Source organism: Marininema halotolerans, from assembly GCF_900116235.1.
Lineage (GTDB): Bacteria > Bacillota > Bacilli > Thermoactinomycetales > DSM-45169 > Marininema > Marininema halotolerans.
Window position 1 is genome coordinate 57,672 of the sequence record NZ_FPAA01000007.1, and the last position, 57,671, is coordinate 115,342.

Annotated in this window: 48 protein-coding genes and 1 pseudogene (2 of these 49 cut by a window edge); 41 read left to right on the forward strand and 8 right to left on the reverse strand. The window is 43.6% G+C overall.

Annotation, left to right across the window (positions count from 1 at the left end; genetic code table 11):
- The 3 genes from CHX35_RS10235 to CHX35_RS17880 form a co-directional block, all read left to right on the forward strand.
- On the forward strand, positions 1-184 hold the 3' portion of the coding sequence (locus CHX35_RS10235; RefSeq protein ID WP_176392021.1) for a phage tail tube protein. Its footprint begins 245 nt before the window's first position; only the last 184 of its 429 coding nucleotides appear in the window; the start codon falls outside the window, past its left edge; its stop codon occupies positions 182-184.
- 70 nt (positions 185-254) lie between these two features.
- A complete protein-coding gene (locus tag CHX35_RS10240) occupies positions 255-602 on the forward strand; it encodes a hypothetical protein (RefSeq protein ID WP_091837186.1) in 348 nt (115 codons plus the stop codon).
- Positions 603-691: 89 nt separating this feature from the next.
- Complete coding sequence (locus tag CHX35_RS17880; protein WP_140413594.1) at positions 692-856, forward strand: hypothetical protein; 165 nt, start codon at positions 692-694, stop codon at positions 854-856.
- 86 nt (positions 857-942) lie between these two features.
- Here the strand turns inward: CHX35_RS17880 and CHX35_RS10250 are convergent, their stop codons facing one another.
- Positions 943-1,296 (reverse strand): hypothetical protein, encoded by a 354-nt coding sequence (locus tag CHX35_RS10250; protein WP_091837190.1) that lies wholly within the window; start codon positions 1,294-1,296, stop codon positions 943-945.
- A 497-nt stretch (positions 1,297-1,793) separates the two neighbouring features.
- Positions 1,794-2,099, reverse strand: a complete 306-nt coding sequence (locus CHX35_RS10255; protein WP_091837192.1) for a hypothetical protein — start codon at positions 2,097-2,099, stop codon at positions 1,794-1,796.
- 86 nt (positions 2,100-2,185) lie between these two features.
- Between CHX35_RS10255 and CHX35_RS10260 the strand changes: the two genes are divergently transcribed.
- The 9 genes from CHX35_RS10260 to CHX35_RS10300 all read left to right on the forward strand — a co-directional run bounded on the left by CHX35_RS10260 (position 2,186) and on the right by CHX35_RS10300 (position 11,959).
- Positions 2,186-3,799 (forward strand): phage tail protein, encoded by a 1,614-nt coding sequence (locus tag CHX35_RS10260; RefSeq protein WP_091837194.1) that lies wholly within the window; start codon positions 2,186-2,188, stop codon positions 3,797-3,799.
- The gene (locus CHX35_RS10265) at positions 3,799-4,560 is read left to right on the forward strand and encodes a distal tail protein Dit (RefSeq protein ID WP_091837195.1); all 762 of its coding nucleotides are present in this window, start codon (positions 3,799-3,801) and stop codon (positions 4,558-4,560) included. Before CHX35_RS10260 ends, CHX35_RS10265 begins: the two co-directional genes overlap by 1 nt.
- 88 nt (positions 4,561-4,648) lie before the next feature.
- Complete coding sequence (locus CHX35_RS10270) at positions 4,649-5,680, forward strand: hypothetical protein (protein WP_091837197.1); 1,032 nt, start codon at positions 4,649-4,651, stop codon at positions 5,678-5,680.
- A gap of 129 nt (positions 5,681-5,809) precedes the next feature.
- Entirely contained in the window at positions 5,810-7,279 is a 1,470-nt protein-coding gene (locus CHX35_RS10275) for a phage tail spike protein (protein ID WP_091837198.1), read from the forward strand.
- 46 nt (positions 7,280-7,325) lie between these two features.
- Positions 7,326-7,520: a hypothetical protein gene (locus CHX35_RS10280; RefSeq protein WP_091837200.1), complete on the forward strand. Its 195-nt coding sequence runs from the start codon at positions 7,326-7,328 to the stop codon at positions 7,518-7,520.
- Positions 7,521-7,525: 5 nt separating this feature from the next.
- Entirely contained in the window at positions 7,526-8,170 is a 645-nt protein-coding gene (locus tag CHX35_RS10285; protein WP_091837201.1) for a hypothetical protein, read from the forward strand.
- Positions 8,167-10,668 carry a glycosyl hydrolase family 18 protein gene (locus tag CHX35_RS10290; protein WP_217895880.1) on the forward strand — a complete coding sequence of 834 codons (2,502 nt, stop codon included), beginning with the start codon at positions 8,167-8,169 and terminating at the stop codon, positions 10,666-10,668. The genes CHX35_RS10285 and CHX35_RS10290 overlap by 4 nt, the downstream gene beginning before the upstream one ends.
- Before the next feature lie 74 nt (positions 10,669-10,742).
- A complete protein-coding gene (locus CHX35_RS10295; RefSeq protein WP_245838754.1) occupies positions 10,743-11,138 on the forward strand; it encodes a phage holin family protein in 396 nt (131 codons plus the stop codon).
- On the forward strand, positions 11,135-11,959 hold the full coding sequence (locus CHX35_RS10300; protein ID WP_091837205.1) for a peptidoglycan recognition protein family protein: 825 nt from the start codon (positions 11,135-11,137) through the stop codon (positions 11,957-11,959). Before CHX35_RS10295 ends, CHX35_RS10300 begins: the two co-directional genes overlap by 4 nt.
- 184 nt (positions 11,960-12,143) lie before the next feature.
- Here the strand turns inward: CHX35_RS10300 and CHX35_RS10305 are convergent, their stop codons facing one another.
- Positions 12,144-13,526 carry a tetratricopeptide repeat protein gene (locus tag CHX35_RS10305; protein ID WP_281252078.1) on the reverse strand — a complete coding sequence of 461 codons (1,383 nt, stop codon included), beginning with the start codon at positions 13,524-13,526 and terminating at the stop codon, positions 12,144-12,146.
- A 554-nt stretch (positions 13,527-14,080) separates the two neighbouring features.
- Between CHX35_RS10305 and CHX35_RS10310 the strand changes: the two genes are divergently transcribed.
- The 3 genes from CHX35_RS10310 to CHX35_RS10320 all read left to right on the forward strand — a co-directional run bounded on the left by CHX35_RS10310 (position 14,081) and on the right by CHX35_RS10320 (position 17,632).
- Positions 14,081-15,769 (forward strand): transglutaminase domain-containing protein, encoded by a 1,689-nt coding sequence (locus tag CHX35_RS10310; RefSeq protein WP_091837208.1) that lies wholly within the window; start codon positions 14,081-14,083, stop codon positions 15,767-15,769.
- A 104-nt stretch (positions 15,770-15,873) separates the two neighbouring features.
- Positions 15,874-16,791: an RluA family pseudouridine synthase gene (locus CHX35_RS10315; RefSeq protein WP_091837209.1), complete on the forward strand. Its 918-nt coding sequence runs from the start codon at positions 15,874-15,876 to the stop codon at positions 16,789-16,791.
- 70 nt (positions 16,792-16,861) lie between these two features.
- Entirely contained in the window at positions 16,862-17,632 is a 771-nt protein-coding gene (locus CHX35_RS10320; RefSeq protein ID WP_091837211.1) for an SDR family oxidoreductase, read from the forward strand.
- Positions 17,633-17,738: 106 nt separating this feature from the next.
- Here CHX35_RS10320 and CHX35_RS10325 read toward each other — a convergent pair whose 3' ends face one another.
- Entirely contained in the window at positions 17,739-17,921 is a 183-nt protein-coding gene (locus CHX35_RS10325) for a hypothetical protein (protein WP_091837213.1), read from the reverse strand.
- A 237-nt stretch (positions 17,922-18,158) separates the two neighbouring features.
- Here CHX35_RS10325 and CHX35_RS10330 point away from each other — a divergent pair, with 237 nt between their 5' ends.
- The 3 genes from CHX35_RS10330 (at position 18,159) to CHX35_RS10340 (ending at position 24,637) form a co-directional block, all read left to right on the forward strand.
- Entirely contained in the window at positions 18,159-20,819 is a 2,661-nt protein-coding gene (locus tag CHX35_RS10330) for a transglycosylase domain-containing protein (protein WP_091837215.1), read from the forward strand.
- A 189-nt stretch (positions 20,820-21,008) separates the two neighbouring features.
- Positions 21,009-23,534, forward strand: a complete 2,526-nt coding sequence (locus CHX35_RS10335; RefSeq protein WP_091837217.1) for a transglycosylase domain-containing protein — start codon at positions 21,009-21,011, stop codon at positions 23,532-23,534.
- Positions 23,535-23,593: 59 nt separating this feature from the next.
- The gene (locus tag CHX35_RS10340) at positions 23,594-24,637 is read left to right on the forward strand and encodes a YkvI family membrane protein (protein ID WP_091837218.1); all 1,044 of its coding nucleotides are present in this window, start codon (positions 23,594-23,596) and stop codon (positions 24,635-24,637) included.
- A 37-nt stretch (positions 24,638-24,674) separates the two neighbouring features.
- On the opposite strand, the gene CHX35_RS10345 is transcribed toward CHX35_RS10340, so the two are convergent.
- Entirely contained in the window at positions 24,675-24,896 is a 222-nt protein-coding gene (locus CHX35_RS10345) for a hypothetical protein (protein WP_091837220.1), read from the reverse strand.
- A gap of 105 nt (positions 24,897-25,001) precedes the next feature.
- On the opposite strand from CHX35_RS10345, the gene CHX35_RS10350 reads away from it, so the two are divergent.
- From CHX35_RS10350 to CHX35_RS10365, 4 genes are all read left to right on the forward strand, one after another.
- Complete coding sequence (locus tag CHX35_RS10350; RefSeq protein ID WP_091837222.1) at positions 25,002-25,574, forward strand: nitroreductase family protein; 573 nt, start codon at positions 25,002-25,004, stop codon at positions 25,572-25,574.
- Positions 25,575-25,606: 32 nt separating this feature from the next.
- On the forward strand, positions 25,607-26,188 hold the full coding sequence (locus tag CHX35_RS10355; RefSeq protein ID WP_091837224.1) for a glycerol-3-phosphate acyltransferase: 582 nt from the start codon (positions 25,607-25,609) through the stop codon (positions 26,186-26,188).
- Positions 26,189-26,302: 114 nt separating this feature from the next.
- Positions 26,303-27,094: a DUF2797 domain-containing protein gene (locus tag CHX35_RS10360; protein ID WP_245838756.1), complete on the forward strand. Its 792-nt coding sequence runs from the start codon at positions 26,303-26,305 to the stop codon at positions 27,092-27,094.
- Between the two features lie 562 nt (positions 27,095-27,656).
- Positions 27,657-28,256 carry a hypothetical protein gene (locus CHX35_RS10365; RefSeq protein ID WP_091837228.1) on the forward strand — a complete coding sequence of 200 codons (600 nt, stop codon included), beginning with the start codon at positions 27,657-27,659 and terminating at the stop codon, positions 28,254-28,256.
- Between the two features lie 179 nt (positions 28,257-28,435).
- Here the strand turns inward: CHX35_RS10365 and CHX35_RS10370 are convergent, their stop codons facing one another.
- The gene (locus CHX35_RS10370; RefSeq protein WP_091837230.1) at positions 28,436-28,957 is read right to left on the reverse strand and encodes a hypothetical protein; all 522 of its coding nucleotides are present in this window, start codon (positions 28,955-28,957) and stop codon (positions 28,436-28,438) included.
- Positions 28,958-29,166: 209 nt separating this feature from the next.
- On the opposite strand from CHX35_RS10370, the gene CHX35_RS10375 reads away from it, so the two are divergent.
- The 5 genes from CHX35_RS10375 (at position 29,167) to CHX35_RS10405 (ending at position 34,419) form a co-directional block, all read left to right on the forward strand.
- On the forward strand, positions 29,167-29,844 hold the full coding sequence (locus tag CHX35_RS10375) for a response regulator transcription factor (RefSeq protein WP_091837232.1): 678 nt from the start codon (positions 29,167-29,169) through the stop codon (positions 29,842-29,844).
- Positions 29,841-31,229 (forward strand): sensor histidine kinase, encoded by a 1,389-nt coding sequence (locus CHX35_RS10380; RefSeq protein ID WP_091837234.1) that lies wholly within the window; start codon positions 29,841-29,843, stop codon positions 31,227-31,229. The genes CHX35_RS10375 and CHX35_RS10380 overlap by 4 nt, the downstream gene beginning before the upstream one ends.
- A gap of 241 nt (positions 31,230-31,470) precedes the next feature.
- A complete protein-coding gene (locus CHX35_RS10385; RefSeq protein WP_091837236.1) occupies positions 31,471-31,854 on the forward strand; it encodes a hypothetical protein in 384 nt (127 codons plus the stop codon).
- A 939-nt stretch (positions 31,855-32,793) separates the two neighbouring features.
- Positions 32,794-33,111 (forward strand): hypothetical protein, encoded by a 318-nt coding sequence (locus CHX35_RS10400; protein ID WP_091837241.1) that lies wholly within the window; start codon positions 32,794-32,796, stop codon positions 33,109-33,111.
- A 342-nt stretch (positions 33,112-33,453) separates the two neighbouring features.
- Positions 33,454-34,419, forward strand: coding sequence for an endonuclease/exonuclease/phosphatase family protein (locus tag CHX35_RS10405; protein WP_091837243.1), 966 nt, complete (start codon positions 33,454-33,456; stop codon positions 34,417-34,419).
- Positions 34,420-34,571: 152 nt separating this feature from the next.
- Here the strand turns inward: CHX35_RS10405 and CHX35_RS10410 are convergent, their stop codons facing one another.
- Complete coding sequence (locus CHX35_RS10410; protein WP_091837244.1) at positions 34,572-36,677, reverse strand: golvesin C-terminal-like domain-containing protein; 2,106 nt, start codon at positions 36,675-36,677, stop codon at positions 34,572-34,574.
- A gap of 568 nt (positions 36,678-37,245) precedes the next feature.
- Here CHX35_RS10410 and CHX35_RS10415 point away from each other — a divergent pair.
- The 11 genes and pseudogenes from CHX35_RS10415 (at position 37,246) to CHX35_RS10475 (ending at position 50,272) form a co-directional block, all read left to right on the forward strand.
- Entirely contained in the window at positions 37,246-42,780 is a 5,535-nt protein-coding gene (locus CHX35_RS10415; RefSeq protein ID WP_091837246.1) for a DNRLRE domain-containing protein, read from the forward strand.
- 73 nt (positions 42,781-42,853) lie between these two features.
- A complete protein-coding gene (locus CHX35_RS10420) occupies positions 42,854-43,981 on the forward strand; it encodes a HEAT repeat domain-containing protein (RefSeq protein WP_091837248.1) in 1,128 nt (375 codons plus the stop codon).
- 146 nt (positions 43,982-44,127) lie between these two features.
- Positions 44,128-44,460 (forward strand): annotated as a pseudogene (locus tag CHX35_RS10425) (hypothetical protein); the annotation flags it as partial.
- On the forward strand, positions 44,394-45,167 hold the full coding sequence (locus CHX35_RS10430) for an RHS repeat-associated core domain-containing protein (RefSeq protein WP_483869404.1): 774 nt from the start codon (positions 44,394-44,396) through the stop codon (positions 45,165-45,167). The pseudogene CHX35_RS10425 and the gene CHX35_RS10430, both read left to right, overlap by 67 nt.
- Positions 45,168-45,469: 302 nt before the next feature.
- Entirely contained in the window at positions 45,470-45,739 is a 270-nt protein-coding gene (locus CHX35_RS10440; RefSeq protein WP_091837255.1) for a hypothetical protein, read from the forward strand.
- Complete coding sequence (locus CHX35_RS10445; protein ID WP_091837256.1) at positions 45,739-45,951, forward strand: hypothetical protein; 213 nt, start codon at positions 45,739-45,741, stop codon at positions 45,949-45,951. The genes CHX35_RS10440 and CHX35_RS10445 overlap by 1 nt, the downstream gene beginning before the upstream one ends.
- A 412-nt stretch (positions 45,952-46,363) precedes the next feature.
- Positions 46,364-46,540 (forward strand): hypothetical protein, encoded by a 177-nt coding sequence (locus tag CHX35_RS17565; RefSeq protein WP_176392022.1) that lies wholly within the window; start codon positions 46,364-46,366, stop codon positions 46,538-46,540.
- Complete coding sequence (locus CHX35_RS17570) at positions 46,521-46,697, forward strand: hypothetical protein (RefSeq protein ID WP_176392023.1); 177 nt, start codon at positions 46,521-46,523, stop codon at positions 46,695-46,697. The genes CHX35_RS17565 and CHX35_RS17570 overlap by 20 nt, the downstream gene beginning before the upstream one ends.
- A 131-nt stretch (positions 46,698-46,828) precedes the next feature.
- A complete protein-coding gene (locus CHX35_RS10455; protein WP_091837259.1) occupies positions 46,829-47,230 on the forward strand; it encodes a hypothetical protein in 402 nt (133 codons plus the stop codon).
- A 253-nt stretch (positions 47,231-47,483) separates the two neighbouring features.
- Positions 47,484-47,954 (forward strand): RHS repeat-associated core domain-containing protein, encoded by a 471-nt coding sequence (locus CHX35_RS10460; protein ID WP_091837261.1) that lies wholly within the window; start codon positions 47,484-47,486, stop codon positions 47,952-47,954.
- Between the two features lie 2,099 nt (positions 47,955-50,053).
- The gene (locus CHX35_RS10475) at positions 50,054-50,272 is read left to right on the forward strand and encodes a hypothetical protein (protein ID WP_091837266.1); all 219 of its coding nucleotides are present in this window, start codon (positions 50,054-50,056) and stop codon (positions 50,270-50,272) included.
- A 691-nt stretch (positions 50,273-50,963) separates the two neighbouring features.
- Here CHX35_RS10475 and CHX35_RS10480 read toward each other — a convergent pair.
- Positions 50,964-52,502, reverse strand: coding sequence for a flotillin lipid rafts scaffold protein FloT (locus CHX35_RS10480; protein WP_091837267.1), 1,539 nt, complete (start codon positions 52,500-52,502; stop codon positions 50,964-50,966).
- Positions 52,503-54,178: 1,676 nt separating this feature from the next.
- On the opposite strand from CHX35_RS10480, the gene CHX35_RS10500 reads away from it, so the two are divergent.
- From CHX35_RS10500 to CHX35_RS10510, 3 genes are all read left to right on the forward strand, one after another.
- Positions 54,179-54,673, forward strand: a complete 495-nt coding sequence (locus CHX35_RS10500) for a hypothetical protein (protein ID WP_091837275.1) — start codon at positions 54,179-54,181, stop codon at positions 54,671-54,673.
- 294 nt (positions 54,674-54,967) lie between these two features.
- The gene (locus tag CHX35_RS10505) at positions 54,968-57,007 is read left to right on the forward strand and encodes a glycosyltransferase family 39 protein (RefSeq protein WP_176392024.1); all 2,040 of its coding nucleotides are present in this window, start codon (positions 54,968-54,970) and stop codon (positions 57,005-57,007) included.
- A gap of 1 nt (position 57,008) precedes the next feature.
- Positions 57,009-57,671, forward strand: the 5' portion of a protein-coding gene (locus CHX35_RS10510) for a glycosyltransferase family 2 protein (protein WP_091837277.1). The gene runs 312 nt beyond the window's last position; 663 of the gene's 975 nt are visible here — the first part of the coding sequence; its start codon is at positions 57,009-57,011; its stop codon lies beyond the right edge, outside the window.

Below are 57,671 nucleotides of genomic sequence, written 5' to 3' on the forward strand. Positions count from 1 at the left end.
CCTCGTAGGGGGCTCTACGGTTAAAGTTCGTTTATTTCCCAAAAACGGAGTCGGGAACAAAGGTTATGAAGGAGAAGCCTTCATCACTTCCTGGGAGGTAGAAAATGCGGTGGACGATCTAGTAACCGTCTCTGCTACTTTCCGTGGCTCAGGGGAAATCATGAGTGTAACCGCTTCTGCGTAATCAATGCGATAAAAAAACTTAAAAGCCCTTTAAAAAAGGGCTTTTCTTTATATACAAGGAGGAATTACGCATGGCAAACAAACAACGAGGAATCGTCGATATTCAATTGGATAAGAAACGCCGTTTGAAATTTAATATGAATGCATTGACGGAGTTAGAAGATGCGCTGGGGATGCCGATCACGGGCTTAAGTAGTCAAAAAGTCGGGATGAAGGAATTGCGGGCGATGCTATGGGCGGGACTTTTGCATGAAGATGCTGACCTTACTTTAAAAGAAGCGGGGGACCTCATGGAGATGGAGAAGCTCCATGAAATTAGTGAGAAGGTGACGGAAGCGATGACCATTGCCTTTCCCCAACAAGGGAAAAAAAAGAAGGTGAGCGGTCCGAATGGAGTTGGTCCGAAGCCAAACGCCTAGCCTTCGGTCCGCTAAACCTTGGGGTCGAGGAATTCTGGTCCATCACCCCGACCGAACTAAATGACTTAGCATTGGGTTACCATGATCGCATGGATCAAGAGATGCAACGCCTAGCCTGGCACGCAGCAAATCTTATGAATGTTCATCTTAAGAAAAAGGTAACCGTGAAAAAGCTACTAGGGAAAGAAAAAGATGTGACTAAAGCGGAAAAAGAGAAGAAATTTGCCGAGCTGACGCAAAAGCTCAGCAAGTGAGTGGAAAGTCCTCAAAGCGCTATTCTTTGTAAGAAGTGATGGTCTTTTTTAGTTATGTGACAGGGTTGTGAGAGGTGGAAGGGCTTCTAATTCCATATCTCAATGGGCTGTTTTTCGGGATCTGTGGGATGTAGTATCCAGTGATCCTCTTCTTTTACAATACGTTTATAGCAACGAAGACAGGAGAATTCAGTAACTTGGATCTCAACTTTTGCTTTGAGTTTACAAACCGGACAAGGCACCTTGATAATCGGATAGCGTTTGCGGCGCATCCAAAGAACGATGAGTAGCGGGATATAGAAGATGGGGATAAGGACGACACCGACAAGAGTGAAAAAAAGAAGGACAATAATAGTGTAAAGGGTAACAACGGCATAATTCCATTTTGGATGCCGGTTAGGTTGTTGCTCTTTCAAAATCATTAAATTTAGTGCCTTCATGAATTATGTCTCCCTCTATTTACATTGTTGAAAAAAGCGACACTGCTATAGATAATTTTTTTGATCATTGCTAGCAATCTACTGAATTCAATAACACCCAAGAATCTCCTTCTTTAGTGAGTCGTTCAAAACATTTGGGACATGTAATTTCGGACACTTGTAATTCTACCTTTGTTTTAGATCCGCACTCCGGGCATTTGGCCTTGGTGACAGGATACCGGGAATGGCGAATCCAACCGATGATACCGAGTGGGATTAAGAAAATGGGTGCAAAGATAAAACCGATAACGGATGCGAAACTAACAATAATAAGTGCGATAAAGGTATTATAAGCTTTGTTCCATTTTGGATATCGATTCGGCTGATGCTCTTTCGCATCTTATTGTACATTTCAATGTGCTCCTTTGAAGATAAAAGTGATTTGGGAAAGCCATTTAGGAAAGAAAGATAAACTAGAAAAAGAAGAGGTTGGATAGGGTCAAAATAAGCGATAGAGGTTAGAAGTCAGGGGATTCGATATAATTGGATCCATCTTTTTCAAGAAGGTGGAGACAGACGCAATGAAATTTCTGCACATCAGGCTCTACCTTTAGCGTTGTTTTGCATCTAGGGCAAGTAACCTTGATTACCGGATAACGTAGTTGCATTGCTATTGTAAATAGGGAAGTGAATGAAAGTAACAATCCAATAGGGATCCCAACAATGCTTATCATACAGATGATACAAGCAGCAGTTTGAAAATAGGCAGCTTTAAACCATTTGTGTCGTCGGGGTAGACGTTCGGACATATAATAGTCATTCATGATGGATACACTCCTTTTTTAAAAATAGGGATAGATAAATTGGTTAAATTTTCATTCATGTTTATTATACAGAAAGAGGTGAAGATATGGCAGAGCAAATTCCCCAAATCGATTTAAAACCCATTGAGAAGTCGTTAAATGATTTGGATAAAAAATTATTAGAAATAAACAATATTAGTAAAAAATTCGAAAACAATTTAATAACTCAAAAAAACAGAGAAGAAGGAGCGAAGGAAATTGGCACCGTGAGCTTAATGATTTATGGGGCGGTTGTATTAGGTTTATGGACCTTAGTCCAAGATGATGCGGCGGTAAAAGCATCTCTAGAGGGATTAAGTGATGCATTATCCAGCCTGGGGAGCTCTGTGGCACCGGTTTTTGCTACCTTGATTGATATCCTCACCAGTGTAGTGAACGCCTTTAATTCCCTTCCCGAACCGGCAAAACAATTTATATTGGTTGGATTTTTAATCATGGGTGTCCTATTTGGTATCTTAGGAGCTATAATTCCGGTAATCGCATCAATAGCGGCAATGTCGGCTGCGACGGGAACTTTTGCCGCTGCTGCTCTACCGGTTGTAGCGACCATTGCGCTGATTGTACTCGCTCTTGCCGGCCTGATCGCAGGGTTGATCTACGCCTACAACCACTTTGAAGGGTTTCGAAATTTAGTGAATGCCGTCTGGACATCGATTCAGGAGGGGTTAGCAGCGGTTTGGGCGGTGATTCAACCGGCTTTGATTGCGATTGCTGATTTCTTTATCGCCCAGTGGCAGAAGGTAGTGGATTGGTGGAATACGATGCTGCCTACATTTATGGCGGTGTGGAATGCGATCTGGACCTTTATCCAACCGATTGTTGCGGCGATTGTCAGTTATATTCAGATGGGCTTTCAGACGTTGCTCGTGATTCTTACAGGAATTTGGGAAGTGATTCAAGCGGTGCTTGTGGCGGCATGGGAAGTGATCAAAGCCGTGATTAGTGCCGCGATTAATATCATTCTTTCAATTATTAGTTTCTTTGTCTATCTGTTTACCGGTCAGTGGGGAAAGATGTGGGAATCCGCATTAAATATCCTCAAAAGTATTGGGGGGATGCTGACGTCGATTGTGGGGGCGATTGTGAATATGATCGTCAAAATTATCGGCAGTTTGATCGTGATGGTTGCCAACATCTTTAAAAACATTTGGCAGGGAGCTTTAAACATTACGAGTGATCTTCTCGGGGGGATTAGTAGTAAAATTTCTTCCTTTTGTAAGGGGGCAAGGGATTGGGGCGTCAATATGATCGAACAGTTTGTGGCAGGGATTCGATCCGGAATTACCTGGGTAACCGATGCGGTCAATGACGTTGTCAATTCGGTGAAGGATTTCCTAGGGTTCTCCTCCCCAACGAAAAAAGGGCCGGGAAGTCAGTCGAATAAATGGGCACCTAACTTTATGGAGATGTTTACTGCGGGGATCAAGATGGGAATGCCAGCGCTGAAGAGTGTGGCCAGTCAATCCGCCAGTCAGCTTGCCATCTTAGGACAGTCTCAAGGCAGTGGTGGTTTGGCGCTGGCGGGTGGAGGTGCAGCATCTTCCCCAACGATTCAAATCGATCAAATGCATGTCCGCAATGATCAGGATATTCGCTTGATCAGCCAGGAGTTGTGGCGACTCCATCAACGGCAGGCAAGATCCTTTGGAGGTCGAGCATAATGGGATTTACATTCGCAGGGATCCATAGCAAGCAACTTGGACTAAAAGTGATGAATATTACACGCTCGATTGCTCCAGGAATTCGTGCAAAGACCGTGAAGGTTCCGGGGAAAGCAGGGGTGTATGATATGGGAATTGAAGTGGACGAGCTTCAAATTCCCATTGAGGTGTTACTGATGGGAAAAAATGCGCTGGACATCAGAGAACAAGTGCGGAATCTAGCGGCATGGCTACGTCAGCAGCAGCACCTTGAAGAGCTAATCTTTGATGATGAGCCGGATAAATTGTATTGGGCACGGTTGGTGGATGAGACAGAACTGGATGAGATTGCATTATCGGGGAAGGGGACGATCACTTTTTTGATTCCCGATCCCCTTGCTTATGCCATCGAGGATGATACCTTTACCAGTTCATTGAACACGCTCGTCTTTGAACGAAAAGGCACCGCTCCCTCTCAGCCCATCATTACAATCCAAGGCGTCTCCGATGGAATGGAGAGTGGTTTTGAACTCTCCTTAAACGAGCAGGCGATGAAATATACTGGGATGCTAGGCGAAGGGGAGACACTTGTCATTGATGCTTCATCCAAAACGGCTTATGTAATCAGGGTGGATCAGACCAAGATCAGTGCCTTAAATGGGATCGACCCGCTAACTTTCCCCGTTACCGATCCATTACAGGAGAATTCTTTAACGGTTACACCCTTTGGTGCTGCGACGTTTACCCAGATGAAAATCGAATGCGGTAGTTGTTGGTACTAATCAAGACGAGATCCAGAGAAAGAGGGAAGGGGAGAAGGCTCCCTGGCTCTTTCTTTTTTTCATATTTTGAAGGCAGGAGGAGAATGACGTGGCAAAAACACCCTTTGGCAAATTAGGCAGTGAAGAGATTCTGTCCGTTCATTTAAATGGGATTCAAGCCTCAATCAATCACTTAGAGGATGTTCTTTCGATGCGGACAGCGTCAAAAACCAATCGTCCCCTAACAGCCTATGTCGATATGGCAGAAAAAGCGGCTCGTTATCGGATCTATGAAGGGGCCGAAAGTAATTGGCTCTATACCCCAGAGCCGGTGATCAAACGAAACAGTGTGGTAGTTCCGCCTGCTGAATATAACTTGCAGGCAGAGTATGGTGCGGTCATATTTCATGTGCAACAAAATGAGGCGGATGTGATCACCGCGGATTATACCCACATCACCAATCAATCAGCGACGATGGAGAGTGTGGAAGAAAGAATCAGCGCCCTTGAACAGGGTGGCGGGGGTGGCAATGGCGGGACGGGGGGGTTGTTGGATGATTTAGTGAAGCATTATCCAGGAACGTATCGCTCCCATGGGATTTCGACTCAGAATGCCGCATCCGGAGTTGCTGTCCCTGCTAGCACCATTGATATCTTTCCCTTTAAAGTGTATGAAACGGTGATCTGCGATAAGATGGGGGCCCAAGTTTCAACAGCGGGTGCGGGAGCGTTGAGCACCTTTGCGGTATATCAAGATAAAAATGGCTATCCAGGTACACTGATCGCCCAAACCGGAGCGGTGGATTGTTCCAGCACGGGATGGAAAGAGGCGGCTTTTTCCACAGGGAATCTTACGTTAAATGCAGGGAGTTACTGGATTGGTCGCTTTACCAATAATGGGATTGCCTTTAGTGGACTGGACCCTTCCTGTAACTATCCCGTTCCCTCCGCTCCTCCCTTGGGCTCCAGTACAATCAATAACGCGGTTGGAATCGGAGGGGGTGTGGGGGGCGTTCGCTATGCTACCTCCTTTGGCTCGGGGATTTTTCCAAGTACCTTTCCAGCCGCTGGTACAGGTTCTGCTCCCCAATACTTCGAGCGCAACGCCTATGGTTCTCCGTGGATTCGGCGCAAACCCTAAGGGGGCTATCTGCATTACCTGGGGTACCCCTTCGAAAGATGGGTTTCCATCCACAGGACCATCAAGTAAAACCCAAAATGAAGGGATAAGTAAAGTGTTCGGTCAGTTCAATAAGGTGGTGATGGAGGATTGTTATATAACCGGCTAGGTAGTGCTTATTATAATCGCTCATTCATTTTATATAATCAGTTTGTAATCCCTGAGGAAGCGCCTTATCACAAGCTTTCTGAAGCGCCGATTGTCGTATTAGATCAGGAGCGTCAGCCTGTAGCTGTGCTCGATCATGTGACGGAGCTGGTCATTACAGAAGAGATCAATGGGGAAGAAACGCTCGATCTTACGCTCCCCTTTGATGATCCGAAACGCCTCTTCCTCGAGAATGAAAATATGATTCAACTTAATCATCATCTCTATGTCATTCGTCGAGTGCATCATACACGGAGTAGCGCAGGGGAAAGAGAGACGCAAGTATATGCAGAAGCCCTCTGGTACGACCTCCAGTATACCGACCCCATGCAAAAATCCGAGTGGGCGGATCAAACCCCCTATCAAGTGCTTCAGGATATTTTAGCAGGTACTGATTGGCGTGTAGGGGTTTGTGAAGTGAATGCGTTACGTAGCATGTCCGTGGATGTCGGACTCACCAACCGGTTGACGGCCCTGCGTGAAGTGGCTGATTTATGGGGCGGCTCCATCCGCTTCCATGGCCCCACCTTAACCGTTAATCATGTGAAGGAGGGCGGCTTCCGTGACCCTGGCATCGCCATTATTTATCGGAAGAACATGGATGAGATTGAGGCGGATTATGATACAACCGACTTAGTTACACGATTGTATCCCTATGGGAAAGGCAATGTCACGATTAAGGATGCCAATAATGGTAAGGAGTACCTGGATAACTTCCAATATACCCACCAGGTTCGAACGCGTTCCTTTAAGGACGAGCGATTTACCAATCCCTATCATTTGCTCGAGAAGACGGAGGCGATTTTAGAGAAGTTAAGTGTTCCGAGGCTCTCTTACCGTGTGCGTGCTGCAGATTTATCCATGCTCGCGGGGATGGAGCATGAGTCTTTTCGCATTGGGGATATGATTCGCATCTATGATGAAGAGTTAGGCATTGATGCGAAAACCCATATTGCACGTTGGCAGTACAATGTGCTTGAGCCTTGGAATACGGAGTTGGAGTTAGAATCGAAGGCCCCTACCTTAAGTGACTTATTACAAGGGGGTTCCTCCGCTGGCTTCCTGCAATCGGAGGACTCAGTAGAACGAACCGAGATGTTGGAGTTAATGGTATTTAATTATCTATTAAACTCCCGGGCAGATGATGGATTTGCCTATTGGGTGAATAATGGGTGGGAGATTGATTCCACTCAGGGTTATTCAGGAAAGGCTTCCTTCCGATGTGAGGGTCAACTGGGTGTAGAGAAGACGTTAACTCAAACCATCGAGCCCTCGCATCGTGATCACTATACTGTGAGTATGCAAATTGCGACGGATGATTTTAAAAAGGGTCCTTCCGGGAAATTAGGGATCGAAGTGGTGATCCATTACGATGAGGGCGATCCAGAGACGCAATTTTTACCTTTAGCCTAGTTGTGCAGATTCGTATTAACAAAACCAATCTTGAGGTGATTTTAGCGTGACTTTCTTTCAAACCGTACAAAAGTCCGTTGCTCCAGATCGCAGTCGTGATGTGCAGAAAATTGTACTGAAGGTCATTGCCTCGGACGTCATCGGAAGCGTTCATATGACCGATCTCATGTTTCAAGGGGGTTCGATTGCGACGGTATGGACAGGACATGCTTCCGAAATTCAATGGTCCTTTGATGGGTGATCCATATGGATAAAAAAGATCGTTGGACACGATATTTTATTACTTTTTCCGTGGATGCCAAACGGAAGGTACAGGCAATGGATTATCGTTATCTGGTAAGTGATTGTGAAGGCAGCGTGCACGTGACCGATTTAATGTTGCAGATCGGTGGAGCGCCTGCGGGGTATATCCCTGCGAACCAAGAGCTACTTAAACGAGATCGAGACCAAGAAGACCATCCGATCACACGCAGGCATTTCAATGGGGTGATTCGAGGGGAAAAGACCATCGCGGTGCCGAACCGTGAAAAAGTGGACCAAGAGAAGGATTTGTCAAAGCGGGTGACGGGTGGCATCGATTTTTATTTGACTCCCACCCAAGCGACTTCCAGCGATGGCGTCCACTTTGCTCATCAATATGGACAGCGGGTGATGGCGATTCATCCTGCACTGGTAGCCAACAGCGAACTCGAATGTAGTGCAAGCAAGCGTCAGGTAACCATTGATGGCGCTTTTACATCGCAATATTCGGGGAAATTTCATACGTGTCCGGCTGGATTTGGCATCTACCATCTTACCTTACTTAACAATCAGGGAAAGCAGCATGGATCAGGGAAGCTTCGGTGTGAAGTGGATATGTGGCTAAAGGGGATGGGTGGTGAACGCATGTGAGTGCATTAGAAACACAGCATCGTGAGTTTTTGTCATGGATTCAAACCGTGGATCATTTGGGAACCGTGGAACGCTATGGAAATAAGTTTACAGGGGTGTGTTTGTTTTGGTTGAATATCCAAGCCGATGGATCGTTAACAGAGGCGATTAATGATTGGGATGCAGCCATGGAAAAAGCCCGACAAGTCCGTGAGAAATGGCCGCATATTCGGTGGTTGTTGACGATAAAAAACGATGGACTTCCCTCCCGCATTACCCCCATTGTAAAAAACGAACAAGGGGAGCAAGATCGGCTGATGCAAGCCATTCACCGCGTCCTGGATCAGCATCCCTGGATTGATGGTATCGATGCGGATCTGGAACGACTCCCCAATGATCAGGTTTCTGGAATTTATCAACTGTATGAACGGTTGTATCAGGAAGTAAAGGGTCGTTCTTCGGGTCATTTCGTACATGTTGATTTGCCTCCGATGTACGGTCCCTACGATACGATCGGCCCGGAAAAATGGTGTTCCTATGAGCGACTGAAAGATTTCTGTGATACTGCGCAGATCATGACCTATGGCTTTGCTTGGTCAGGATCGGCACCCGGTTCGACTTCTCCGATTGAATGGCAGAAACGGGTGATGCGATATGCTGTTCAAGCCTTCGCTCCCGAGCAAGTATTGATGGGGATCCCTGCTTATGGGCATCGCTGGGAAATTAGCCGCTACCCAAAGAGTGTCGATAAACTTTATCGCGGATATAGTGGTGGGTTTCCCGATTTTTTACGATGGATGGTAGGGGATCTTTCTCATACGGATGTGTATCGTGGAGGGGCGGAGACCCAAGCCTATATCCCCTTCTTTTCTTTTTATGAGGAAGAGGACGCGGTGCATCGATTATTTTTACATGTATACGACTATGTCGATGCAGGGGATGAGGACGATACGAATTTGCATCGAGATGCCTTTGGTGACAAAGCCTATTTGACAGCATACGGCAAGTCGCAGCAGGTGGAATTTGAACAAACGGTTTCTGAGCAAAAGATCTCGGATGCAGATCTGATCCAAGGGGCGATGGTGAAGGAAAATACCTACATCGCTCCGAGAAAACCAACCACAGGGGAGAAAGAGGGCTATGCCAAATGGACCTTTTCGGTGCCGAAGAAAGGAACCTATGATATCGTTTCCCAGGTGCAATTTCCGTGGTTTGATCAACAGAAACTCACGATTAAAATCGATGGCACTTCTTATACCGTGGGGGATGTGCCTCAGCATTATCCCTACCACCGTTTGATCCATTGGTTTAAACTTGCGAGGCTATCGTTAACCGCAGGCAATCATGTATTGGAAGTATTCGGTTCAGGGAGTCAAGTTGGAACCGTATTTTATGGCTTTCGTGTCTGTGCACGCTTTCAAGAGGCTCATGAAGCGGGGGATGCAACCTTTACGCTCCGACCTAGAAAATTTGTGGATCGGGATCAAAAAGAGGCCTGGCCCTATGAAAATCAATTGAAAGCGACCGTTGAGGCGATTCGGCGCCCGCCGGATGCTGCCATCATCTATTATGATGATTTTCGGGATTGGAAGAACAAACTCCCTGGGGAGAAATATGACATTCAGTCAGGTAGTTGGAAAGTGATGAACGATCAGGGCGATTCTTCCCCGCGTCCGTATTCCTGGGTATCTGGAACAGGAAAGGTGACCCTGTCCTATTCCCAATTCAAAGATGTGATCGCAACCGGCAATATACGGGTGGAAAAGAACGGGAAAGCGGGCCTGATGTTTTCGAATCTCTGGTTTTGCCTCAATATGAATTACGCAGGTGGGCGCTATGAATTGTATCAAGGGAATCAATTACTCGCTTATCAATGGCCCAATGGGTCCCTTGAATTAAATCAATATTATCGGATGGCACTTAAGGTACGAGGAAAAGAGGTGATTGGTTCCCTCAACAATCGAGTGGTGATTCGTCATACACTCAGTTCCGAGGTAGGGAAAGGGGCATGGGGGATTCAAGGGGATGTTCCCATGTCCTGTGATTTGTTGGTGGGAGCCGATGCTTGTTGGTACGCGCCACAAGAAGCGATTGATTTGGTCCTTCCGGATCAATCGGTTCAAACCTTAGGACGCATCCCGCGGAAAGGGGTAACCTGGGATGAGCAGTGGGGTCTCTTTTATCTTGCAAGCGGTGACGAGTATGACACACGCGTGGATCCAGTGGATGGGATGGAGAAGGATATCTCAATGGATTGGGACTATCTCCATAGCACCGCCATTACCCTAACCGAGGGCGATTATCCTGTCACCATTCGTATGAGAGATCAAGGGGTGTCCTTATCTAGTCTATATTTAGGGGATGCGGATGGATTTAGCGTGGCGGTGTTCCCCTTTGCTGAGACACAGTTGAAGCAGGCGGATATAGCCGCTTATGAATGGAAGGTGCGCGGAGTTGGTTTATGGGCGGTGGGTCAAGAGGATCCGCAATTGTGGCAGATGCTGGTCGATCACGTGTGACAGGTCGTAAGGATGAAGCGGGCGGTTATACCGCCTATTTTTTATTGCTTTCTTTTGGGTAAGGGGGGGTGTGGGTGATTCTACAAGGGTTGTTGGCGACAAGTTTGGCACTCGTTACGTCCCTGTTTAATGGTTGGTCAGCAGGGTTACAAACCTTGTTAATCGTCGTGATCATCGATTATGGAACAGGGTTTGTTGCATCCGGGGTAGAGGGGAAACTATCCAGCCGGGTTGGGTGGGTGGGGATTTCGCGTAAGGTGGGGATGTTTGCTGTTGTTTCTGTCTCCCATTTAATGGATCAAATGATGGGGGAGGGCCACCTGTTACGAGATAGCACCATTATTTTTTATATAGCTAATGAAATATTGTCGGTTCTTGAGAATTGCGGGCGATTGGGGATCCCGATCCCGACGCAGATTCGCCAGGCGATTCAGGTATTAAAGGGAAGGGCAGAGGAGGAAAAAAAGTGAGCTGGAAGTATGGGCAATTGATGACCGCTAGTCAGTTTGTGTCCTATGTACGAAAACAGAGTTCGAGTCGGTTGACTTCTACCCATGTACATGGCACATGGGCCCCAAGAAAGTCGGACTTTAATGGAAAGAACCATCGTCGCTTACAAGATGGAATGCGTCGGTACCATATGCATACACGTGGGTGGTCCGATATTGCTCAACACGCAACCATCTTTCCAGATGGGAAGGTGATGACGGGACGCAATATTAATCGAGCTCCTGCCAGTGCCTATCATCATAATGATCTGGATCGCGATGGTGTCCACCCCTTTATGATCGAGATGATCGGAAATTTTGATATCGGTCATGAGCGTCTAGAGGGACCGCAATTGCAAGCCGCCATCGAGCTAGTACAACACATCACCCATGGTCATTTTTATTTTCATAGAGAAATGCAATCAGGTAAGACCTGCCCTGGATCGGGTATTTCCCGAAGCTGGTTTGAATCGAAGGTGAGGGGAGTTAGGAAAAAAGCGTCCTCTCCCTTTGATGATTACCGACCCGATCAACTAAAGGGGGCTCCCAACGGAGCGGAATTTAGTCGGACGTTATCGTATATACACGGAAGACAAATGATCGGTGATGACATCCTCGCTGTACAGAAGCGACTGGGAGTAAAGCCGATAAAGAACCGCATGGGAAAAGAATACGGGATCTATGGACCCATCACAGAAAAGGCTGTGTATGCCTTTCAAAAGAAACAGGGAGCAAAGCACCCCAGTGGGAAAGTTGGGGATTGGACATGGGCAAAATTATTTGGTTTAAACCAAGCACATTAGTTCGTTAAAAAAGCCTGCTACCGGTGAACCAATTTTGGTTCCAGGGGTAGCAGGCTTTTTTTGATCAAGTGCAAAAGGTTTGATTGCCATTTGCACAAGAATCTACATAAAGTGACTCCATTATGAAAAAATGGAAATTGCGCGCCAAGTGAAGCCGATATACGAAGTTACTCAGGGTGAGTGATTATTCGAGGGGGGAGGGTTGATCCCCATTCGCTATGGGCTTAGTCGGTAATTCTACTGGGATGCTAATGGATGGTATGATGGCATAGTAACTTTCAGAGGCTTGATGAAAGTAATGAATCGCTTCATCTTTGTTTCCGTTCTCCAGATAAAAACGACCCAGTGTATGACAAGCGTGAGCCAACTGTTCCGTGGCTTTTACTTGGCGAAAAAGGCAGATCGCTTCTTTATATTGCTGTAAAAACTCGGGGATACGTCCCGTGTGATATTCAATTTGCCCCGAAAAAATCATACATTCGGCGAGGCGTTTTTTGCGTGTTTGCAGATGAAGAATCGCTTGGTCAATATGTTGGCGGGCCAGATCCATCAATCCATTGCTTAGGTATGTTTGGCATAAGGCTTGATGAATGCGGCCAATTTCCCAATCATTTACCTGGTAGGGTTCAATCATTTCTAGTGAACGCGTGAGGTAATAGATTGCTTGATCCGTTTCATCAAGACGCATGTAACAGCAGCCCATCTCATGATACGTATAAGAAAATAAAAGTTGAGACATGGAGAATTGATCGGCTAGGCGTAAAACACGTTCAAAGCAGTTGAGAGCTTGTTTAAAATCTCCACTTCTGCTGTGACATGTGCCCAAAACATTCAGTTGATGACACATCTCCAACCACCGGTCATTTTTCACAAGCAGTTCGATGGATCGTTCTGCATAGAGAATACAAAAAGGATAGTTTGATAAATGGAGATAGACCTTACTCATTTCTCCGTATAAGTACGCTTTGTCGACATCATTTGTGACGTTTTGAATATGCGTCTCTGCCTCTTTATAATGGGCAAGAGCTTCTTGGTAGCGATCCCTAAAAAGGTGGGTATTCCCTTTTAGCCGAATATAACGAACGAGAAGGTTAGGGTCAATCTCAGACAATTCCCAGCGATCTTCAAAATCGTCCATTTTCTTGTTAAATAGTGAATCGTTCATTTGATGGATGTAACAATTGATCTCAAGGAGATCGATTTGAATCAATAGATTTGAATCATTGACCTGCTGTGCAAGGTTTTTTAAACCATCCAGTTCTTTCAAGGCATGTTCCGCGCCTTGGGACAACAACGAGCGATGAATCCGGTTAAGTAAATACTCTGCTTCACGGAGAGTTTCCCTATCAGTGACCCCCATTAAATGTTGGACAGTCGATTGGAGTCGTTTTGCCAGGGGCTGAATGATGTCCGGGCGGGGATGGGCCTTTTCATTTTCGATCAGGCTAAGGTAGGGAACAGAGATGATCCCTTCTGCCAGCTCTGCTTGTGTCATACCAAGCCCCTTGCGCTGACGCCTTATATTAGCTCCTAAACCGATAAGAATCCCCCCAGTTCGATCTATCACGAGCAAGAAGAGGTGATAGAACTAAATTTTCGAATGAATTAACTAACAATTATGACAAAAGTACTATCCCTTTTTGCTAAAGATGTACCACTCATTATGTTACCGGTTGCAAACAGTCTGTCAATAAGGGAATCGAAAGAGATTTTAAAACTTTTGTTTTGCCTAGGGTGAAAAGGGCTTGAAATAGGGGTTTAACTTGTCGAATGCTGTCGAATTTTTAAAAACACGAAAGAGCTTTTCTGTTGTATTATTAAGCTGTACCTAAGAACTACTCTCCTGGGGAAAGGGCGTCACAAGAGGTTTATTCCTCCGAATCTTTCTTCAGGATCAGGGTTTGTGTGTCTGACAAGTGGAATCTCCTCTTGTAACTTTTAACGGTCTTGGTCTTTCTATGATAGAGGGTATCCTTTCTCGATGCGTTCGAGAAACGGTACCCTTCTTTTTTTTGTTGTGAGGAATATTATGCTTGATAGAGGGGTCTTCTATGGAAGGGGCTGTGTTTTCACACAAGCATTTTATATAATGAGAATAATCATGTTGAATCGGAGGCGAATATGAACATACGAACCGGTCGTTGGAGTGTCTTGCTCATGACTCTCCTGCTGGTCTTTAGCTCAGGGTGTAACATAACTACCGCATTGGATACGGATACCAAGCAGCATCTTAGTAAATATGATGCACTTGCTCAAAAGAAGAATGACCAATTGGATTTAGAACCTCTAAAATTAGAGCCCTATGCACGGGAAGTTGGCGGAAAAATCAGTGCTCCACAATATCGAAAATTTGCAGCGAACTCAAGCGTGTTAGTAAAAGGATCTGCAACGAAACACGCAGACTTCCGATCCAATGTCGCATGGATCGAGGTAGAGAAAGTAGGGGCAGATGGCAATAGAGACGAACGAAAATTTTCCTATTATGCGCGATTAAAGAAGGGCCATTTCTCCCAACAGGTACAATTGTTTGCAGGTACAGGAAGTTATCAGGTAACCGTTCGTTTGCCTGGGAAGGAACGAGAGGATCGCTTTTACGATCTGGCTCAGTTTGAAGTCATCAATGTGAACCCATTGAAAAAAAGGGACCTCGCCTATACACGGATCGGAACCAAGATTGGACTTACGGTGGAGGAGCCTCGTTCTGGCTTGGTAAAAAAGAAGAAACGATTTGAATTAAAGGGAAAAATCCGTCAGCCAAGTGGCAATCGTGTGATGATTCGCTTGGAGAAAGATGGACAACGTTGGCAACACTTGATTCCTGTAAAGGATGGAACGTTTACCAGTGAAGTTCCGCTGTTTTATGGAAGAGGCATTCATAAGATCACGGTGCTCTCCCAAGATAAGGATCGGTCAGAGTATTACAATGAAGCGGTTTCCATGTGGGTGGATAACCAACTGGATGTCAAACAAGAACCGATTCAATACTTTAAACATTACGACGAACGGGGTGTCAAGTTAGAAGCCCCCTTGGTAAGTGGTGGATCGGGCAAGATGAAATATCAGATTAAAGGACATATTGATCCAGAAGCCCCCTTTGCAAAAGAAACCAAGCACCTCATTGTACAAACAAAGAAAGGGGATCAAGAAGCGACGTATTTTATTCCGGTAAAGGACGGACGCTTTAACGATACCTTTTGGCTACGATTTGGTAAAGGGGATTATGAAGTCACGGTGAATGTTCCTGAAATCACCAACGTTCAGCGGGATTACTTTCGATTCTTTGGGGTTGCTCGTTTTCATGTAACGAATACAGAAGATCAAGATCTACGAAATTTGTTACCCTCGCGGGGAATTCAATCCGATAATGGAACGATCCGTTCCCTGGCGGAGGAACTTACTCGAAATAAACAAGGGGATCGAGCAAAGGTGTTTGCGATCTACCAATATGTTTCGAAAAATATTCGCTATGATGTTGCAAAATTTAAGCATGATGCTTTTGAATATGACGATAGTGCGCTAAAGACCCTGCATGAAAAGGATGGGGTGTGTCAGGATTACTCCTTTTTAGCGATTGCGCTTCTTCGCTCGATCGATATTGAGTCCCGTTTTATCGAGGGGATGGCTGAGGGAAACCGACATGCATGGGTGGAAGTAAAAGTGAAGGGAAGTTGGATTACGATGGACCCTACATGGGGAGCAGGTTATATCAATGGATCGGATCAGTTTGTTCAACGGTATACTACAAAATACTTTGATCCGAGTCCAAGGGAATTTGCTCGGACGCATTCTCGAACCGGTGTGATGTATTAAGGAAACCTCGATTGATCCCGCATTCCATGCGGGATTTTTTGTGTGAAGGGAGGTCGTGATATACTGTTGCGGATGAAGGGGTAAGGAATGAGGAGGCACGCTGGATGGTTGGTCAGGAGAGAGTAGAGTTTTATCATCATGTCGACGAAGAGGAAGCAGGGAAAATGGTACGTCAAGTATTGAGTAATCGGTTTCGATTTTCCCGGCGGATGTTTCGACGATTGCGAAATCATCAAGGTGTGACGGTCAATGGGGAGCGGGTGTATTTAACCTCACGCATCGCTGCAGGGGATGTAATCGAAGTGGTCTTGCCGATGGATGAAGGGGAGGGGATCGCGCCGGAACCGATTCCATTGGTGGTGAAGCATGAAGATCAGGATGTGATTATCCTTGATAAACCCGCAGGAATCGTCGTTCACCCAACGAAGGGCCATCCAGAAGGGACATTGGCAAATGGCTTGGCCCACTACTGGTTAGAGAAAGAAGAATTTCACCTGATACGTCCCGTCACGCGGTTAGATAAAGACACTTCAGGGCTGATTCTGTTTGCCAAACACGCCCATGCTCACGCTTATCTTTCTAAGCAAATGGCACGACGTCGATATCAACGGGAGTATTTTGCATTCGTTCATGGCAAAGTAGCGGAAGAGGAAGGTGTGATCGATGCGCCAATCCGTCGCCAATCCGATATCTCCATTATTCGGGAGGTTGCTGTGGACGGGGCGCATGCGGTGACCCACTTTCGCCGATTGCGTCAATGGAACAATGCAACCCTGTTGCACCTCTCCCTGGAAACGGGACGGACTCATCAAATACGGGTTCATCTTGAACACATGGGCTATCCGATAATCGGGGATGAAATGTATGGGGGAAGAAGGGGGGAGATGGGGATGAGTCGTCAAGCGCTCCATGCCGGTTTTCTATCCCTCATCCACCCGCGTAGTGAAGAGAGGCTCACGGTGGATGCCCCATTACCAGAGGATATGGCTACATTGCTTGTGGAGTTGGATCGATGGGAGTAGGTTCGGTGAAAGGTCATCGTTTGTACCTAATCAGAATGTTGTCGTATGTTCCATGGATTGGAGGGAGAGCATGTCTGAAAAAGTTGCATGGATAACAGGCGGCGCCACCGGCTTAGGAGTACAAGTTGCAAAGGAACTAGCCGCAGCAGGATACCATGTTCTCGTCAATTATCGCCGGAGTCAAAAACAAGCGGAAGCCTTGGTAGAGACGATCCGCAATATGGGTCGTGAAGCAGTCGCGATCCAAGGAGATGTATCGGATCCTCTCGCTGTCAAAGCGATGGTGAAGGAAGCGCATCAGCGCTGGGGTCGTTTGGATGTATTGATATGTACGGCAGGACCCTTCCTTTTTCGACACATTTCTACCGTTGATCTTACCGATGAGGAGTGGCGGGAGATGATAGACGGGAATCTCTCCAGTGTATTTTATAGCTGTCGAGGGGTGATTCCCAGGATGAGGGAGCAGGGGTGGGGGCGGATTATCACCTTTGGTTTTCCAGAAGTTGAGACGGCACCCGCATGGCCAGGCTTTTCTGCCTATGGCGCGGCAAAGGTAGGGGTGACTTCATTGACGCGTAGCTTGGCACAGGAAGAGGCACCCTATGGCATTACGGTAAATATGGTGTGTCCAGGGGATATTCGTCATCCCTTCAAAGAAGCGAAGATCAAGGACGCGCGAGGGAAGCTGGATGCAAAGAATCCAGTTGGCCGACCAGGTACGGGAGAGGATCTTGCCCGCGTGATTCGTTTTCTTATCCATAAGGATTCCGATTTTATCACGGGGGCGGTTATCCCTGTGACAGGTGGGTTCGATAATCGTGGTTTTCAAATCGATAAATAAGCATGGCTTTATAAGAAAAACGCCGTCATTCATCTATGACGGCGTTTTTCTTATAAAAACAAAGGCAACAAAAAATGTCGAATTACGTTATAATGTAGGGTGAGGTTTAATTTGCTTGCGGATCCCCACCCTGGCGACGAATCCATGCGCCTAAGATGAACCATAAGGATGAGAGAACCAGTCCCAGGAGAAAACCGGCGGGACCGTATATTTTCCACATGAAAAAGGATGCGAGAACTCCAAGTATTCCAGTGAAACGGCAGGCAAACACAGCCGCTTTTACGTTCATGACAATCACCTCGCTCCCACTATACCATATCTAGAAGTGAAGGAGATGGGATGAAGGTCAATCGCCATTTTAGCTATGATTTCCAATTTTTGATATAGAGAGAATGCTTTTATTATGCTATATTGCCTGAAAGAGTTGTGAGTGAAGTTGATTCACTGGGATGGTCGATGATTTTTGGATACGGTACAGCGTGTTTTTTTGCACGGATGATCAAAGGAATTCCAGGGGGTTTTTATAATGGAGAGTAACCGGATGGAACGCGGATCGCTTCCCTCTCGTTCTCGTGGGAATGGGCGTTCTACCACTCAATCACTCGGATCGCGTAGTAGCCGAGGAGATTTTGGTGGTGGAAGGTCTGGCCGTCGTGTTGGAAATGGAAGTGGTGGCGGCGGTGGTAATAAAAAACGATTCCGTTTTTTCAATAAAAAGTGGATTCTCTTAGTGCTATTAACCAGTGTCCTGCTTGTTATTGGCGGATGCTCGGCGGTATTTTTTACAGCAAAGTCCTATTCCATTGATGACGCGGCTAAAGCGATGGCAACGTCTTCTTATATCTATGATAAGGATAACAAACCGGTCATTCAATTGGGCGGTTCTAATCGAGAGTATGTGGAGCTAAAGGATATTAAGTCGCCAGAATTGGCAAAAACCTTTGTGGCGGTTGAGGATGAACGATTCTATCAACACAATGGGGTCGATTTTCGTGGTTTAGGAAGGGCAGTCGTGCGAAACATTATGTCCTTCGGAAAAGCCGAAGGGGCAAGTACGATTACGATGCAGGTGGCCCGGAATATCGTACTGAAAGATTCCGAGAAAACCTATTCCCGGAAATTAAGTGAGATGGCTGTGGCCATGGACTTGGAGCGTAGATCCTCCAAGGAAGAGATTCTAGAAAAATACCTGAACTATATTGAATTGGGGAACAATGTCCGCGGGATCAAAATGGCGGCAAAGATTTACTTTGATAAGGATATCACAAAGGAAAAATTGGAGCCCCAGGAGATCGCCATGCTGGCCGGACTGCCAAAGGCGCCCTATGGCTATAATCCCTATTCCAATCCGAAAGAAGCAACGATGCGGCGAAATACCGTCTTAAACAAGATGGCAGAACATACCCCTGGCGGGCAAATCATCACCCAGGAAGAAGCGGACAAAGCAAAGAAAACCGGTCTTGGCGTCGATAAAGAATACCTGGCGAAACACCTTAAACGCGGGAAATACGCGGCTTATCGCGATTATGTGCTGAGTGAACTGAAGGAACGTTACGGGAACAAATCCACTGAAGAATTGGTGAATGGTGGGTATAAAATTAAAACCGCCCTCAATCCCAAAGCACAGTTGGCCGCAGAACAAGCGTTAAAGGATGAAAACCATTTTAAGACCCGGGCGGGTGCTGTGGATAAAAACCTCGACTCGGGTATGACCCTCATGGATCGGAAAAATGGTGAAGTGGTGGCCATTGGCGGAGGACGAAACTATATCACCGGCAACTTAAACCGGGCGACCCAACGAGTGCAACCGGGGTCCTCGATTAAACCGATTACCGTCTTTGGTCCTGCCGTCAAAGACCATAATTTCAATGAATACTCCAGGGTAAAGGATGAGAAGATCACCATTGGTAGCTGGACCCCGCGCAATGAGTCCAGACGATACTATGGTGAGATTCCGATGCAAAAGACGGTCTCTTTATCCCTCAATGCCTCGACGGTGTGGCTGTTGGATAAGTATGTGACCACGAGTGCCGCTGCCAACTATGCGGAAAAGGCAGGGATCACCTTAGAGGAGAAGGATAAACGATATCCCGCTGCTCTTGCGTTGGGTGGATTAACCAAGGGGACAACCACGGTAGAGATGGCCCAAGCATATTCCTCCTTAGCCAACAATGGGAAGAACAGCGATGCCCATGCGGTTGTTAAGTTGATTAATCGCGAGGGTCAAGTGGTTCAGCCTGATAAACGGATTGTGAAGCATAAACAAGTCTTTGATCCAAAGACCTCCTATTACATGACGCGCATGTTGAAAAATGCGGTTCAATCCGGTACCGGGGTCAATGCAAAAATGGATGATGGACGGGATGTTGCAGGGAAAACCGGGACGACACAAAATAGTAAAGAATGTTGGTTTGTGGGCTATACGACGGATTACGTAGCGGCGGTTACGGTATTTAAGGATAAAGAAACACCCACGGATCTAAGTGGGGGTAGGTATGCGGCTCCGATTTGGAAAGAAGTGATGACCGCTGCGGAAGAAGGTAAGCCTGTTGCGCACTTCCAGAAGCCAGCAGGTGTGAAAGAGCCTACTCCTCCGTTCCAGTTGAAACAGGTCGGTGACCTATCAGGCTCCTTCGATGCCAATGCGAAGGCCATTAACCTCCATTGGACGGACTATGATAAAGAAGGTCGCGTCAAATATCGGGTGGAACGCTCAGAGGATGGCAGTAATTGGAACTCGATTGGAGAGAGCCAAGATGGTGGCTTCACGGATCGAAACATTAAAATTCCTAAGAAGCGAAGTGGATGGGATAATTTCTGGGGAAGTGGTGACCCCGAGGAGAGGCAGTATCATTACCGAGTGATTGCTGTCGATACACAAGCAGAGGGTGATGATAGTAAAGAGGCAGCCCCCTCGGGCACCGTAACCATTACTGTGAAGGCCAAGGGCCATAGTGATGAACCCGGACCTAATGATCAACAGCCCCAAGGCGGCGATCAACCCCAAGGGGGGGATCAGCAAGGGAATGATCGCGGTGGCCAAGGAAATGATATTAGCATCCCCGATGGAGACGTTAATGGTGGCGACCAGCCGAATGATCAAAATGGCAATGAAAATGGGAATGATCGCGGTAATCAAGGCGGTAATGATCGAAATGGGAACGACAATGGTTGGCCTTGGCCATAAGTTTATAGAAGGTTGATTGGACCGGCGGTTGCCGGTCTTTTTTTGCGTTCGGAAGGGACTACTTGGTTTTTATGGAGAATTAAAGTAGGATAAGACTAATTGAAATGAATGACAAATATTGTTTTAAGATCAAGATATAGATAGATCCAAGAGGGTGATCGTGAAGATCAAGAGAAGGAGGGGGTTAAGATGGATGAGTGGAATAAAGGTGACGATGATTCATCCGATACGAAAGGGAGACGGACAGGGTCCCGGTCAGAACGGCTAGGTTCATCCGTTCCAAGAAAGCGGCTGTTTAATAAGAAATGGTTTTTACTGGTGTTATTAACATCCGCTTTATTGATCGCAGGTGGTTGTTCGGCGGTGATGCTCACGGCAAAATCCCTTCCCCTCGATCGGATGAAGGAAATTCAATTTGCTTCCACCTTGTATGATAAGAGTGGGAAAGAAGTGACGAAGTTAGGTCCAACACAACGGGAATATGTGGAGATGCAAGATATTGTGTCGCGTAAATTATTGGGGAATACCTTTATCGCGGTCGAAGACCGACGTTTTTATAGCCATAATGGGGTGGATTTTAAGGCTATCGCCAGAGCGATGGTGGCAAATCTCTCCCAGGGGCGGCGCGCAGAAGGTGGCGGTACAATCACCATGCAGGTCGCACGGAATGTCGTCCTAGAGAATACAGAAAAGACGTATACAAGAAAATTAAAGGAAGTAGCAGTTGCTTGGAATTTGGAGCGAGATTACACCAAAGAGCAGATTCTAGAAGCCTATTTGAACTTTATCTATCTTGGTAATGATGTACAAGGTGTGCAAATGGCAGCAAAGATATACTTTGGCAAAGATTTAACGAAGGATAAATTGGAACCTCAGGAGGCGGCCTTACTCGCTGCGCTCCCAAAGGCGCCTTCTACCTATGATCCCTATCGCAATCCGAAGCAAGCGAAGGAACGGAGAAACCTTGTATTAAAGTTGATGGCGCAAGAGGGCGTCCTTTCAGAAAAAGAGATGACCCAGTACCAAAAGACGGATCTGGGTGTGAATCGCAAGTACTTACAAAAATACATTAAGGAAGATCGATATCAGGCCTATAAACACTATATTATGGTTGAGGCTTCCAAGCGGTTTGATATCCCAGAAGAAGAGCTTGCGACTGGGGGATATCAAGTGTATTCCTATTTGGATGCGAAAGCGCAAAGGGCGATGGAGGGTGCTTTTAAAAAGGACAGCCTTTTTAAAAATCGCAAGGAGCTTGATGGAGGAGCCACCATGGTCGATCCTAAAACGGGGGGAGTGGCGGCGATTGCTGGCGGTAGGGAGTACTTAGGGCGGGGGTATGTCCTTCGATCCACAGAAAAAGGACAGCCAGGCTCGTCGATTAAGCCGATCACGGTGTATGCTCCTGCCGTGGAGGAAGAGGGATACAACGAGTATTCCACGGTCCAAGATCCACCGGGGTACCATGTGGGCTCATGGGAGCCTAAGAACTATCAAAAACGATACTATGGAAGTCTTCCTCTCAAAGATGTGTTAGCGAAATCCTTAAATGTTGCCACCTCGTGGCTATTGACGGAAAAGGTGGGCATGGATACGGGTATAGCATACGGGGAGAAGATGGGCCTTCCTTTGACGAGTAAGGATAAAGAAGCACCAGCGGCCATTGCTTTAGGTGGACTGACCGAAGGAGTCAGTACCGTCGATATGGCCCAAGCCTATACCGCTTTTGATAATGAGGGCAAGTTGATGAAGGCTCATGCGATCAAAAAAATAACCACCCATAATCAGGAGTGGAAGCCGGATACCGATTTATCCGAAGGTGAGACGGTGTTCTCCAAAAAGACGGCTTATTATCTCACGCGCATGATGCATTACAATGTCAAACAAGGAACGGGTAAAAATGCGAGGCTCTCGGATGGGCGGGATGTGGCAGGGAAGACGGGGACGACGCAAAATAGTAGCCGGGCGTGGTTTGTTGGCTATACAAGGGAGTATGTGATGGCCGCCATGGTGTATAACAAAGAAAATGGCAAGGTGGAGTTGACCGGTGGAGAATACCCAGCGAAAATTTTTAAGGAAGTCATGACGGACACCTTAAGCGGGAAGCCGGTGAGTCATTTCACGAATCCTGGGGTGAAAGAGCCAGAACCTCCCTTTACACTCAAAGCCGTCGACCTAAAGGGACAATTCCTTAAACAAGATCGTTCCATCCAGCTGCATTGGAATGATTACTCGGATCGGCTCGTATATCGGGTGGAAAGAACGACGGATGGATCCAACTGGAATGAAGTCGGTCAAACCTCGGATGGGAGCTGGACCGATACGGATATACGTCTGGGGAATAATCCCCTTGATAATTTCTTCCGCGGCGGAAAAGAAGGGGTCTATACGTACCGGGTAATTGCAATCGATCAAAAGACCAATGAGGAGTCGGATCCTTCGAATACGGTCACTGTGAAGGTGGTTTCCGAGAATAAACCCCCCGTAAACCCCGGAGATCAACAGGGAGACAATCGTGGTGATCAACAACAAGGGGGCAATCAAGGCAACCAACAAGGAGGGCAACAAGGGGGTAATCAACAGGGCAATCAACAAGGAAATCAACAAGGAGGACAACAGGGCAATCAACAAGGTAGCCAAATAGGAATTCCAGGGGGTCAGACGCAATCACCCTTTCAGCGTCCTCGACCGGGTAGAAATCAAGGGCAGTTCTAACTAAAGCCCGTCTCCCATACACTGTCTTACGGGACGAGTTGAGGGGAGGCGGGTTTTTAGTGGCTGTTCACGAACGGTGGTACACAGCCTCTCGTGTCGGATTTGCTTATATCGGCACGGTCGTGGGAGCAGGATTTGCTTCAGGGCAGGAGATCATGCACTTTTTTACACGCTTTGGTGCAGAGGGTGTCTGGTCGATCTTAGTGGTTGCCAGTTTATTTTCATGGTTGGGGATTCGGATGATGGTGATGGGATCACGGCTGCGGGCCAAGTCCTATGAAGAGTTTAATCGCTATTTATTTGGAGATCGTTTTGGTCGTTGGATGAACGTATTTGTTGGGATCGTCTTGTTTGGTGTGACAACGGCGATGATGTCGGGAACCGGGGCATTATTTGAGGAACAATTAGGGCTTTCCTTCCATCTGGGTGTGATTGCGACGTCGCTCATTGCTTTTTTCATCATTATGCGTGGGATGGATGGCATCTTGTCTGTGAATGCCTTCGTCGTGCCGTTGATGTTTTTATTTACCGTATTAGTAGGGGTTCAAGGGTTTCGTAGTGGGGGTCTGGATGGATTTATGCAAATGGTATCCATCGCTGACCAAGGACATTGGGGAATGTCGGCATTAACCTATGTTGCCTTTAACTTAGCAATGTCCCAAGCAGTTCTCGTACCCATGGGAAATGAAATTCAAGATGAAAAAACCCTCCGGATTGGTGGTATCCTTGGGGGTGTGGGGTTAGGGCTAATGTTGTTGTCCAGTAACTTTGCACTTGCCTTGGAATCACCTGAGATTTTTGGCATGGAAATTCCCATGGCCCTGGTCATTGAATCATTGGGTCAAGGGATGAAGTGGTTCTTTCTTGCAGTGATGTGGGGAGAGATCTTCACGACCTTAATTGGGAATGTGTATGGATTGGCGGCGAATTTGGAGCAACGGGTACCGTTTCGCACACAAAGCCTGATGGCGTTGATCTTTATATTGGGCTATCTGTGTTCATTAGTCGGTTTTCATGTGTTTGTGGGGAAAGTCTATCCGCTTTTTGGTTACTGTGGTATGGTCGTGGTGTTATTGTTGGTTCTTCGTCGATATCCCCAATGAGAAAAGCCACCCCTATGGCTGGGATGGCCCGACTTGGTTACATTTCATGGGAAAGAGCGCTGACCAGTTGGTCGTATTCTTCGGGTTGAATAAATTCGTTTCGATGCCAATGAGTGCGAATCCATTGTAGTAGCTCGTATTTGGTGTTGAAAAATTCGCCGGTCGTATCGGCATTTCGAATCCAAAATTGGGTCTGATCTTCATCGGCACGCACTTCGCAGGGATAGGCTCCTTTTTTACTCATCAAGGAGAACTCCATGGAGACACCTCCTCCCGCATGACTTGATGTTAGGGTACCCAGGATGTTCGATGTTCACCACGCAATCAATACGAATCAGATATGATCGATGGGAGTGGATGATGAGTGGATGTAAGTGAAGCGATTCGAACACGGCGTAGCGTAGGAAAAGTGAGCGCGGAAATGCCGGATAAAAGATTAATCGATAAGGTGTTAGAGGCGGCACGTTGGGCGCCTAATCACCATATGACACAACCCTGGCAATTCTATGTGTTGGTAGGGGATGCCCGCCAGCGGCTCGGCAGCGTGTTACAGGAGATCAAAGCAGAAGGAATGAATGAAAAGGAACGTGCACAAGCATGGGATCAGTTGGAGAGAGTGAAGGAAAAGCCCCTTCGTGCCCCCGTCATTATTGCGGTCGGGGTGAGCCCTTCGAAGGATCCCAAAGTGGAAGAAATCGAAGAAATTTCTGCGGTGGCAGCAGGGGTGCAAAATGCGTTACTCACCGCCCATTCTCTGGGGCTTGGAGCGATATGGCGTACGGGTAAGCCTACTTATCACCCCAAGATGAAGGCGTTTTTTGGTCTGGATGCAAGGGATACGCTTCTAGGATTTATCTATCTAGGCTACCCTGCGATGGTACCCCGTGAGCGTGATCGTTTACCGATGGAAGAGCGTGTAGAATGGTGGGATCATTAAAGATCGAATGAAACGGTAAAGGAGCGTTGAAGATGACTACATATTTGTTGATCATCGTGACTGCCTACCTAACCGGATCACTCCCTCTTGTTAGTTTATGGCGAGGCAAGGGATTTCGGGCATGGCCACCCCCGGATGGCGTTTACCAACCGCGGGATTTTTCGGAGTCCTTATGGATGTTGCTTCTTGAAATAAGTAAAGGTGCAATTGCCACGCTGCTAGGTTTAATGTTTCTAGGTTGGTCGGGGGCTGCAATGGCTGCGCTAATGGTTGTAACCGGACATCTATTTCCTATTTTTACGGGCTTTCGGGGCGGGAAAGGAATGGCTGTTTCGGCGGGGGCCTTGCTTATCCTCAGTCCTTTTCTCTTCATCTTAGGGATCGGCATTTATGTGGCTGTTTTGTTATTAACCCGTTACCTTTCAATTTCGGCGGTGGTTGCTACGGGAGGCGTGCTTCTGCTCTCTTTAGTTCTTTTTCCTAGTTTTTATGTGATTTTAGTGGTTTTCATCTTAGGGGGATTGATCTTGATTCGTTATCGTGAGCCGTTAGCGCGATGGCGACGGGGCTCAGAACGCCCCTTTCATTTTCGGGGATTTCGGCGATGGGGATGACTCCCCTCCCGCTTTATGCTATCAATCGCTTCAGCCCTTCATTCTTCCTCTCCTCTGTTTACGAGCTTCTGTTACAATAGAGGGCAAGAGAAGGTGGATGAGGAGGAACGAGGGTTGGAACAATTGGGTAGTCTACGACCGCTGTACCATGAATTTACGTCCCCAGTCTCCTATTTTTTTCGAACAGGAGAAGACCGTGCATTACTGAATGACCTCGTTGGGGAGACGATACGCATTGAATTTAAGGGTGAGATTCACTGTATTCATTGTGGTAGGAAGGTGAAAAAGACATATAATTCAGGTTCGTGTTATCCGTGTTTTCGAGATTTGGCAGAGAATGATCTTTGTATTGTTAAACCTGAGCTGTGTCATTTTCACCAAGGGACATGCCGGGATGAAGACTTTGGTCAGTCCCATTGTATGCAAATGCACATTGTATACTTAGCACTATCCAGTGAGGTGAAGGTGGGAATTACTCGGAAAACCAATCAGTTTAAACGCTGGGTGGATCAAGGGGCAGTTCAGGCGTTACCCATCGCAGAGGTGCCGAGTCGAAAACTAGCGGGTGAATTGGAAGTGGAACTTGCCCAACATATCTCCGATAAAACCAACTGGCGTCGGATGTTGAAAAATGAAATTGCCGAGCGGGATTTGACGCAGGTGAGAGCAGAGCTTTTTGAACAGGTTCCGGAACATTTTCACCCTTACTTAATTGCAGAGGGGGAAATGCACGCGATTACCTATCCGCAACTATCCGCCCCCGAAAAAATCACTGCCTGGAACTTGGACAAACATCCTGAAATCAGTGGGAAATTGATTGGGATCAAAGGGCAATATCTTATTTTCGATACAGGGGTTTTCAATGTGAGGAAATTTGCGGGTTACCAAGTCGCCTTGGTAGTTTAACAATAGCGAAACCAGAAGAATTGTCCTTATCGATAAAAGAGCAGGTCTCAAGAGACCTGCTCTTTTACATGGGGAAAGTTTAGACTCACGAAAAATTAATTTTTACCATCTTGTAAAATATATAGAAAATATTGTATAATAAGGATGCAACAAAATTCGATAAATTAAGAGGGTTTCTTCTTCTTGTGACAACTCTTGTCGGAAGAAGAACGTTGAAGGGAGGCGATTATCAAAGGAAAATAATTGATCGTATCAAACAAACGGTTCTCACGTGATGCCCTGTGATCCGGAGATTTCTCGTTGTCTCTATGGACAAGCTTTTTTTTGCGACTAATCTCAACCAACGTATTTTGTAAAACGCCCAGGGTGTGTACGCTCCAACGAGCCTGGATCAAGGAAAGATGGGATGCCCTTCCTGCCAGAAATGACTTCTTTCCCATCGATGGAGCGAGTACGGGGTAGGTAGTCTGACTACCAATGAGTCGGTAAATGGAAAGATGCGAAAACAGACAACGAATGGATCGAGTGGAATCAGCAGAGAGAATTAAAAAATAGGAGTGAAATGATGAAAACAAAAATTCTTGTGACCGTGTTGGCATTGATGGTTGTGTTAGGCGGAATGGCTCCTGCTTCCTTTGCAGCCGGGAAGGAAAATACGATTCAATCGTTTTACTATCTGAAGGTGGATGGGAAAACGGTAACAGCAAAGAGTCGTGTCAATCAGCTTTCCAAAGACAATGGCATTCAAGTAACAATGGTGTTACCCAAGCAGAATAAAAACGGAGATTGGCTTGCCTATGGTTTTACAAGCCGAGAGAAAGCCAATCAGTTTGCAGAAAAGGACAAAAAGAAGCAACAACGTAACATCTCCATGCTGGGTTCGGGCGCATGTTGCACGGACTTTTATGAGGGCAAAAATAAATCAGGACAATACATCTATTGGCGGAGTGGCTTTACAAATCTCTCCTCTGCCTGGAACGACCGCATCTCCTCATTAAGCACAGCTTCTTCCTCCAATAGTTATTCCACGACCTTGTGGGAGCACACTTCGACCCAAGGTTATGGTCGAGGGGTATACTTCAGACATTCCGATTGGTATGGTAAAACTGCCAATATGGCATCGGATTGGAATAATGTCGCTTCAGCAATTGAAATTAAATAAGTAGAAAAACCCCCTATCCTCCAGTGATCTGGAGGATAGGGGGTTTTTATCATTTATGGGAGAAGCGCGCGGGATTGATTTGGGAAGGTTAATAGATCCAATGGTGCATTGTTCACGATTCGTGAATCGCTTATGAATAGCCAAAAGGATCAAGTAGTCTCTTCGCTATGGGGTAAGCATTACGTATTGGCCGTGGTTCGCGTATAGGTCACGGTAACTTTAAGATTAGGAAAGGAAGGTTGGGCATTCGGTTGATAGATAACGACACTTCCTCTTTGAAATCCTGCTGGTTCTTGTTTGGCATTCGGTCGCGTATTGCGGACGATTACCCCAGCGGGATCCGCCGAAAAGGCATAGGTTTGACCAGCGGGAAGGACGAGATCGAACCGTTGCTCAGCTTGGGCTCGCTTCACTTGTTTCCGTCGTAATTGGTTGCTTCTGACATCAAGGGGGGATCCAGCACGATTGATGGTAATTTCAATGGCAATCGGTCGCGGAGTTGGATTATTAACCGTGTAGTTGGTATGGTAGGTACCCGGTCCTAAAGGTGCGCCGGCTTGAGTGGCTCCTAGCCCGATGGTTCCAGCTTGATACGGGGCAGACCATGCCCACGCTCTCACTCTTTGCGCTTTTTTTACATTGCCCGCCCCTACTGTTCTAAATCCCCATAGGGGAGGGACTGTCTCGACATCAATGGTCATGGAACATCCTCTCCTTTTTCGCATCCTATATCCCATTCATTCGTTGTACATATGGGAATGGCGTTTGTGGAGATCCGAAAAAAAGGGCAGGTAACCCATTTATGCTTCCTTTCGTGTCATGGAATGGGGTCAAAAGAAGGGAGTTCACATAGAGTTCATCGAATCATGTAAAACTAAATGGGTTGACTGATTCGCGAGGGAGGGATTGGATGGCTAGGATCTTAGTTGCAGATGATGATGCCCATATTCGACAGTTGGTCGTTTTATATATGAAAAAGGAAGGCTATGAGGTAAGGGATGTAGCCAATGGAGAAGAAGCCTTAGTGGTCATGGATAAAGATCATATGGACCTGGCTGTCATTGATATCATGATGCCGGAAATGGATGGATGGGAACTTTGTAAAGAAATACGATCCCGTGGGGACATGCCGATCCTGATGATTACAGCAAAGGGAGAGGCGGAGGATCGGGTGAAGGGATTCCAACTGGGAACGGATGATTATGTGGTAAAACCCTTTGATCCAACCGAATTGGTTTTGCGGGTGAAGGCGCTACTGAAACGTTATCGGGTGGCGACCTCGCAACAGGTTGTTTTTGGTGACACGATCATTGATGGAGAACGAAATGAGATTAGGGTAAAAGGGGAGGTCATTCAACTTCCTCTGAAGGAATTTGAGTTGTTATTTAAACTAGGAGGATATCCTGGACAGATCTTTACGCGTGCCCAATTGATTGAACAGATCTGGGGGCTGGATTACGAAGGATATGATCGAACGGTGGATGTGCATATTAAGCGATTGCGGCAACGATTAGAGGGACGGACAGAGGATATATGGATTTCAACGGTACGAGGGTTAGGTTACCGACTTGAGGCGAAGGGTGAATGAATAGTATCTATGCCAGAGTCGTCGCTCTATTTTTGAGTGTTGTGGTGATCAGTCTTTTAGCAACGTCGATCCTCTCGAAATGGTGGAATGAAGAGCGAATAGAAAAGCAGATGGAAAGACAGGTCATTAAAGATTCCCACGGTATTTTCGAGTTATATAATCAAGCAGAAACGGGTAATTTTAATCGTTATTTAGCAACGGTGGCACGGCTAAAGGATTATGATCTGTATGTCTATACAAAAGAGGGTTTGATGCGCCGCTATCCTGGGCGCAAAGATAGCCAGCCAGTGGATATCCGGCCGGATACCATCGATCATGTACTGGCTGGTGACGTATACCGTGGTTTTACAGAACCGGATAGTAAGATTCCTCTTGAAGAGCGAACCGTTGGCATCCCTTTTGTCGAAGGGCAAAAGCGGTACGCTCTGTTTATCCGTCCCAACATTGGTGGCCCACGAAAAGACTTTAATCGTATGATGGCGATCATTCTCATCATGGTACTGATCATCGGTGTGCCCTTGGTGCTGATTGCTTCGCGCTATTTGGTAAAGCCCCTTCAAGTGATGACGCGGGCGACAAGGCGACTCGCAAAGGGGGATTTTAGCGTCCGGCTACAAATGAATGATCGCAGAGATGAGTTGGGCACCCTTGCTACAAGCTTTAACGATATGGCGCGGGAGTTGGAACAAATTGAGGAAATGCGTCGTCGCTTTGTATCCAATGTATCCCATGAGTTTCAATCTCCATTGACATCCATTCGAGGGTTTTCTAAAGCTTTACAGGAAGAAGAAATGCCACGATCCGAGCGAAGAAATTACTTGGCGATTATTGAGAAGGAAAGCGAGCGCTTATCCCGATTAAGCCGAGATCTCTTGCAACTGGCATCCTTAGAGTCGGATCGCCACCCTTTCCGTCCCACCCATTATGCTTTGGATGAACAACTACGGGAAGTGCTAGTCAATATGGAGCCTTTATGGGCGCAAAAGCGTTTGACGATGGACCTGGATCTCGCCCCATTGCATATTGATGCCGATCGCGACCAATTGGCCCAGGTGTGGACAAATTTGTTGTCCAATGCGATTAAGTTTACACCACTAGAAGGAGCTATTCGTATTCGACTTCAAGAAGTGAAAGGGCAAGCGCAAATCCAGATTGAAGATACCGGCCCAGGCATTCGAAAAGAGGACCTACCCAATGTCTTTCAGCGCTTCTTTAAGACCGATCCATCCCGTGATCGATCCCAGGGGGGAAGCGGGATCGGGCTGGCGATTGTCCGCGAAATCATTCGACATCACCAAGGAAATATTGCTGTGGAAAGTGATTGGGGAAAAGGCAGTACGTTTATTGTCACTCTCCCTGTTAAAGTAGCCAAAAAGCAAAACTGAACGAAGTAGGATACAACGAAGTATCCGATCAAAAACCCAGGAAAATCACTTCCTGGGTTTTTGGTAGTTTTTACATAGTAAGTGTCATCGTTTCAGAAGGAAAAGTGGTCACAAAAAAGGAGGACTCTCCGAATTATTAATTGAGGGGCTTAAAGAGGGAATGTTGTGAGGCGTAGAAGATGAGAAAGTTGTCTATTTAACATTTGCCTATGGATATCATTCAATATCGGAGTGGATAAGGGTGACTGATACTACGTTGACTGTTATAGCGATCCTGAGTGTGATGGCTATATTGATAGGGTTTTTGGTTTTTATGTTTTGGTTAGAATTTTTCAATAGAGATTTGCTTCTTAAGATAACCGTCCTAGGTATAATTGAATGTATGTTTGCTATAAATCTTGCTAAAGAAATAGTGGTTCATTTTTATCATGGTGAAATTGTATTAGCAATAATTGGTTTAATTGTTTTATTGTGTACTTTGTATGCATTCTACTTTTTAATTGTTGTTGAATATAATAAGTTAACTGCATATTTTATAAATAAATTAATTCCAGAAAGATGGATATCGTTTTTTTGGGTACTAATCAAATCTGAAGATACAGATAAAAGGGACGAAGAAAAGTAGGTTGGAAAGGGAGTTGTAGATGACTCGTATAATAGATTCATAGAGGTGAATAGTGGATGCAAAAAAACAAAGATAAACAACTGAAATTTCTTATGTGGGTATGTATAATGATTTATCCATCGCTTATTTTATTCAACGCCTTTTTAATTAATCGATTTCACTTAACACCTCCAAAATCAGAATATGTTATTTATGGAACGACTGGTATAGTAAGTGTTATTATTTTTATTATAATAATTTTTATAAATAAAAAAAGATAACATTGACTAATTGTAACATCGTATTAGGTGTGATTTGTAACATTCAGATATAATAAATTCCCATTGTTAAACCGTAAGCGGTTTGTAGCAAAGAGAGAAGAATGTATCAATGGTTCTCCTCTTAACAATTTTTCTCCGAGGTAGTGATGACTGATGGGCAGTCCCTGGTGGATCATTTTGATTAGTGCTACCCTTATCCTTTCATTCTTCTATATTCTCATAAATTTTGTAGATAAAAAGAGCAAACAAAAATCGGATCTCTGTATCGATGTAATTGTCGCCTTCTTATGTAGTGCTTCTGTGATAGTCGTCTTGGCTATAGTACCAACTTATTTGACAGCAGTATTAATAGGTCTCCATTACATTGCACCTGACGCAGTAATCATATCAAGTTGTAGCCAGGTTATATTACTGTCGATTGTTGTGTCATTGGCTACAGATTTATTATATGATTCCGCGAAGAAATTGATTTTATATTTTATTAAACAAAAAAATTATTTATTTAGTATTAATTTGGCATTCGGTATACTGTTATCAGTATTTGTCACGTTTTTTGTGTCTAATTATTTAATAACAGGAGTGACCTTAACACTCGGAGCCACGTTGATTGTTGGAAGTATGAATGCGTTACTTGATCTTACTTTAAATACCTATGTCAATAAATTGAGGTGATATCAGTATGAGGCACATTATTAAAGACTCATTTGGTTATTTTATTACAATGATGATTTTTTATTTTATTTTAGAATTTATTATTAAAGTAAATTCCTTTGATCTAATTTTAATATTGGAGGCGACTCTAGCAGTTGCAATTATCAACGCAGTTGCAAAAATAATATACCGACAAATCTTTATAAAATATCAACATGAAAATGCCGAGCGTAAAAAGAAATTCAAAGGTAGCGCAATTCGGTTGCTCTTAGGTGTAACGAAAGAAGACCTTGAGAGGTGGACGGAAGAGAAACGTGCAGAGGGAGAAGATCCAGCGAAAACGTAGAATTATGTCTCAAAAAGTAGGGAGAAAGCCCCTTTTGGTTAACCAAAAGGGGCTTTCTCTTTGTTTACGAATCCGTTTGTCTGTCGAAGAATTTATTCCGAGGACTTATTGCCCCAAACGTCGGCAGTTATCAATCGCTAAGTGTAAAAACAGGCTGCCTAGAGGATCAATATCCCAGTCACCTTCTTCTTTCTATGCATATGATGTTTTTGGAAATAGAATTACTCCTGCTATTAAAATAGAATATCGATTTATTAATGTTATGAATCTATATTATTCACAGACAAAACCATATGAATAGTGCCTCTTGCTAATAAATGCATGAAGGGTTGGATGACTATTATGAGTGGCAAGCGTATGCTTACGGTAATGACGCAGAATATGTATCTTGGGGCTTCCCCGCTCCCTCTGTTTGGGACGACTGCAGCAGAATTACCTCCCCGTGTAACACAAGTAGTTGAACAGTTTTTAGCAACCAATATATTTGCCCGTGTGAATGGCATTGCTGCTGAAGTGAAAAGAGTACGTCCAGACTTACTTGCTTTTCAGGCAGTAGAGATTGTAAGGTTACTAGCTCCTCCTGGATCACAAGCGCCCAGTGTCACTTATAACTTTTTAACTCTGATTCAACGAGCCCTTCGGAAACAAGGGTTAGACTATCAAGTAGTATCCATCGGCCGGAATTTTTTCGGAACAGCCCCTTCGTCGACCAATTACACCGTAAGCCTCAGGGATCGAACCGTCATTCTTGCGAATAGAAATAGTCCCCTTTCCTTTTCCAATGTCCAAAATCGTAATTTTAGAGTTAACTTGGTTACCGTTGTTGGTGGAAATCCCTTCCCAAATACCTTGGGATATTCCATCGTAGACGTTAATGCATATGGTAGAAAATTCAAATTTGCAACTGCCCATTTAGATTTCTATTCTCCTGCTATTCGACTCGCCCAAGTAAATGAACTGATTCGAGCTCTGTCCAATACGAACCTCCCCGTACTTCTCATTGGTGACTTCAACAGTGATGCAATTACGAAGGAAAGAACCTATCAGAGGCTGTTAAATGCAGGCTATACCGACGCATGGAACGTAAAAGGAGTAGGGTCAGGCGCGACCTATGGCAATCGTGATAATCTACTCAATGTATTTCCGATGTATACTCGACGAGATGACTATGTGCTATTTAAAGGTAGAAGTGCTTTTCAAGTGAACCAAATATCTCGCACGGGGGCCACTCAACGAAGTCGTAGACCTTCTGCACCTTTATGGCCCTCACAAAATGCGGGTGTTGCAGCCAACCTTCAACTGCTATAACCATAAGTACAATAAAACACATGATAAAGTGAAGGACGGACGGTGGGTAGCTAATATAAAAAAGGTATCCATTAATGGATACCTCGATAATGTGGAGAAAGTACCTTTTGGTTAACCAAAAGGTTCTTCTTGTTTACGATTCAACTGCTGTTTTACTTCTTGATCAAGCGAATGGCATCCGCTATGACAAATCCATTAGCTTTATCAGAGAGGGTAACTTTATAGTCCTTCCCACCTGTATAGGGGTAGGTTCCGAGGTATACCCATTTTCCCCCGTTAATTCGTTGATTGACTTCTTTTATTTTGGACCCACCCTCGTAATCAATGCGATAGGGCGAGTTTGTCCCACGGTCCTTATAGGATTGGTAGCGAGCATATACTTTATAATTGCCACTCTCAGCAATGTTAAAGTTCCAGGTGAATGTCGCTAATCCAGTCCCTTTACCATTATATTGATAGTTGGTACCATAGTAATTTTTCACATTGCTAGAAAATACCCATTTGCCTTTGGATTGGCTACTGGAGTGGGCGTTATCACTGATGATCGCGCTAGGAAGATACTCGAATCGGACGGCGTCTGCGATCACGTAGCCATTGGCTTTATCCGTCAATTGAACAGTGCCCTGTTTTCCTTTGGCGAAGTTAAACGTACCTAGTTCGATCCACTTTCCACCGGATTTCTTTTGATTGATGGATTTGGTGTACTTTCCATCTGCGTAGGTCACGGTATAAGGCGCATTGGAGGCGCGGTCAGAGGCGGAGGTATATCGAATCGATACTTTATAGACGCCAGTCTCTGAAGGATTGAACTTCCATGTAAAGCGAGCTTTACCGGTTCCTTTTCCGTTGGGTTGATAGTTCTTCTTATAATAGCCTTTTATTGAAGTGGAGTTTGGCCATGTTCCAACATAGAAAGTATATTTACGGTCGTTATTATCGATGATGCGTACATGGGTGTCTTCATCCAGTGCATCTTTTACATCGTGTCGAATGTTCCCAAGATCCGCATGAAGTTTTCCACCAGGGCAACTGGTCGATGTACGAGGAAAATCTTTATGTCCTTGTAGGTTTGGAACGTTCGTGTCTACCTTGGGGACATTTGGATCATTGTATTCATAATTGCGGACGACATTGGTTTTACCTAAGGGATCAATCCCATGGATATCGGCTTCATAGGCGAGTAGGTCAATTAATGAAGAACGCATTTTGCTAGGTAGGGATTTATTTTGATAGTCTCCCATTACTGCGACACCGAAGGTTGTGTGATTAAAAGAGTAGGTATGCCCGCCTACCACTCCAGTAGTCAGAACTTCCCCGTCTTTTCCTTTTCGGCCTTCGTATATTTTCCCATCACTACCGATAATCGCATTGTATGCGATATCACCCCAGCCCTTGGTTTTTGCATGGTAGTAATAGATCGAACGAACTCGCGCTGCTGGATCAGGATCACTATTCGGTGTATCCGTATGGTGAATCGCAAGGTGAGTCATCTTAGGGATATATTGGCGGGGCCAATCTTCTCTCTTTTCTCCTGTTTGCGAATCCTTTACATAACGAAGTTCTTCATCCGCTTTCCATTGGGAGCGGCTAACAATATTAGGGCGATTGATGGCGGCATTTGCTTTTGTATAAAGGAGAGATGCAAAGGATGTCTTTTCTTTTGCCGCTACTTGTTTTCCATCTTCAGAGTTAAGAAAAGTGACGCTAACATCGTGGAATTGCGCTTCCTTTGTTTCTCCAGAAAATGCAACTTTATATTGTAAGTACTTGTCATGATCAGCATAGATGAGATTGCCAAATACCTCATTGCTTTGTACGTGGTCGGGAGATTCAGATGAATCGACTTCTACCGGTTGCCAAGCCGTCCATTGAGTCTGATCCTTCGAAGTGCGTATGAAAAATTGGGCGGATTCTTGTGGTTCACTGTTGGGAAGCACTTTCTTTCTTCCATCCTTCCAATGAATGCCCACATCAGTAAATGGGATATCCGATTGAATGGTGGGAGAGGTATAAGTAGAAGAGGAAGCTGGATTCTTTACTTCGATAATGCTTTTGCCATCCTCTTTTTTCAACGTAACATTACGTAATTTCCCCTTGGAGTAATCCTTAATGGCTTTTTGATGCACGTTATCTGCCATCACTTTAATGGTAGCGGGTCTTGCTAAGGATGAAGGGAAAATCGGTAGGGTTAATATGAACAACAGAGCCAGCGTACTAAAGAAAATAATTAGACCTTTTTTTGTTACTCCAGAAATCATTTGTTATGTCCTTTCGTCTAGGTGATTTGTGTTTGAAATAAAATCATGCCCCTTGAGATTTATTTATTATAAATCATAATTGCACGTTTTTGGATAACTTTCGGAAAAAATTTTATCTACCAACAACTAATCGTCTGTTTCAAAGCTTAAATTGGTTGTGTATCGTCCCTGTTGTAGAAGGAATTAGGTGGGTTTAGTCCTTCAATAACGAAATCATATTGATGGTAAAAATAGAAAATTAATCAACAGTGAAAATCACTACGCGAAGAATGCAGTGAATCATCTCATGGCTGTAATAAAAAGGTAAATGGTGCGTGACCTATCCATTTACCTTATTAGTCCCATTATTTTTCTTCGGTGTTTTGGAGATCGATTTATTATAAGAATAATTTTATTTTTAATTCTTCTTTAAAAGTGGCACTAAAAATGGACAGTCGTACGAATAAACAATTAGAGGGACAAAAATGAGGTGCTGGAGCACCTGTAAAATAGGGGGCTGAACAATCAAAATCAATAGAGGGTTGGTTTGTTGTTTATAAACTGAAAATAATAATTAAAGGGGAAAAGTATGAAATCTCATTGGGTAAAGAAACTTTCATGGGTGAGTATTATCGTCATTATCTCCATGTGTGGAGCAACGTTACTACCCGACTATCAAGAGGCATATGCTGCTCAAAAAGAGCTCGATGAAAAGATCGCCCATAAAGAAGAGATTGTGGATCTTCGCACTGAGAACTCTCGTACTTACGTGAAAGGCGATAATAGCTACGAAGTCGAAGAATACCTTGAACCGATTCATTATCAAGAAAAGGGTCAATGGAAAGAAATCGACAACAATGTCGAAACCGTCAAGACAAGTGAAGCGATGGAATCTAGCCTGCGGTTGGAAAACAAAGCAAATGAATACCGTGTAGGCTTTGCGGATAATAGCCAAGCGGGTCATCTTGTCCGTTTTCAATTAGATGATGCTTTCGTTCGTTTTGGAGTGGTGGATGGTCGTTCTGTGACTGCTACCAAACAAGAAAACGAAGTGACCTATGTGGGTGTCTATCCGGATACGGATCTCGTCTATCACACAGGCAGTACCGGGGTAAAGGAAGAATGGGTGCTACATAAGTCCCCAGAACAAAACACCTTATCTATGAAAATGGATACCCATGGTGTTGAGGCGAAAAAACAAAAGGATGGCTCAATCAATTTTGTGGATGCGAAAGGAAAAACCACCTTTTCGATTCCACGCCCTTATATGATCGATAAAGACCTACGCTACTCGGGGGATGTGCAATACGAGATTCGTCAGGAAGGAGATATCACGTATCTCGATTTACAGCTCGATGAAAAGTGGTTGAAGGATCCGGAGCGTGCTTATCCGGTATCGGTTGACCCCTCCATCGTCATGGAAGGTGCCGCACCCACTAAGGATACCTTTGTTGGCACAAAAGAACCGACGACCTCCTATGGGGCGCTCACCTATCTCACGGTTGGAAATAACCCCGATCATGGGACAAGCCGGGCATTTCTTAAATTTCACCTCGAGTCCCTCCTCAGTGGAGCCTCCATTTCTTCTGCAAAATTAAGTTTGTATGAAACGAATGCAGACACCACAGCGGCGATCGAGAATGTGTATCCTGTGACCGGAACCTGGCCTTCACCCTTTACTTGGGAGAGCCAACCGGCTATTGGAAAGTTACTGACTAGCCAAACGATCAAGGGAGCTGGATGGTACGATTTTGACCTGACTTCCTTAACCAAGGAATGGTACAGTGGGCAGACGGCCAACGAAGGGGTCTCCTTACGCCATAAAACGGAGTCGGAGAATCGCAAATCCTACTTCTCCAGTGACTACACGAACGATCTAACGAAATTGCCGAAGCTTACCGTGCAATATAATATTGAACCACTGGGTCAAGAAGCGTTCTGGACCACAACGGCTTCCAATGTAAATACCTACAATGGAAACTTCTTCGTACCCGAGACGGACATTAATGTTCCTGGGCGGGGCGTTGCAGGAGAAATCAGTCGTTCGTACAATAGCCGCGCCAATCAAGCGGGTATCTTTGGTTATGGTTGGACCAGTAACCTTGAGCAACGCTTGACCGATAGTGGAGATGGACCGATCCGCTATACCGATGGGGATGGAACCGTCCATGTTTTTGCCCTGAAATCAGACGGGTCCTATGTCTCACCACCTGGGCTGAACTATGATCTCGAAAAAAGTGGTAGCGATTACAACTTAACCACTCCCGATGATACTGTCCTACAGTTTGACTCAACGGGTCACCTTGTTAAAATAACAGATTCCAATAAGAACGTCATGTCAATTCAGTATACCGATGGTACACCGACAACCATCACTGATGCTTCCGGCAGAACCATCGGTCTCACTTACAACAGTGATCACCGAGTAGTCAAAGCCAGCGATCCGGCCAAACGTACCACCGAATACGGATATGATAGTGATGGTAACTTAACAACCGTTACCAAAAAGGATGCTGCAGGGAAAGAACTGGTGAAGACCACCTATGGGTATGATGCATCTCATAACATGACATCGATGCAAGATCCCAATGGAAATAAACGCTCCGTAGAGTATGATAGTCAGGATCGCGTCAGCCAATTTTCTCAGCCCCTTACCGTGGATGGTGAGAAAAAGGAAGCGACCAACACCTATTCCTACGATGCGTTAAATAAAATTACGACGGTGAAGAATCCCAAGGGAACGCCTACGGTATATACGCACAACGAATATGGAAACGTGGTACAAATCACCCAGGATCCCAATGGACTCAATCAAAAACAAAGCTTTACCTACAACGATCAGAATGAGTTAATCAATGAGAAGGATGCCAACGCCAATGCTAAGGGGAGTAGTGCGACTTACAACTACACCTACGATGAGAATGGCAACTTGACCAGTGTCACCAATCCCCTAGGGGAGAAGAGCACGACGGAATACGATGACAACAACAACCCGATTAAAGAAACCGATGCCAAGGGGAATACGACCACCACCGAGTACGATGAGGATAACAACCCTACATCGACAACGGATGCATTGGAAAAATCTTCTGCACAAAAATACGATAGCGATGGCAACCTGACCAAGGAAACCGCGATGATGAGCCCAGGTCAGAACCTAGCCCCTAATGGTAGTTTTGAGCTTGATAAAAGTGATAGTGGTTGGCCAGATGGCTGGTACCAGACTACCGATAGCGGGGATAAGCCAGTAAGCTGGTCGGACACAGGTCTATCTGTCGAAGGAGTCACCCTTGGGAAGAAGAAGATGGAAATCGTGGATCCCAAGGAAGACACGATCATTGGTATAAGTGAAAAAATCCCCTATGATGCGAAACAAACGTATATTGCCAGTGGCTACGTCGAGACGAAGGATGCCAAAGGGATTGCCGGTATTCAGGCCACCGGCTATGATAAAGATGGCAAAATCACGCTTCGGATTAAGTCCAATGAAATATCAGGGACACAAGGACCGACCCGCCCCCATGCAGTGGTGGAACCTGGAGCATTTCCTTCCACTACGACGGAATTTCGTATCCGGGCCTATGCCTTTGATAACGATGGGAAGCGAGAAGGAACCTATCGTTTTGACGGCCTCCAAGTGGAAGAAGGGTATTACGGAGCCTATAACCTGATTGAAAACGGCGGGTTAGAACGAAATGACGACCCGGTGGATGATATTCCAGACCGCTGGTATCTAGCAGGGGACATTGAATCTGCTGATGGTTTAGACTCCACACAACAACATGAGGGAAGTACGTCTGTTAAGTTGACAGGGAATGCAAGTAAATGGAAGACCTTGCGCCAAGATCTCCCGATCCAAGGGAAAGCAGGCACTACCTTGACCGTATCGGGCTTCTCCAAAGTGAGCAACCCTGATCCGAATGGTGGTATTTACGGATACGTAATCGAGACTTACAAAGACGGGTTGCTTGGATCCAGTAAACAAGAAACCTTCGCCCTCAACTTTGATAAGTCCAAGTCCCACGATTGGCAGCATCAAGCAGAGCAGATTAAGACGACGAAGGACTTTGATAAGGTCATCGTCTACTACGAGTATAGTAAGCAAGCAGGAACCGCTTGGTTTGACACGGCAAAGGTATTCCCAGGTTCGGTGACGACCACTTATCAGTATGACGACAAAGGGAATTATGAGACGAAGAGCACCGACCCAGAAGGACGAACCTCGGAATCGACCTACGATGCAGTAGGCAACGTGACGAGTGAAAAACAAGGAAGCGATACCACCGGGTTTGCCTATGATGGCTTAAACCGTCTCACCAAGGTCACCGATGCCAAAGGCAAGGAAACCAGTTACACCTATGATGCCAATGGCAACAAAACGAAGGTGACCAATGCCCGCGGGAAAGAAACCACTACGACCTACAATGAGATGGATCAGGTGAGCAAGATCACCGATGCCCTTGGTAAGTCCGTTCTCTTCGCCTATGATCTCAATGGCAATCAGACGAAGATGACCCAGCCCAATGGCGATACTGTCTCCACCAGTTATGATGCGGTGGATCGCCCCTCTTCGGTCTCCTACAATGGCGCGAAGAAGTACTCCTTTGGCTATGATGCCAATGGCAATATCACCAAGGAAACCGATGAAGCGAAGAATGAATCCACAACCTTCACCTATGATGCAGACAATAAATTGACAACGGTGACGGAGCTAAACAACAACCAAACGGACTACACCTATGATAAAAACGGCAATGTCACGGAGCGGAAACTGACTGCTGGTAGCACTTCCATCACCCAGGGCTATGGTTACGATGCTAATGATCAACTCACCCAGGTGAAGGAAGATGGAAAGAATCGCGCTCGCTATACCTATGATGAAAATGATCGCATCGCAAGCCGTAAGAATGAAGACGGTACCGTCAGCCTTTATCACTATAACGGGGCAGGTGACTTGACCCAGCAGGTGATCTTAGGTACCGATGGTGAAGAGCGAGATTCCCTCACCTACACCTACGATGCCAAAGGCAACATCACCCAGGTGAAGAGCTCCCAGGGCACGACATCCTATGCCTATGATGCTTTGGAGCAACTAACGAAAGAAACCCTTCCTGACGGTACCGTCACCAGCTATACCTACGATGCCACAGGTAACCGTCTCACGAAAACGGTGACCAAGGATGGAAACAGCACCACCACGAACTATACCTATGACGATGCGGACCAGATGACTCAGGTGAATGGTAAGGACTACACCTATGATAAGAATGGGAACCTGATCGATGATGGAAAGCGCACCTACACTTACGATGCAGAGAACCGACTGACTGCAGTGAAGGAAGGAGCTAAGACCCTCGCTAGTTATACGTACCGGGCAGACGGCATGCGTAAGTCGATGACAACCGACTCTGGAACATTGGTTTTCCACTATGATGAGGATAACAATGTCACCTATGAGACAGACAAGGATGGTAAGGTCGTAGCGAGCTATACCTATGGAGCCAATGGTGAATTGGTCAGCATGACCCGGGATGGGAAGGCGTACTACTACGAGACTAACTATCGCGGGGATGTAACAGCCTTAACTGATTCCAATGGCGAAGAAGTAGCCTCCTATGAGTATGATACCTTTGGGAATCTAGTAAAGAAGACTGGGGATGTAGAGAACCCTTATCGTTATGCAGGGTATCGGTATGATGAGGTAACGGGACTCTATTATTTGCAGAGTCGGTACTATAGTGCTGAGGCTGGACGATTTTTGACTAGAGATACGTTTAAGGGATTTGAAAATGATCCATTAAGTATGAATCAATATACCTATTCCTTTGGAAATCCAGTAATGTATATGGATCCAGATGGACATTATGCAGCGGTTGCAGTATATTTCATACCTGGTATTGGGGAAGTTGCGATGCTAGTTTCAGTGGCCGCATTACTAGGTTATGGAGCATACTATCTGTATACTAAAAGAGGACCTGTTGGCAGGGCTAATAGAAAAAAACAAGGTAGAGAAGTGAATGAAAAAAAACGGAAAAACAAAGATTTCAAATCGAGAAGTAACAAAAAACCAAATAGAGAAATGAAAAAACATACTCCATCGAGAAGTCATCGAAGAAAAAGATAGATACTTTGATTTTATTTTTAATAGAGGTATAGTCAAGAACTATACCTCTTAACTATAAGGAGGTAATATTTTTATGCAATATAGGAGAATAGGATTATATACAAGAAGTTACGGTGTTCAGGATCAATTTAAAGTACCTCTTCAATTGTTTGCAGTATGGTTAAGGAAAAAACGATCTTTTCCAATTAGAGTAGTGGCTTATTTATATAAGGAAGAATTTATCATTAATAAAAAAGGGGAAAAAGTAGTTGGATTATTTTTCGCACCCGATGATAAAAATGAAGAGCCTTATATTAAAATTGCTACAGGGGATTTTCAAAATATAGATTTTGACTGTGAAGAAGGAATGGAGATTTATTCTTATTTACAAGTTTTCGCGCACGAAATTGTTCATTACGAACAATGGATAAATGATCAGCCTTTTAATGAAGAAGAGGCAGATGTGAAGTCGGAAGAAATGGTCTATAAGTTTATTGATGATATATGTAATGATATCGATCATATGAGTGATCATGTGACCAAAATGAATCTAGATAAATTAGTAAAACTATATAACGTAGAATTATTGGATATTAAACTAGCAGTGATTGATTCTCTCGCTTATTTTAGTTATTACAATAACGCTAAAAAAATGTTATTGAAGTGCACGCAAAGTAGCAACATGAAAATAAGATACTATTCGTTTTGTTCATTAATAAATTTTGAAGGTAACGATGTAGTTGAAGCAGGAATTAAAGGGCTTAAAGACGCAGAAGAAATGGTGAGGATTTATGCTGCACAGTGTTTGGGGTTTACAGCAATAGGGAACTCCGGTGTTGTTGAACATTTGATCTGTGCTTTAAGCGATTCTAACTCAGATGTTCGAGGATACGCAGGTGCTTCATTAGGGAAATTAGGTGCGCATTCAAGTATAAATGGACTAAGAAAAAAAGCAGAATGTGAAGTTTCTGATCACGCTCGATTAAGGATGAATTACGGATTATTTTGCTTGGGAGATAGAAGTATGTTATCGAATATTTTTTTATTTTTAAGCCATATCGATTCAGCTGTGCGTATGTCAGCTGTCGATTATTTAGGACAGATAGAAGATGTGGATGATGAAATAATTATAAATAAACTAGAGTCGGCACTGATAAACGAACGAGATGAAGAAATTATAAATGAGATACTAGATTTAATAAAAAGGAAAAAAACGTCTTAAGGGATAATGATTAGCACCTTTTAGTAGTTACAGAACCACAGTTTTAAGACCATGGTTAATGAATGCTATGACTATGATGAAAATGATTGCATCGCAAGCCGTAAGAACGAAGACGGCACCGTCATCAGCTATAATACGATGCCACTGGCAATCGTCTAACGAAAACGGTGACCAAGGATGGAAACAGCACTACCACGAACTATACCTATGACGATGCTGACCAGATGACCCAGGTGAATGGTAAGGACTATACCTATGATAAGAATGGGAACCTGATCGATGATGGAAAGCGCACCTACACTTACGATGCAGAGAACCGACTGACTGCAGTGAAGGAAGGAGCTAAGACCCTCGCTAGTTATACGTACCGGGCAGACGGCATGCGTAAGTCGATGACAACCGACTCTGGAACATTGGTTTCCACTATGATGAGGATAACAATGTCACCTATGAGACAGACAAGGATGGTAAGGTCGTAGCGAGCTATACCTATGGAGCCAATGGTGAATTGGTCAGCATGACCCGGGATGGGAAGGCGTACTACTACCATACCAACTACCGTGGGGATGTAACGGCGCTAACGGATTCCACAGGAACAGAAGTAGCTACCTATGAGTATGATGCCTTCGGGAATCTTGTAAAAGAGACCGGAGATGTGGACAACCCTTATCGGTATGCAGGTTATCGCTATGATGAAGTGACGGCGCTCTACTATTTGCAGAGTCGGTACTATAACCCGGAGATGGGCAGGTTTTTGACGAGGGATACCTTTGTAGGTGAGGAAAAAGATCCTTTAAGTCTAAATAAATACTCTTATGTAAGTAATAATCCAATAGCTTATGACGATCCTACTGGACATTTTATACCTGCATGGATAGTTACTGGACTTCTTATCGCTATTGGTGAAGCTGCTGCTGAATTTCTTTGGGATTACGGTTGGAAGTTTTGGAAGTGGCCAAAATGGAAATTTTGTAAAACGGTTGCTAAAAATTTTGCAATAGAATTAGGTGGAGCTGTTTTTCAAACTATCAAGGTTATAAGATGGGGGAAAAAAGTTTTTTGGCCAACCATAAAGAAAACATTCTCCCACAGGAAAAAGTATTATAAAGCAATTAAGACATTAAAATCTCGATTAAAAACTGAGATTAAAAAGCGCTGGCGTGTACTTAAAAAGTTCAGGAAATAATATATACAAAAAATAGCAGCCTAGGTTAAATATACACTAGGCTGCTAAAATAATAAAAAGGAATTTGATAACATGAAAAGAAAAGAATTACTTTTGAATATAATTTTAGTAATGATAATGTTTTTAATATTACCTTTTGTGGAGTGTGTTTTTTTTGATTTACTAAGTAATATGGGATTGAAATTATTTCCATACGGGGACTTTTATTATTTTTATAAACAAAACGCAAAACTTATGATAACTTTCTCTCTCTTTTTTATACTATATCGATTAATTATTCATTTAAGGAATAGGTGGTTTTAATGCAAAAAATAGAGCGAAAAGAAGTGGATATTTGTTTAAAAATAAAAGAAGTGGATGATATAATAGACGGAATTATCGAAATAGACTCTACTAATAAAAAAATTTCAATTGTAATATCGAATAATGAAAGTGAAAAAATAATAGAATTTATTCTATTGAATAAAGACGAAAGGATGGGGTATCTATCTATAATGAGTATGTTAGTATTTCCTATTAGTATAATTGGTATTATCAAAATTTATCATTTAATTAAGGAGATGTTTTTTTGATGAGTGAAATTAATTTAGAAATAAAAGATGATAATATTATTGTTAAATCTACAAAGAAAAAATATAATGAATTGATTGATGATTTTATAGAATTAAAAGAAACTGGAAAACCCTTTTCTATATATGATAAAGAAGAAAATATAGTTTTAAGGTTTTGTGTTGAACAAGAAAAAAAACGAGTGAATGTTTACAATGGACTGTTTTTACAATAGAAACTATATTAATTTTATTTGGTCTGTATGCCATAATTGATTATTTAATTAATATTTGACTGACATCTGGTTTTCCGTTCCAGAAAAGTAGCTAAAAAAAGGGGACTTTTATAAATGGGGGTGCCCTATTCGGATAATAATGTTCGGGGGTTATTACACGTGGTTTATTTTCTTATTCATGTTTTTTTAACAATAGTGGGGGTTGTCTTTATATATTGCGGATTTAAATATCATAAGGGTTCTGAAATAATGGATGTAGGTGATCCAATAGGGGAATTTATTGTACTATTATTGGCTCTCTTACCATGGTATGTAACTAAGGTATTCCTAATTGCCTTAGGTATTGTTTTTCTCATTTATTTAAATTTAAAAGTTTATTCAGGTTAATTATTATATAAATAACAGAAAAATAATGTCACGTCAATTTAGTATGCCGATGTACGCCAACTACGATCACCGAGTAGCCACTGCCACCGTTTCTGCGAAACGCACGGCTGAGTACGGGTATGATTACGAAGGTAATTTAACAACCGTTACCAAAAAGGATACTACGGGGAAAAGAACTGGCGATGTCGACCTATGGGTTTGATGCATCTGATATCATCACGTCGATGCAAGATCCCAATAGAAATAAACGTTCAGTAGAGTATGATCAGGATCGCGTTAGCCACTTCTCTCAGCTTCTTACCTTGGATGGGGAGAAAAAGAATGCTGTCGACACTTATTTTTACGATGCGTTAATTTAAATCACGACCGTGAAGAACCTCAAGGACGGTATATATGCACAACCAATATGAAAACGTGGTACAAATCACGGATTCCCCAAAAAACACTTATGAAAAATATTATAGATTTAATTTATCGGAGGTAAATTCGTATGAAAAATATAAATAATATATTTTCCGGTTTTTTAATAATTATATTAGGGTTAATTTGTATTTTTCTATTTGGTATTTGGTTGGATTTTATTTTAATATTTTCTTCCGTTTTAATAATTATCATTTATTTAATTAAAGAAAAAAAGTATTTAAAAATTAATTTAAAATATATTGTAGTGGGTCTGTGGATTATTCTTAGCATATATTTCTTGGCATGGGGTTTTGGTATATGTTTGGATTTTAACAACCCGAGGTTTATATGGGATTTTGGATTGTGGGTTTATCTAAAAAATTCATTCCGAGGACTATTTTCATATAATGGTATTCTTTTAAGTATTTTAATGCTTCCTCACTTTTGTTTATCTTTATATTTTTTCAGCTTCTTAAAAAACAAAAAATAGTATAATAATATTTATAAATATGTATGATATATATGTTGATTAATCTGTGTTTGGGAGACAAAGAAGGAGTTATCCATTGATATGTAATGGTGATTACTGTTAATTAGTATACCTATGATGATAAAAATAGGAACCTGATCAATGATGGAAAGCGTACTTACTCTTACGATGCAGAGAACCGACTGACTGCTGTAAAGGAGGGGATAAAACCCTCGCTAGCTATACGTATCGGGCAGATGGTATACGCAAGTCCATGACGACTGAATCAGGGACTTTGATCTTTCATTACGATAAGGATAACAATGTTACCTACGAGACCGACAAGGATGGCAAGGTCGTAGCAAGCTATACCTATGGTGCTAATGGGGAACTGGTCAGCATGAACCGGGATGGGAAGACCTACTTCTACCAGACCAACTACCGAGGCGATGTAACAGCGCTTACTGATACCAATGGTGAAGAAGTAGCGACCTTTGCATATGATGCCTTTGGGAAACTCGTAAAGAAGACTGGGGATATAGAAAATCCCTATCGTTATGCTGGATATCAGTATGATGATGTGACGGGGCTGTATTATTTACAGAGCCGTTACTATAATTCTGAGATGGGACGGTTTTTGACGAGGGATACGTTTGAGGGTACTGAGAAAGATATACTAAGTATGAATAAATATGTCTACACGGAAAACAATCCTGATGTAAACAGATCCCAATGGGCATTTTAGAATATCTAGAAAGTGGTTGGGTATAGTTATTGATTTGGCCATACTTGTAAATACTTTTGGGTCTAGAGAAGCTTCAATAGCTGTTATTCATGTTTTAACAAATAATTATAAATGTACTTTGGCGAAAAAATAAAGTACTATATAAATAAAGCTATAGTAAATTCTAAATCTGAACGTGGGGCGCTATTTATTATTAATGCTGCTCTAGTGGTAGCGGGCATAAGCATAGGGCAGATGATATTAAATGCAACCGACTATTACCTAGATCCACGCTTAGGATACAAAAAGAAAAATGGTTGGTGTTTTGGGTGATTGTGATTTAGTTTATTTTTTCGTCCCTATCAATCGATGATTTCCTAATCATTTTAAGTGATAGTGCGAAGAGTAATAGAGTGTGGCATATAGGTGTCTCTGCTTAAGACTTCGCAGAAGTCAAGTGTTGTGGACAAGTTCCCATTCTTAAATATTTACAATTATATTACAACTATTTATCTATATTAAATCTCTATTACTTTAACTTTTCGTAGATAGTAGGTTTACTTTATTAATTAATTATAAAGGAATGGTAATAAAATGTTCAATAACCTAATTTTAATGTATGTTTATAAATTTATTACTTTTTTATTTGGTTCTGCAATAATATTTTGTTTAATAAAAGTAAATAAATACAAAAAAATAATCAATAATGAGAGTTCGAGTGATTATTTGATTATTAAAGCCACAGAAAGGACGCTTTCAATTTATAAATTTATAAATATATTAATATTGATATATATATTTATATTTATAATTAATATATCTTTGGAACCATAATTTGAATTTTATACCTTAAGCAATTGATTGAGTGTGTCGGGAAAGAGACTTAACCTTAACAGTTCGTAGTAAGATCATTAATGTCAAAATATTTATATTTATTTTTCGGGTTGAAAAGCGACACTAAAAATGAACAACCGTGCGAATTAATGATTAGGGGGGGCAATTCTGAGAGGTTAAATTGAAGGATACAGTTGAATTATTACTCGTACACCGAAATATAAAAAAATACCTAGTAGCGTGTTAATGAGTGCGTGTTAATGAGTGCTAGAGGAAGGATCTCAATCCAGCATAAAAAATGAGTACAAAGGGTGGTTAGCAGATCAATTGAAAATATCGATATATAGAGTAATTGGTGTGGTTTTGTTAGTACCTCTGATTGAATGGTATGCATATCACCATTATAGGTTTGAGGATAAGGATTCTAAATATTTATTTGAAAATTACTTTATATAGTGGGTGACAGTATTCAATGATAAAAATAGTAAAAACTGCAGATATTTTATTCTCTTTGTTATTGTTGATTGGTGTGATATTTAGTGTGGATTTCTTATACAAAATGTCTTTAACTGGTTTAATTTTTTATGCGCCATTTAATATTTATCTTCTTGTTTTGAAATATAAAAAAGAAATGATTAATATTAACAATATATAAAAATACATATGATGTAGAGCATATGGGATTTTTAATGCTACTAAAAGGTGCATTTTGGGATGGGCTTCCTTTAGCTTTTCTAGTTCAACTAGGTACTCATATTCCTTAATAATGTAGTAAGGGATGGTGATTTTAAGATTTAAGATCAAGGGTGGGAAGGTGGTTCAAATCTTCTTTGATGAAGAGAGTACGTAATCGAGTTGTTAGAGCCATTAGGAGATTTTAATTAGTGTTCTCGTAAATAGTCCCGTTCGCATGATGATCTGGTCTATTTATTAATAGCATGAAGGATAGATCTTATGAAAATATTATTGAGAATTCTTGTTGTAGTTGTTTCTTTGGGTAATAGGCTAAATAATTATGGAGAACTTCATGATTATATATGGAATCCGATAAGTATAGTATTATATAGTGTAATAACTTTATTAAGTTTTGTATATTTATACTGTAACGGAAAATCAAAAGAAGTTATATACTATCTAACTGTATCAATTATTATATTGATATTGGCAATTATTTATTATTAATTTTTAAAATAATGTTTCGGTACCTATGATCTCATTTAAAAAGAGGAAGTGTTAATCATGTGAGGATCTTGTAAAGGAGATATAGAAGAAAGGAAGGGTGATGGATGAAACTTCTATTAGGATGGATCATGATTATTGTAGGTGTCTGGCTTATTTTCTATCAAATAAAAATATATAAAGAAGAATATGATATTAAAGGGTTTTTTAAAATGGTATTAACGTTGATAGGGGATTTGTTTGCACAACAGGAGGGAGCAATGGGATTTATTCTCATATTAGTAGGGTTAATTCTTCTTTTCTTTGATGAAAATATTTTGTGGTAGGTGAAAGGTAGGTGTTTTATCTCTCGAATTCTTTTATGTAATTAAATCTTTTTATAGTTAGTTAAGTAAAGAAACCCCCACTTTCTCAAACAAATAATTCAGGAGGCACTCAATGTCACCTCTTATACCCGCAACAGGGTCCGGAATTTTTATACTTGGTTTAGGATTATTAGTTCAAAAGGCGAAAATTGTGCCGGAAGGGTCTTTTTTTGCTCATTATTTTGGATCGTTTTTTCTTATGTTAGTGGGAAGTATTTTGTTTTGTGCTGGTTTATTCTTTAGTAAGTAGGATGCCGATATAGTGAGGAGACAGGGCGCTACTATTTGCCGATTTCGTACTATAATTGATATATAGGCGGTTTTTAACGAGGGATCGGTTGAGGGTGAAGAAACAGACCAATTAAGCTTGCGATCACTATCGGTAGCTATGGTAAACCACTATATAAAAATCGCCCATTCCACTTGTTTATAGGGATGGGCGATTTTTTATATGGGAGTCTAGGGTCATCAATGGCTATGGACCACCTGGGAAGTACCCCATACCAACGGTTCAGCGAATCTGACCACACAAATATCAGCTGCAATACCCTTAGTAACGGAGGATCTCGTTTAGTATTTTTTGTTTTACTTAGAAGGCTGTTCGCATGGTGATCCAACAGAGAATGGTACCGTTTCAAGCGCAATTTTTTGTTTAAGCATTTACTGTTTGCTCATTATTTTCCGAAACAGAACCTTCAGTTGTCGTAGAAGCTGTCGCGGAGACTTCTACAGGTGCGGGATTTTGCGATCCTAAATCGCGAATCAGGCGATTAATATCGAGCCCGGATACCTGCTTTACCATTTCAGGAGCTTGTGCCATGAGACGGGTAACATAGTTGGAGACTTTGGTTGCACCGTCTCCGCCGTCGCCAGCGTCTACAACGGTGATTGAATCGATGCGTTCCATGGGTTCGGCAATCTTTCCAGCCAATTCAGGAAGGATTTTTACGACAAGATCGAGGGTAGCTGCTTGACCATAGCGTTCAAATGCTTGTGCCAGCTTCTCCTTTGCCTCGGCTTCAGCCAGCCCTTTTGCTAGGATGACATCCGCTTGAGCCATCCCTTCCGTTTTTTCTACCTCAGCACGAGCCTGACCTTCCGCTTTATGAGCTTCCGCGTCGGCTTGCCCCTTTGTCCGAATGGCCTCTGCCTCCGCACGAGCTTGTGCTTCCCGCTCGAACCGAGCCGCTTCAGCCGCTTGCTCCCTTGAGTAGCGGTCCGCATCCGCTTTTTTGCGAACTTCTGCATCGAATTGTTTCTCGCGGCGGACGATCTCTTTATCTTCAAGTTCAATCGATTTTTGTTTACGAACCAGCTCAATTTTCATTTCTTCATCGACGACTTGTTGTTTATAGCGGTTCTCTTGCAATTGGTAGGCTTGGTCGGCTTCCGCTTTTTTCATATCTTGTTCAATTTTAAATTGGGCGACACGTAATTCCTTCTCTTTAAAGGCTTCGGCAATATTTGTTTCAGATAAGAGCGTGGCTTTGGTTCCTTCTTGTCGTGCATGGGAGGTTTGAATTTCGGTATCACGGCTCGCGTTAGCCTCTGCGATATCTGCATCACGACGAACTGCGGCGATGCGAGGACGCCCCAATGCATCTAAGTAACCATTGTTATCGCGTACATCCTTGATCGTAAAGGAGACAATGAAAAGGCCCATTTTTTTCAGGTCCTTCGCAGCGACGGATTGTACTTCTTGTGCAAAGCGATCACGGTTTTTATAGATCTCTTCCACTGTCATCGTTCCGAGGATGGCACGTAAATGGCCCTCCAATACTTCCTCTGCTTCATCTTTGATGACTTCTTCTTTTTTGCCCATAAACTGCTCTGCAGCAGTAGCGACATCTTCAAGAGAGCTACCGATCTTAATGATCGCAACCCCATCAGCCATCACTGGTACGCCTTGTTCTGTGTAGACTTCAGGAGTAGAGACCGTGAGCTTGTGAGAGAGGAGGGAGAGGAGTTCGCCTCGTTGGAAGATAGGGGCGAGAAAGGTACCTCCACCACGGATGATTTTCATCTTTTTCCCTGAGTCATCGGATAATACGTTCTTATTTCCAAGTAGGCTCCCAGTTACGATCATGGCTTCATCTGCCCCGACAGTTTTGTAGCGAGCCCAAAAACCAATGGCCAAAATGAATAATATCGCCCCTAGGAAGAGGGCAATCAGTAGAATGGGTGTTAGCATCGTGCAAATTCCTCCTTGTGGGCGTATGAGGACCCACTATGTAATGAGATACTCATCATTGCAATAGACGGTATTGATTAGATGATTGTGATGTGGATGCCATACATCCATGTCTTAGGTAAGGTGGCCGATCACTCCTTGATTAAAAGGAAGGCAGGTCATCCAAGTTTTAAGGACGGCTTTCCTTTGCATTGAATAGTCAAAATATATGTGATGAAATCTCACCTATGAAATATTTATCCATTTCTTAATGGAATTCCTTCTTTGTAGGATAAATAATTTTATTACCATCTGGCAGGCAGTTCATTTTCGCTAGCCCTTATATCCCCTGTCCTCACTCATATCCCTAAGAGCGACATATTATCAGAATAAATTAATTTATTTTCTTCGGAGATTAATGACACTAAAAGTGAAGAGTCATACGAATTAATAAGTAGGAAGTAAAATTAAGGCTAGGCTGTGGCGGATATTACGGAGCGAAATGTGAGCGCTAAAAGCATGAAGCAGCGATTAAGTGCTAGAGAAGTTGCCTTAAAGGCAACTTTACCGTATGGCTGCTTGGTTTTATGATCGGTATGGATCCTTGGAGGGGTCAATCCTATGGAATAAATAAGCATAGGCAATAAACATTCGTATAAGGGGGCAGTTTCCTTTGGAGAGAATCGAGAGGATTTTTCTCTATTTCTTTAGTTTTATATTATTTATAGGATGGTTAACTAACCCCATAATGGATGAGTTAGTGAAATTAAAAATAGGCATATTTGGTTTCTTTGGCACGGGGTCTTTATTGTTGATTAACTATATATATAAGAAGGGGGATGCAAACGCGACTTATTTAAGCCGCATAATAGAATTAATTGTAGGTGTTTTGATTTTTATTATTACAATTTCTACTTTTATGTACCTAAATTGACATTTGGAGAAGACAAAAAGGGGGATTGACATGTCAACAAAAGAGATTGAACAGGCAAGCACATCTTATTTACTTTCAAAGTTGGCAATTTCCCCGTTATATATAATCATGGTTTTGCTATCAGTACTTTACTTATATTTACACATTAAAGAAAAAGGGTTTATAGTTTTGGTTGGGAAGATAGGGTCTGTTTTCTATATCAGTATTTATTTACTTGCACTGTATTTTTTTATTAGTGAACTGTTTAATGCATGAAGTTTAAATATATACATAATGAAAAAATCAACAATAATAGGTAGTAAAAAATTAAATTATTTTATTAGGAGGGGTCTATGTTGTTGATCAATAGATATGAGATTGTTTCTGATTCATCCATCATCATTGGGTTGGGGTCTATTATTTTGCTAGGTCTTTGGTTAGATCCTATTATGTTATCGACTTGTTTTTTGATATGGATGTCCGTATTGACTATAGAAAATAAGTTTTCTGCAATTAATTTAAAATATATTATAGTTAAATTGTGGATAATTCTTGTTTTTATATTTGGTATGGGCCTTTGGAATCGATTTTTATAATCGCGTAGTTTACTTGGAGTGGTGGAATTGAGGAGAAATAGGAGGATAGTTAGGTATCGTCTGTATGAAATAAAGGGGGTTATAAGCAGATCAGGGAACGGGTGTATTAGGATTTCTCCTCATCCTAGTCGGATTCATTCTATTGATCACGGGCACAAACATCTTGTGGTAGATGGGGTGAATGAATATTGAAGGACGTGGTGTCGAAACTTTTTGTTGCTACAATTCTTGTGCTACTACTTTTGATGATTATCGCTCTCATTATACTACCCAATGTTTTATTATTATGGATGCTAAAAAATATTGAAATTCTCCATATCCAATTAACATCTGTCGGTGCGTATTTCAAGTTTTCAATTGGATTATTGCTGCTTGCAATCCCTACTTTTATTATCGATATCTTATTGGAGATTCTGTTTGTTTTCCTAATAAGATACCGAAGGATGAGAAATACAGTTGAAACGATAATGGGCTTCTTCTTAGTGTTTTTTTATCTTCAATTATTGGATTACTATATTAGCGATATAACCCTTTCGCATGCCGGTTTAATTACCTTAACGACACTTTATAGCCTATTATTTGAAGTGATCGGCAGTGATCGACTTGAGGAAATGATTAAAGAATTTCGCATCAAGAGAAAGGAAAGAAAAAGAGAGAGAAGGAAAGCGGAGCGACAAATCTAAAGCCCAAAGAGCTTGAGTTCGATTGAAAATGAGAAGGTGACCATGAACATCAGCACTCTGTATTGTTTCTTGTCCTGTGCCATTGAAGAATGACCTGCGCTAAGAGAGAATTCTTCCTCCTAATAGGTAACAACAGAGAATATGAAAGTGATTAAGTTCTCCCCATAAAAAGGGACTATCGATAGGAATCATTATCCTATGGGTAGTCCCTTTTTTTTCTTCTCTTGTTCATATTCGGTTCACGTTATCGGGATATTGTGTAGTCACGAAAGAGAGATCGAAAGGAGAATGACGATGAAATCGATGATGAAACGGATCGATCCGTTATTATTCGCTATTTTAATTCTTGCTACCTTGTTAAGTGCATGGAATCTTAGCCAAGTGGGCTATGGCAATACCTACTATGCAGTAACGGTGAAGAGCATGTTGGAAAGTGCTCATAACTTCTTCTTTGCATCGTATGATGCGGGGGGATTTGTGACGGTGGATAAACCGCCGGTGGCGTTGTGGATTCAAGCGGCAAGTGCTTGGATCTTTGGATTTTCAGGTTGGAGTATTCTCCTCCCTCAGGTAATTGCGGCGGTGCTTTCCGTTGCACTCTTATATCGCTTAGTGGCGAAGCGTTTTGGTAGGACATCGGGTCTGATTGCAGCACTCATCCTGGCATTGAGCCCGATCTCTGTTGCGGTGAGTCGTACGAATAATTTAGATACCCTCTTAATTCTAGTGTTGCTGATAGCGACGGCGACGTTACTACGAGCCGCAGAGCGAGGGAGCGTAAAGTGGTTACTTGTTACGGCACTGATCGTTGGCATTGGTTTTAATATCAAAATGCTCCAAGCCTATTTAGTTCTTCCGGCCTTCTTCTTTGTTTATCTATTTGGCACTCGGTTGAGTTGGGGAAAAAAGGTGCTTCACCTGGGTCTAGCAACCATTCTTTTGGTTGGCGTCTCCCTATCCTGGGCGGTGGCAGTGGATGCGACCCCGAAGGATCAGCGCCCCTATATTGGTAGCAGTGAAAATAATACCGTGATGCAACTCATTGTTGGCCATAACGGCGCTTCTCGCTGGAGCGGACCGCAACACGGTGGCGGTGGCAAAGGAGCAGATGGAGGAGGGCAAGCATTGAAGGATGGTTCTCGTCCTCAGATGGGTGGACAAGACGGTCCCCCACCCGGGGGTCAAGGGGGATCACCGCCAAATGGGCAACCGGGTCAAGATGGCCCACCGCCAAAGGGAAAACCGGGTCAAGGAGGACAACCGGATGGGAAAAACCGCATGGGCGGTGGTGGCCCTGGTGGACAATCGGAAACAGGAACACCAGGACTCCTCCGATTATTTAGCTCACAGTTGGCAGGGCAAATTGCCTGGTTCCTAGGAATGGCTCTCTTTTCGATCATCGCATTGGTTCGCTGGAAACGACCGTCTCTCCCTTTAGGGAAGAAAGCGAGTAGCGTGTTGCTCTGGGTAGGTTGGATGCTTCCCATGATCGTATTTTTCAGTTTCGCAAGCTTCTTCCACCGCTATTATCTAGCGACATTGGCACCTGGGATCGCCGCTCTGGTTGGGATCGGTTTGCCGCTGATGTGGAAGCAATATCGACAACACGTACCTGGATTGAAAGGCTGGTTACTTCCTCTATCCTTGTTGGTCACAGGTGGCGTGCAATCCTGGATTCTATGGGGGCAACGGGAGACGATTTACACGCTTCCATCTGTGGGGATGCTGGTTTGTACGTTGTTAGGAGTGGGTACGTTACTTCTCCTGCGCCACAAAAAGAGCGTAAACCGGCTAGGAAAGCAGGCAGTTGCAGGGATGATGGTCCTTTTCTTAATCGCACCCCTCTTTTGGTCGATTACCCCGATTATTCATCAGTCGAATAATGGGTTGCCTGCAGCGGGGCCGGAATTACTTTCGACTCATCAACAAGGAAGAGGACCCGGAAAAAATCAAGTGGATAACAAGTTGATTTCGTATCTGAAGAAAAACCATAAGAACGAAAAATATTGGTTGGCAGTTGATAGTTCAATGCAGGCAGACCCTTATGCTTTGAAAACGGATAGGCCCATTATGGCCATGGGTGGTTTTAATGGGGGGGATCCGATCCTTACTGTGGATAAACTCAAACAGATGGTGGATGACGGGGAAGTGCGTTATTTCTTGATCTCAACGGGGGAACAGAATCGACAAGGTCCGCCGCAGAGTTCGAAGCAGACCGCTGTGACCAAGTGGCTGCAGGAAAACGGCACGGTGGTTCCTACTAAGGAATGGCAATCCGATTCAAATGGACGGAACAATCAACAACTGATCGAAGTCAAACAAGGAGGGGAGTAACGTGAGCAACGATGTACGGTTTTCTGTGGTCATTCCAGTATTCAATGAAGAAGCGGTATTAGAAGAAAGTTATCGTCGTCTAAAAGAAGTGATGGAATCAACCGGAGACACCTACGAACTCCTTTTTGTAGACGATGGGAGCAAAGATCGCTCAGCCACCCTCTTGCGAGAGCTTCGTGGGCAGGATCCCCAGGTGAAGTGGCTACGTTTTTCCAGGAATTTTGGACACCAAGTGGCAATTACTGCGGGGATGGAGCACGCCAAAGGGGAAGCGGTGGTGGTAATCGATGCGGATCTTCAAGATCCACCCGAGTTGATTCTCGAGATGATCCAAAAGTGGGAAGAAGGCTTTGATGTGGTCTATGCCAAGCGCAAGGAGCGAAAGGGAGAGAGCTGGTTTAAGCGGGTGACAGCCGCAGGCTACTATCGTCTGTTGCGTGGGCTAACCGAGGTGGATATTCCCCTCGATACAGGGGACTTTCGCCTGCTGGATCGCAAGGTGTGCCATGCCATGAATGCCCTCAAAGAGAAACATCGCTTTGTGAGAGGCATGGTGAGCTGGGTGGGCTTTCGCCAAACCGCGGTGGAATACGTCCGTGATGAGCGATGGGCAGGAGAGACCAAGTATCCTCTAAAAAAGATGCTGGGACTTTCGATGGATGGG

What these genes read in the sequence shown, in the direction of transcription:
- CHX35_RS10240 (WP_091837186.1), top strand. Translation starts at nt 255, where the DNA reads ATGGCAAACAAACAACGAGGAATCGTCGATATTCAATTGGATAAGAAA.
- CHX35_RS17880 (WP_140413594.1), top strand. Translation starts at nt 692, where the DNA reads ATGGATCAAGAGATGCAACGCCTAGCCTGGCACGCAGCAAATCTTATG.
- CHX35_RS10250 (WP_091837190.1), bottom strand. Translation starts at nt 1,296, where the DNA reads ATGAAGGCACTAAATTTAATGATTTTGAAAGAGCAACAACCTAACCGG.
- CHX35_RS10255 (WP_091837192.1), bottom strand. Translation starts at nt 2,099, where the DNA reads ATGAATGACTATTATATGTCCGAACGTCTACCCCGACGACACAAATGG.
- CHX35_RS10260 (WP_091837194.1), top strand. Translation starts at nt 2,186, where the DNA reads ATGGCAGAGCAAATTCCCCAAATCGATTTAAAACCCATTGAGAAGTCG.
- CHX35_RS10265 (WP_091837195.1), top strand. Translation starts at nt 3,799, where the DNA reads ATGGGATTTACATTCGCAGGGATCCATAGCAAGCAACTTGGACTAAAA.
- CHX35_RS10285 (WP_091837201.1), top strand. Translation starts at nt 7,526, where the DNA reads ATGGATAAAAAAGATCGTTGGACACGATATTTTATTACTTTTTCCGTG.
- CHX35_RS10310 (WP_091837208.1), top strand. Translation starts at nt 14,081, where the DNA reads ATGAACATACGAACCGGTCGTTGGAGTGTCTTGCTCATGACTCTCCTG.
- CHX35_RS10315 (WP_091837209.1), top strand. Translation starts at nt 15,874, where the DNA reads ATGGTTGGTCAGGAGAGAGTAGAGTTTTATCATCATGTCGACGAAGAG.
- CHX35_RS10320 (WP_091837211.1), top strand. Translation starts at nt 16,862, where the DNA reads ATGTCTGAAAAAGTTGCATGGATAACAGGCGGCGCCACCGGCTTAGGA.
- CHX35_RS10325 (WP_091837213.1), bottom strand. Translation starts at nt 17,921, where the DNA reads ATGAACGTAAAAGCGGCTGTGTTTGCCTGCCGTTTCACTGGAATACTT.
- CHX35_RS10330 (WP_091837215.1), top strand. Translation starts at nt 18,159, where the DNA reads ATGGAGAGTAACCGGATGGAACGCGGATCGCTTCCCTCTCGTTCTCGT.
- CHX35_RS10335 (WP_091837217.1), top strand. Translation starts at nt 21,009, where the DNA reads ATGGATGAGTGGAATAAAGGTGACGATGATTCATCCGATACGAAAGGG.
- CHX35_RS10345 (WP_091837220.1), bottom strand. Translation starts at nt 24,896, where the DNA reads ATGGAGTTCTCCTTGATGAGTAAAAAAGGAGCCTATCCCTGCGAAGTG.
- CHX35_RS10355 (WP_091837224.1), top strand. Translation starts at nt 25,607, where the DNA reads ATGACTACATATTTGTTGATCATCGTGACTGCCTACCTAACCGGATCA.
- CHX35_RS10365 (WP_091837228.1), top strand. Translation starts at nt 27,657, where the DNA reads ATGATGAAAACAAAAATTCTTGTGACCGTGTTGGCATTGATGGTTGTG.
- CHX35_RS10370 (WP_091837230.1), bottom strand. Translation starts at nt 28,957, where the DNA reads ATGACCATTGATGTCGAGACAGTCCCTCCCCTATGGGGATTTAGAACA.
- CHX35_RS10375 (WP_091837232.1), top strand. Translation starts at nt 29,167, where the DNA reads ATGGCTAGGATCTTAGTTGCAGATGATGATGCCCATATTCGACAGTTG.
- CHX35_RS10380 (WP_091837234.1), top strand. Translation starts at nt 29,841, where the DNA reads ATGAATAGTATCTATGCCAGAGTCGTCGCTCTATTTTTGAGTGTTGTG.
- CHX35_RS10400 (WP_091837241.1), top strand. Translation starts at nt 32,794, where the DNA reads ATGAGGCACATTATTAAAGACTCATTTGGTTATTTTATTACAATGATG.
- CHX35_RS10405 (WP_091837243.1), top strand. Translation starts at nt 33,454, where the DNA reads ATGAGTGGCAAGCGTATGCTTACGGTAATGACGCAGAATATGTATCTT.
- CHX35_RS10410 (WP_091837244.1), bottom strand. Translation starts at nt 36,677, where the DNA reads ATGATTTCTGGAGTAACAAAAAAAGGTCTAATTATTTTCTTTAGTACG.
- CHX35_RS10415 (WP_091837246.1), top strand. Translation starts at nt 37,246, where the DNA reads ATGAAATCTCATTGGGTAAAGAAACTTTCATGGGTGAGTATTATCGTC.
- CHX35_RS10420 (WP_091837248.1), top strand. Translation starts at nt 42,854, where the DNA reads ATGCAATATAGGAGAATAGGATTATATACAAGAAGTTACGGTGTTCAG.
- CHX35_RS10440 (WP_091837255.1), top strand. Translation starts at nt 45,470, where the DNA reads ATGCAAAAAATAGAGCGAAAAGAAGTGGATATTTGTTTAAAAATAAAA.
- CHX35_RS10445 (WP_091837256.1), top strand. Translation starts at nt 45,739, where the DNA reads ATGAGTGAAATTAATTTAGAAATAAAAGATGATAATATTATTGTTAAA.
- CHX35_RS17565 (WP_176392022.1), top strand. Translation starts at nt 46,364, where the DNA reads ATGTCACGTCAATTTAGTATGCCGATGTACGCCAACTACGATCACCGA.
- CHX35_RS17570 (WP_176392023.1), top strand. Translation starts at nt 46,521, where the DNA reads ATGTCGACCTATGGGTTTGATGCATCTGATATCATCACGTCGATGCAA.
- CHX35_RS10455 (WP_091837259.1), top strand. Translation starts at nt 46,829, where the DNA reads ATGAAAAATATAAATAATATATTTTCCGGTTTTTTAATAATTATATTA.
- CHX35_RS10460 (WP_091837261.1), top strand. Translation starts at nt 47,484, where the DNA reads ATGACGACTGAATCAGGGACTTTGATCTTTCATTACGATAAGGATAAC.
- CHX35_RS10475 (WP_091837266.1), top strand. Translation starts at nt 50,054, where the DNA reads ATGAAACTTCTATTAGGATGGATCATGATTATTGTAGGTGTCTGGCTT.
- CHX35_RS10480 (WP_091837267.1), bottom strand. Translation starts at nt 52,502, where the DNA reads ATGCTAACACCCATTCTACTGATTGCCCTCTTCCTAGGGGCGATATTA.
- CHX35_RS10505 (WP_176392024.1), top strand. Translation starts at nt 54,968, where the DNA reads ATGAAATCGATGATGAAACGGATCGATCCGTTATTATTCGCTATTTTA.